This window comes from Bradyrhizobium sp. Rc2d (assembly GCF_900099855.1).
GTDB lineage: Bacteria > Pseudomonadota > Alphaproteobacteria > Rhizobiales > Xanthobacteraceae > Bradyrhizobium.
Window position 1 is genome coordinate 1 of the sequence record NZ_FNCU01000019.1, and the last position, 56,297, is coordinate 56,297.

The 56,297-nt window shown below is 62.9% G+C and carries 54 protein-coding genes (1 of these 54 running past the window's edge); 32 read left to right on the plus strand and 22 right to left on the minus strand.

The annotated features are described in order from the left end of the window. Positions 1-490, minus strand: a 490-nt coding sequence (locus BLV07_RS23085) for an ABC transporter substrate binding protein (RefSeq protein WP_283806533.1), incomplete at its 3' end; no start/stop codon positions are given. A 225-nt stretch (positions 491-715) separates the two neighbouring features. Continuing rightward, complete coding sequence (locus BLV07_RS23090) at positions 716-1,063, minus strand: hypothetical protein (protein ID WP_091889890.1); 348 nt, start codon at positions 1,061-1,063, stop codon at positions 716-718. 375 nt (positions 1,064-1,438) lie between these two features. Between BLV07_RS23090 and BLV07_RS23095 the strand changes: the two genes are divergently transcribed. From BLV07_RS23095 to BLV07_RS23110, 4 genes are all read left to right on the plus strand, one after another. Next, on the plus strand, positions 1,439-1,654 hold the full coding sequence (locus BLV07_RS23095; RefSeq protein ID WP_091889893.1) for a hypothetical protein: 216 nt from the start codon (positions 1,439-1,441) through the stop codon (positions 1,652-1,654). Positions 1,655-1,746: 92 nt separating this feature from the next. Next, positions 1,747-2,031, plus strand: coding sequence for a CsbD family protein (locus tag BLV07_RS48955; protein WP_244551187.1), 285 nt, complete (start codon positions 1,747-1,749; stop codon positions 2,029-2,031). 1,028 nt (positions 2,032-3,059) lie between these two features. Next, positions 3,060-3,344 (plus strand): hypothetical protein, encoded by a 285-nt coding sequence (locus BLV07_RS23105; protein ID WP_091889895.1) that lies wholly within the window; start codon positions 3,060-3,062, stop codon positions 3,342-3,344. A 32-nt stretch (positions 3,345-3,376) separates the two neighbouring features. Then, the gene (locus BLV07_RS23110) at positions 3,377-3,607 is read left to right on the plus strand and encodes a hypothetical protein (protein ID WP_091889897.1); all 231 of its coding nucleotides are present in this window, start codon (positions 3,377-3,379) and stop codon (positions 3,605-3,607) included. A 325-nt stretch (positions 3,608-3,932) separates the two neighbouring features. On the opposite strand, the gene BLV07_RS23115 is transcribed toward BLV07_RS23110, so the two are convergent. After that, positions 3,933-7,322 (minus strand): adenylate/guanylate cyclase domain-containing protein, encoded by a 3,390-nt coding sequence (locus tag BLV07_RS23115; RefSeq protein ID WP_091889900.1) that lies wholly within the window; start codon positions 7,320-7,322, stop codon positions 3,933-3,935. Positions 7,323-8,100: 778 nt separating this feature from the next. Here BLV07_RS23115 and BLV07_RS23120 point away from each other — a divergent pair. Both BLV07_RS23120 and BLV07_RS23125 read left to right on the plus strand, forming a co-directional pair. Next, the gene (locus BLV07_RS23120) at positions 8,101-8,508 is read left to right on the plus strand and encodes a hypothetical protein (RefSeq protein WP_091889903.1); all 408 of its coding nucleotides are present in this window, start codon (positions 8,101-8,103) and stop codon (positions 8,506-8,508) included. Positions 8,509-8,676: 168 nt separating this feature from the next. Next, complete coding sequence (locus BLV07_RS23125; protein ID WP_091889906.1) at positions 8,677-8,871, plus strand: hypothetical protein; 195 nt, start codon at positions 8,677-8,679, stop codon at positions 8,869-8,871. 54 nt (positions 8,872-8,925) lie between these two features. Here the strand turns inward: BLV07_RS23125 and BLV07_RS23130 are convergent, their stop codons facing one another. The 4 genes from BLV07_RS23130 to BLV07_RS23145 all read right to left on the minus strand — a co-directional run bounded on the left by BLV07_RS23130 (position 8,926) and on the right by BLV07_RS23145 (position 11,937). Beyond that, positions 8,926-9,144: an ABC transporter substrate binding protein gene (locus tag BLV07_RS23130; protein ID WP_143035476.1), complete on the minus strand. Its 219-nt coding sequence runs from the start codon at positions 9,142-9,144 to the stop codon at positions 8,926-8,928. A 350-nt stretch (positions 9,145-9,494) separates the two neighbouring features. Then, a complete protein-coding gene (locus tag BLV07_RS23135; RefSeq protein ID WP_091889913.1) occupies positions 9,495-11,027 on the minus strand; it encodes an FAD-dependent monooxygenase in 1,533 nt (510 codons plus the stop codon). 230 nt (positions 11,028-11,257) lie between these two features. Next, a complete protein-coding gene (locus BLV07_RS23140) occupies positions 11,258-11,602 on the minus strand; it encodes a response regulator (protein WP_091889916.1) in 345 nt (114 codons plus the stop codon). 146 nt (positions 11,603-11,748) lie between these two features. Then, positions 11,749-11,937 carry a hypothetical protein gene (locus BLV07_RS23145; protein ID WP_244551189.1) on the minus strand — a complete coding sequence of 63 codons (189 nt, stop codon included), beginning with the start codon at positions 11,935-11,937 and terminating at the stop codon, positions 11,749-11,751. A gap of 522 nt (positions 11,938-12,459) precedes the next feature. On the opposite strand from BLV07_RS23145, the gene BLV07_RS23155 reads away from it, so the two are divergent. From BLV07_RS23155 to BLV07_RS23170, 4 genes are all read left to right on the plus strand, one after another. Further along, entirely contained in the window at positions 12,460-12,759 is a 300-nt protein-coding gene (locus BLV07_RS23155) for a hypothetical protein (protein ID WP_091889921.1), read from the plus strand. A gap of 337 nt (positions 12,760-13,096) precedes the next feature. Next, on the plus strand, positions 13,097-14,368 hold the full coding sequence (locus BLV07_RS23160) for a CaiB/BaiF CoA transferase family protein (RefSeq protein WP_176945716.1): 1,272 nt from the start codon (positions 13,097-13,099) through the stop codon (positions 14,366-14,368). Between the two features lie 203 nt (positions 14,369-14,571). Continuing rightward, positions 14,572-15,777 (plus strand): acyl-CoA dehydrogenase family protein, encoded by a 1,206-nt coding sequence (locus BLV07_RS23165; protein WP_244551190.1) that lies wholly within the window; start codon positions 14,572-14,574, stop codon positions 15,775-15,777. A 9-nt stretch (positions 15,778-15,786) separates the two neighbouring features. Continuing rightward, the gene (locus BLV07_RS23170; RefSeq protein ID WP_091889929.1) at positions 15,787-16,350 is read left to right on the plus strand and encodes a flavin reductase family protein; all 564 of its coding nucleotides are present in this window, start codon (positions 15,787-15,789) and stop codon (positions 16,348-16,350) included. A gap of 12 nt (positions 16,351-16,362) precedes the next feature. Here BLV07_RS23170 and BLV07_RS23175 read toward each other — a convergent pair whose 3' ends face one another. After that, the gene (locus tag BLV07_RS23175; protein ID WP_091889933.1) at positions 16,363-17,277 is read right to left on the minus strand and encodes an NAD(P)-dependent oxidoreductase; all 915 of its coding nucleotides are present in this window, start codon (positions 17,275-17,277) and stop codon (positions 16,363-16,365) included. A gap of 177 nt (positions 17,278-17,454) precedes the next feature. On the opposite strand from BLV07_RS23175, the gene BLV07_RS23180 reads away from it, so the two are divergent. The 6 genes from BLV07_RS23180 to BLV07_RS23205 all read left to right on the plus strand — a co-directional run bounded on the left by BLV07_RS23180 (position 17,455) and on the right by BLV07_RS23205 (position 23,811). Continuing rightward, entirely contained in the window at positions 17,455-18,438 is a 984-nt protein-coding gene (locus tag BLV07_RS23180; RefSeq protein ID WP_176945707.1) for an ABC transporter substrate-binding protein, read from the plus strand. A 78-nt stretch (positions 18,439-18,516) separates the two neighbouring features. Continuing rightward, a complete protein-coding gene (ilvD, locus tag BLV07_RS23185) occupies positions 18,517-20,211 on the plus strand; it encodes a dihydroxy-acid dehydratase (protein ID WP_091889939.1) in 1,695 nt (564 codons plus the stop codon). A gap of 125 nt (positions 20,212-20,336) precedes the next feature. After that, positions 20,337-21,182, plus strand: coding sequence for an ABC transporter ATP-binding protein (locus BLV07_RS23190; RefSeq protein WP_091889941.1), 846 nt, complete (start codon positions 20,337-20,339; stop codon positions 21,180-21,182). Beyond that, positions 21,179-21,964 carry an ABC transporter permease gene (locus tag BLV07_RS23195; protein WP_091889944.1) on the plus strand — a complete coding sequence of 262 codons (786 nt, stop codon included), beginning with the start codon at positions 21,179-21,181 and terminating at the stop codon, positions 21,962-21,964. Before BLV07_RS23190 ends, BLV07_RS23195 begins: the two co-directional genes overlap by 4 nt. Continuing rightward, the gene (locus BLV07_RS23200; RefSeq protein WP_091889947.1) at positions 21,961-22,728 is read left to right on the plus strand and encodes an ABC transporter permease; all 768 of its coding nucleotides are present in this window, start codon (positions 21,961-21,963) and stop codon (positions 22,726-22,728) included. The genes BLV07_RS23195 and BLV07_RS23200 overlap by 4 nt, the downstream gene beginning before the upstream one ends. Before the next feature lie 36 nt (positions 22,729-22,764). Then, positions 22,765-23,811, plus strand: a complete 1,047-nt coding sequence (locus tag BLV07_RS23205) for a 2,5-dihydroxypyridine 5,6-dioxygenase NicX family protein (RefSeq protein ID WP_091889950.1) — start codon at positions 22,765-22,767, stop codon at positions 23,809-23,811. On the opposite strand, the gene BLV07_RS23210 is transcribed toward BLV07_RS23205, so the two are convergent. From BLV07_RS23210 to BLV07_RS23230, 5 genes are read right to left on the minus strand one after another with little or no spacing between them, the layout of a single operon-like run. After that, positions 23,808-24,800, minus strand: a complete 993-nt coding sequence (locus tag BLV07_RS23210) for a 3-hydroxybutyryl-CoA dehydrogenase (protein WP_091889953.1) — start codon at positions 24,798-24,800, stop codon at positions 23,808-23,810. The two genes, BLV07_RS23205 and BLV07_RS23210, sit on opposite strands and share 4 nt — an antisense overlap. 3 nt (positions 24,801-24,803) lie before the next feature. Then, positions 24,804-25,892 (minus strand): NAD/NADP-dependent octopine/nopaline dehydrogenase family protein, encoded by a 1,089-nt coding sequence (locus tag BLV07_RS23215; RefSeq protein ID WP_091889956.1) that lies wholly within the window; start codon positions 25,890-25,892, stop codon positions 24,804-24,806. Further along, positions 25,889-27,424, minus strand: a complete 1,536-nt coding sequence (locus BLV07_RS23220; protein WP_091889959.1) for a class I adenylate-forming enzyme family protein — start codon at positions 27,422-27,424, stop codon at positions 25,889-25,891. Before BLV07_RS23220 ends, BLV07_RS23215 begins: the two co-directional genes overlap by 4 nt. A gap of 2 nt (positions 27,425-27,426) precedes the next feature. Then, complete coding sequence (locus BLV07_RS23225; protein ID WP_091889962.1) at positions 27,427-28,716, minus strand: acyl-CoA dehydrogenase family protein; 1,290 nt, start codon at positions 28,714-28,716, stop codon at positions 27,427-27,429. Positions 28,717-28,728: 12 nt separating this feature from the next. Beyond that, positions 28,729-29,544 carry an alpha/beta fold hydrolase gene (locus BLV07_RS23230; protein ID WP_091889965.1) on the minus strand — a complete coding sequence of 272 codons (816 nt, stop codon included), beginning with the start codon at positions 29,542-29,544 and terminating at the stop codon, positions 28,729-28,731. 193 nt (positions 29,545-29,737) lie between these two features. On the opposite strand from BLV07_RS23230, the gene BLV07_RS23235 reads away from it, so the two are divergent. The 4 genes from BLV07_RS23235 to BLV07_RS23250 all read left to right on the plus strand — a co-directional run bounded on the left by BLV07_RS23235 (position 29,738) and on the right by BLV07_RS23250 (position 35,155). Continuing rightward, entirely contained in the window at positions 29,738-30,499 is a 762-nt protein-coding gene (locus tag BLV07_RS23235; RefSeq protein ID WP_091889968.1) for an SDR family NAD(P)-dependent oxidoreductase, read from the plus strand. A gap of 43 nt (positions 30,500-30,542) precedes the next feature. Next, positions 30,543-31,379, plus strand: a complete 837-nt coding sequence (locus BLV07_RS23240) for an enoyl-CoA hydratase family protein (protein ID WP_091889970.1) — start codon at positions 30,543-30,545, stop codon at positions 31,377-31,379. A gap of 101 nt (positions 31,380-31,480) precedes the next feature. Continuing rightward, the gene (locus BLV07_RS23245; protein WP_091889973.1) at positions 31,481-33,832 is read left to right on the plus strand and encodes a bifunctional salicylyl-CoA 5-hydroxylase/oxidoreductase; all 2,352 of its coding nucleotides are present in this window, start codon (positions 31,481-31,483) and stop codon (positions 33,830-33,832) included. A 51-nt stretch (positions 33,833-33,883) separates the two neighbouring features. Next, a complete protein-coding gene (locus BLV07_RS23250) occupies positions 33,884-35,155 on the plus strand; it encodes a flavin-dependent oxidoreductase (protein WP_091889976.1) in 1,272 nt (423 codons plus the stop codon). Positions 35,156-35,255: 100 nt separating this feature from the next. Here the strand turns inward: BLV07_RS23250 and BLV07_RS23255 are convergent, their stop codons facing one another. Both BLV07_RS23255 and BLV07_RS23260 read right to left on the minus strand, forming a co-directional pair. Next, positions 35,256-35,711 carry a cupin domain-containing protein gene (locus BLV07_RS23255; RefSeq protein WP_080136282.1) on the minus strand — a complete coding sequence of 152 codons (456 nt, stop codon included), beginning with the start codon at positions 35,709-35,711 and terminating at the stop codon, positions 35,256-35,258. 24 nt (positions 35,712-35,735) lie between these two features. Further along, positions 35,736-36,911: an ABC transporter substrate-binding protein gene (locus tag BLV07_RS23260; protein WP_091890259.1), complete on the minus strand. Its 1,176-nt coding sequence runs from the start codon at positions 36,909-36,911 to the stop codon at positions 35,736-35,738. 250 nt (positions 36,912-37,161) lie between these two features. On the opposite strand from BLV07_RS23260, the gene BLV07_RS23265 reads away from it, so the two are divergent. The 3 genes from BLV07_RS23265 to BLV07_RS23275 all read left to right on the plus strand — a co-directional run bounded on the left by BLV07_RS23265 (position 37,162) and on the right by BLV07_RS23275 (position 39,999). Further along, on the plus strand, positions 37,162-37,680 hold the full coding sequence (locus BLV07_RS23265; protein WP_164934521.1) for a MarR family winged helix-turn-helix transcriptional regulator: 519 nt from the start codon (positions 37,162-37,164) through the stop codon (positions 37,678-37,680). Positions 37,681-37,827: 147 nt separating this feature from the next. After that, entirely contained in the window at positions 37,828-39,519 is a 1,692-nt protein-coding gene (locus BLV07_RS23270; protein WP_091889979.1) for a benzoate-CoA ligase family protein, read from the plus strand. A gap of 21 nt (positions 39,520-39,540) precedes the next feature. Further along, positions 39,541-39,999: a RidA family protein gene (locus BLV07_RS23275; protein WP_091889982.1), complete on the plus strand. Its 459-nt coding sequence runs from the start codon at positions 39,541-39,543 to the stop codon at positions 39,997-39,999. Positions 40,000-40,025: 26 nt separating this feature from the next. On the opposite strand, the gene BLV07_RS23280 is transcribed toward BLV07_RS23275, so the two are convergent. Further along, positions 40,026-40,754, minus strand: a complete 729-nt coding sequence (locus BLV07_RS23280; RefSeq protein WP_091889984.1) for a CBS domain-containing protein — start codon at positions 40,752-40,754, stop codon at positions 40,026-40,028. Positions 40,755-40,964: 210 nt separating this feature from the next. On the opposite strand from BLV07_RS23280, the gene BLV07_RS23285 reads away from it, so the two are divergent. Next, positions 40,965-42,812 carry a PHA/PHB synthase family protein gene (locus tag BLV07_RS23285; RefSeq protein WP_091889987.1) on the plus strand — a complete coding sequence of 616 codons (1,848 nt, stop codon included), beginning with the start codon at positions 40,965-40,967 and terminating at the stop codon, positions 42,810-42,812. Here BLV07_RS23285 and BLV07_RS23290 read toward each other — a convergent pair. The 3 genes from BLV07_RS23290 to BLV07_RS23300 are packed head-to-tail and all read right to left on the minus strand — an operon-like array spanning position 42,809 to position 46,336. Next, a complete protein-coding gene (locus BLV07_RS23290) occupies positions 42,809-43,780 on the minus strand; it encodes a CHAD domain-containing protein (protein ID WP_091889990.1) in 972 nt (323 codons plus the stop codon). The genes BLV07_RS23285 and BLV07_RS23290 overlap by 4 nt on opposite strands. Positions 43,781-43,805: 25 nt before the next feature. Beyond that, on the minus strand, positions 43,806-45,341 hold the full coding sequence (locus BLV07_RS23295; protein WP_244551192.1) for a bifunctional aminoglycoside phosphotransferase/ATP-binding protein: 1,536 nt from the start codon (positions 45,339-45,341) through the stop codon (positions 43,806-43,808). Positions 45,342-45,352: 11 nt separating this feature from the next. Beyond that, positions 45,353-46,336, minus strand: a complete 984-nt coding sequence (locus tag BLV07_RS23300) for a zinc-dependent alcohol dehydrogenase family protein (RefSeq protein WP_091889993.1) — start codon at positions 46,334-46,336, stop codon at positions 45,353-45,355. 175 nt (positions 46,337-46,511) lie between these two features. Between BLV07_RS23300 and BLV07_RS23305 the strand changes: the two genes are divergently transcribed. Continuing rightward, positions 46,512-47,351 (plus strand): universal stress protein, encoded by an 840-nt coding sequence (locus tag BLV07_RS23305; protein ID WP_091889995.1) that lies wholly within the window; start codon positions 46,512-46,514, stop codon positions 47,349-47,351. Between the two features lie 63 nt (positions 47,352-47,414). Next, positions 47,415-50,108 (plus strand): bifunctional acetate--CoA ligase family protein/GNAT family N-acetyltransferase, encoded by a 2,694-nt coding sequence (locus BLV07_RS23310; RefSeq protein WP_091889998.1) that lies wholly within the window; start codon positions 47,415-47,417, stop codon positions 50,106-50,108. Between the two features lie 9 nt (positions 50,109-50,117). Here the strand turns inward: BLV07_RS23310 and BLV07_RS23315 are convergent, their stop codons facing one another. Beyond that, entirely contained in the window at positions 50,118-50,603 is a 486-nt protein-coding gene (locus BLV07_RS23315) for a phage holin family protein (protein ID WP_091890001.1), read from the minus strand. Next, positions 50,604-50,879 carry a hypothetical protein gene (locus BLV07_RS23320; RefSeq protein ID WP_091890004.1) on the minus strand — a complete coding sequence of 92 codons (276 nt, stop codon included), beginning with the start codon at positions 50,877-50,879 and terminating at the stop codon, positions 50,604-50,606. Between the two features lie 178 nt (positions 50,880-51,057). Between BLV07_RS23320 and BLV07_RS23325 the strand changes: the two genes are divergently transcribed. From BLV07_RS23325 to BLV07_RS23335, 3 genes are read left to right on the plus strand one after another with little or no spacing between them, the layout of a single operon-like run. Next, on the plus strand, positions 51,058-52,194 hold the full coding sequence (locus BLV07_RS23325; RefSeq protein WP_091890007.1) for an ABC transporter permease: 1,137 nt from the start codon (positions 51,058-51,060) through the stop codon (positions 52,192-52,194). A 2-nt stretch (positions 52,195-52,196) separates the two neighbouring features. Then, on the plus strand, positions 52,197-52,964 hold the full coding sequence (locus BLV07_RS23330; RefSeq protein ID WP_176945709.1) for an ABC transporter ATP-binding protein: 768 nt from the start codon (positions 52,197-52,199) through the stop codon (positions 52,962-52,964). Positions 52,965-52,967: 3 nt separating this feature from the next. Then, positions 52,968-54,083, plus strand: a complete 1,116-nt coding sequence (locus tag BLV07_RS23335; RefSeq protein WP_091890014.1) for an ABC-type transport auxiliary lipoprotein family protein — start codon at positions 52,968-52,970, stop codon at positions 54,081-54,083. Positions 54,084-54,089: 6 nt separating this feature from the next. Here BLV07_RS23335 and BLV07_RS23340 read toward each other — a convergent pair whose 3' ends face one another. Then, a complete protein-coding gene (locus BLV07_RS23340) occupies positions 54,090-54,407 on the minus strand; it encodes a c-type cytochrome (RefSeq protein WP_091890017.1) in 318 nt (105 codons plus the stop codon). A gap of 156 nt (positions 54,408-54,563) precedes the next feature. Here BLV07_RS23340 and BLV07_RS23345 point away from each other — a divergent pair, with 156 nt between their 5' ends. The 3 genes from BLV07_RS23345 to BLV07_RS23350 all read left to right on the plus strand — a co-directional run. Continuing rightward, on the plus strand, positions 54,564-55,274 hold the full coding sequence (locus tag BLV07_RS23345) for a helix-turn-helix domain-containing protein (RefSeq protein ID WP_091890020.1): 711 nt from the start codon (positions 54,564-54,566) through the stop codon (positions 55,272-55,274). Positions 55,275-55,366: 92 nt separating this feature from the next. Then, the gene (locus BLV07_RS49770; protein WP_256477624.1) at positions 55,367-55,495 is read left to right on the plus strand and encodes a hypothetical protein; all 129 of its coding nucleotides are present in this window, start codon (positions 55,367-55,369) and stop codon (positions 55,493-55,495) included. Positions 55,496-55,774: 279 nt separating this feature from the next. Continuing rightward, positions 55,775-56,297 carry the 5' portion of a Crp/Fnr family transcriptional regulator gene (locus BLV07_RS23350; protein ID WP_091890023.1) on the plus strand. Its footprint extends 206 nt past the window's final position, so 523 of the gene's 729 nt are visible here — the first part of the coding sequence; the start codon lies at positions 55,775-55,777; its stop codon lies beyond the right edge, outside the window.

Here is a 56,297-nt window from a genome sequence, read left to right on the forward strand (position 1 = left end):
CAACTCGCGTGAGGCCAGGAACCAGTTCTTTGAGAACCTGAACCCGTTTCGCTGTCAGTTCGGTGCTGAAAGTAATCACCCCCGTGATGTTGCCGGTCGGCCGCGCGAAGCTCGCTACGATCGCACCGGGGCCGCCCATTGTCATCATGACTACTGGAATCGTTCCGGTCGCGTTCTGAACCGCCGTGGTGGCAGGAGTGCCTCTCGCCAGGATCAGGTCGACTTTGAGGCCAACCAATTCGGATGCGAGATCCGGAAACCGCTCGGCCTGACCGTCGGCCGACCGATACTCGATGATCAAATTGCTTCCTTCGAAGTAACCGAAATCGCGCAGACCTTTGCGCAGAGCCTCGAGGTTGGCGGCGTTCCGTGCCGCCGGTATTGGCTCCAGAATCCCGACGCGATAGACCTTCCCGCCTCGCTGCGCACGCGCTGCGAGCGGCCAAGCCGCCGCGCCGCCGAGCAGCATGATGCATGAGCGCCGGTTCACTCCCGGTCCCTCCGTGCTTCCGACTGGAAGCATAACACACCTCGGCTACAGCAGGAGACTGCTGCGCTGCGGGATTTCGATGCTGCCTATGTCGCAGATGGGTCAAAGGCAGCCCAGGTGCACGCCAAGGACAAGCCTGATGTCCCCTCCAGAGCTGACGCTCGCCCGCGGCCGCCGAGTGGCAGCAAGGCCACCAAAAGGCTTCAGGTGAGCCGTTCTTCGTCCTCAGTACTCCTGCCGGTCAGTATCGCTGAGCATCTCAAGTTGGTGCGCCAAGCCGCTCAGACTGCGTGAGACATTCTTCATGATCGTGGCCGTCCGTTCGGACAGCTTTGTCTCCGTCGCCCGGCGCTTAAAGATTTCGGCAAGTATGCGGCACTCCGCAGCGGTTGGTATCTGAGGGACTTCGGCACGCCCGAGCTTCGGCACTGGTTGATGGAGGATCTTCTGCGATTTGAAAATCTGTGCTCTTGAGCGAGCAATCTGTTCGCCGACTTTCTTCAGTGAGTGCGTGTGTTCGTCGAGGGTACCGCGATGGCCCTGTTCGAGTTCTTTGTTGCCGTAATAGCGCATGGATCGCTCCCCTGTACGCCAACGACTGGAGGAGACTACCTCTTGACCCAGCGCGTCGGCAAGGGCGCGTCGGAGCCACACTACAGGCACCTCGTTCGCTCAGGGTCAAACGCGTCGATTTGAACATCTCCCGGCCTCTTCCGGTCTTCACCGATAAGCAGACCATTTCAGAGCCATGGCGGACTTCGCATTAGGGCCCATAGCTGCTGTTCTCAAACGAAGTTGCCGCAAACTGAAGTGGCCTCACATCGCCGCGTTCGCACAACACTGGTATCGGGAAAATGGCTTCTGGCAGGAACGTGGGAAGGTCCAGCCAAGTTGAGATTTCAAAGGACGAACGCAGCCGGCGAAACGTCGCCCCGCTGAGCATTCCCGATGTACAAGGACCCGATCTATGATGAGTTGAGGCAGGTCGAACGCGATGTAGTAGAAGGGGAGCGGCAGCTTGCGGCGCAAGAGGCGCAAATTATTGAGTTGAGGCGGCAGGGTCTGAATACGGACAATGCTGAAAAAGAACTCGAAATACTGCGCCAAGACCAGCGTCGGCGCGATCAAGACCGACAACGCCTCCTCTCGCTGCTACAGCCTTGATCAAAAGTCCGCCTCGGGTCCAAAAGCGGCGGTAGACGTGGACGAGGACCAATGTCCGATCTACTGCGAACAGCTGACGTGGAAGCGAAGCAATGGTCGGCTCAGACGCAAATTCAGAAGTCTTCGTGTGCAAGACCGCTGGTTATTCTCCGAGGAACCACCGCGTGACTCTTTCGTTGTGCTGGTCTTCCGGACAGCAAACGAACACGATGATGGATCGCGAACATGTGAAGGGCGCAGCCGACAAGGCAAAAGGCGCCATCAAACAAGGTGCGGGTAAGCTCAGTGGCGACAGGGACATGGAAACCGAAGGCAAGATCGGGATCCGCCCACAACGCCGCGGGAGATGTGAAGGATGCAGCGCGGGACGCCGCTGACGCCCTCAAAAAATAAGCGAGAGGGAAGACCAAGACTAGCCGCCTCCGGCGGCCTTTTCTTTGCCACTGAGCGCTCTGGCTGAGTTTAGGCGAAGTTAGCTTTACCCCTAAGAACCGACTTTCAGTAGGACGTGCCGCCGTGCCCGTTTGGGACCAGAACGTCGCGCGAGGTCCGCGTCGCCCTCCTTACGGACGTGTTCGCTCAGGCCAACTCGCTACATTGCGGCGGATTACTCAGTCACCACCAAATTAACGAAGCTTACAATTGAGATACTAAAAGTGTAACGCACGCGATCAGCGTCGCCGTGCTGAGGGTCACCACGACAAGAGCTTGTTCGCTGCGAGCTTGCGGATTGTCATCCATTGACCCCAACGCCAAGATCACGCATCGGTTTCCATCTACAGGGAAAGACCGTCTGGCTGTTTCGGCTCTCGAACTTGAGGGTCATGAGCGCCGGCTGGTGGCTCCGCTTGTTTGTTTCGCTCTTCTCGATGAGCCGACAACAGGCACGCCGCCCGGACCAGCGCCTTTGGGCCAGAAGCGGTCATCGCGAGACGGCGCGTTGGGACGCGGCTGGAATTTGTCAAGTGAGGGGGTGTCATAGGAACTCTCGGAATGGAGCCAATCCAGCCGCTCGCGTGGGAAGCTGCTCCTAACATTCTGACCTCTTGTAAGGGCTCTCCACGCTGACGCGCCAAATATCTGGCCCCTTGCTTACGCCTGCTTGCGGTGTCTTGCGGATCCCACGCGTTGTGCGGTGCTCTACGTAGAGGTGGAGTGACTAGGAGCACGGCGCAAAAATGCTCCTGCCAGCATTGCTGTTGCCAATTCCCGATGCTTGTTCATCAAATCCTCCCGCAGTGACTTCCTAAAAATCTTCGGGGTGCGTGTGGAACGTTCCAGGAGCGCGCCGAGGAACTGCTCACTTTGAGTGCGCGTGTAGGCACCATGCGGTGCAGCTACGGAACAACGTTACATCGCGGAACGAAACCGGTAGCCAGTCTTTCTCTGTCTTTGGAGGGTGCCTATGACTTCTCAGGCCCGAGAAGGTGCGTGTGCGTTCGCTTGGCGGAACTACCTGCTGTTCCACAGCGGCATCAGCGAGAACGATAACAGGCGTTCTGCCCTCTATCGCTACGTCGCCAATCTTCCTGATACTGGTGGAGATAATTTCGATCTATTGCAAATAGTGGCCGTCGCCTACTTAAAAAAACTGGACGAATTGCACGACGAAAGATGTGCGAGGCTCGCGGCAGATCAGGTCTTGGCTGAGTGCTTAGAGACGCAGGGCACAACCCACCACGAAGCTTAAGGCCACAACACCAAAACGAGGGAGCGAACCGCATGGCAGACAAGACCGCTAACGCAAACCGTTTCGCGCGCGACCCAAAAAATCCCATCACCGCAACGACTGCAATCGGTATGAATGCGTTGAAGCCGATTATGCACTTTCAAGTCTCAGTCCTGAGGATGTGGGCCGATAGTATTGAGAGGTTCGCGGGCAACTACGAAAAAGGGCTAGAAGAAACGGCGACCGTCGTCGAGGAACAGTCAGACAAGGAACGCGCCGCGTAAATTAACGCGAATGGTGTAAGTCGGAGTCCGCCTCGCGTCATTCGCGTCGATTTGGCGCTGTCCCGGCATTTTCCGGTGTCTATCGGCTTGCAAATGTTGGACGCCGATCGCGACACGATTCAGCCCTCTATTCCACAGGTACGTACGCGCACTTTGGCTTCAGGGAGCTTCGCAAACTGTCAACAATACCGTCGATTGACTGGGACCTCATTTTCGTGACGCAAAGAGGACCTTGCGATGCGACTCTCCGGCGTTGGCCTTCTGACTCGGTGGCACAGCGGAGTCGCCATACCCGAGATTGCTTCGGAGCTCCAATGGATCGCGCTTACGGTAAAGTTCCACGTGTCGACACCCAAAGATCTTGCAGCAGTGCCTTGCTTTCCTTCAAGTCGCGAATGTCGAAGCCCTCGCTGAACCAACCGTAGACCGGCGCGAGAAGACCGCGTGCTTCATCAACCTTGTCCTGACCATGCCAGAGCCGGGCGAGACTGACGGCAGAGCGAAGTTCCCAGAGTTTCGCCTCCTGCTGGCGAGCAATCGCAATGGCGTGGCGAAACTCGGTCTCCGCCTCGACCTCGGCGCCCGCCCGAGCCGCCAGCATCAACTCGCCTCGTCGCCGATGCAGCTCGGCCTCGAACCATCGCACCCCCAATTTCTCGGTGAGTGCCAAGGCGTCGGATAGTTGACCGAGCCCGGTTTCAAATCGCGCAGCCTTTGCCTCGGCTGCCGCGAGCTGCGCGAGGTAGAACGGAAGAGTCCACGCTGCGCCGGACGCCTGGAATCCCTCGATACCGCGCCGCAGTAAGTCCACCCCGGCTTCTGCGTCGCCGGCCTCGGCCAGCGTCCAGCCGCGATATGCCGTCCCCATCGCGAGAAAGAAGGCAAAGCCCTGCTCGGTGGTGAGCGCAACTAGCTCCTCCGCCCGTCGCCCAACCATATCCGCATCATCGAGCACGAAATGCAATCGGCATGCGACGCTCAGCGCGAATGCGAGGCTGATCGGTTGGGACGACTCGCGCGCCTCTGACAGGGCGTCACTGCTCTGCACGCGCGCCTGATCGGCGAAGCCAAGAAGGCCACACGTCAGCGAGAGGAACGAAAGCATCGCCACGCGGGCGTTTTCTGCGAACAGAGTCGTCAGAGAGCGCTGCTGCTCCGGATCGTAAAGGGCGAGCCCTCGCTCAAGATGGGAACGCGCCAAGGCCAATTGTCCGCGATGAAGCCAGCTATCGCCGACTGCCCGATGACCGGCGACAAGAATGGCCGTGTCGTTTTGTCGTCCAGCCAAATCGAGCAGGTCCTCGGCGATGCGATGCGATCGGTCAGTTTCACCACGCACGTGATAATGCACGAACTCGCCCCAGAGCGCCTTGAGCAGGTTCGGCATGTCGTTCAGTGACTCGCAGAGGCAACGCGCCCGGGCGTAGGCCCCGCCGGTCTCTTCGGCCGCATGGCCCTTTGCGGCAATCAGTGCGCCGCCGAGCGCGAGTTGAAGGTCAGTTTCGGTGCCCTGGCGCCCGGGGGTATCCGGGAGATGGGATAGCAGATCGAGCGCCCTTCGCATCTGCACGATTGCTTCCGTCATGGCCGATCGAGCCTTGGAACGCTCACCAGCCTGCTGCCAATAGGAAACCGCCTTTTCGATCAAACCCGCATGCCCGCAATGGTGGGCGAGGATCTCCGGTTGCTCTTGGATGCCCCTAGCGAGCCTCTCCTCGAGCGTGCCAGCGATCCGCGCGTGCAGCTCGCGGCGTTGGCTGCGCAGCAGTGTGCCGTATGCCGCGTCTTGGACCAGTGCGTGTTTGAACAAGAAATTGGCGTCGGGCGGTTCGCCACGCCCAAAAATGAGCCCGGCGTTGATCAGCCGGTCGATCGCCGCTTGCAGCTCGTTATCGCACCGCTGTACGATCGCGGCAAGCAGATCGTAGGAGAACTCGCGGCCAATGGCCGCGCCGACTTGCGCCACCTCCTTAGCTATCGGACCGATTCGGTCGAGCCGCGCCATCAACGAAGCATGCAACGTGGCCGGCACAGCAAGTCCGGGCAGCGGCGCGAAAGAGATGGCTCGCGCGAACCCCTCGGGGCTCGTTTCGAGCACCGCTTTGGTCAATTCCTCAACGAACAGCGGCACGCCATCCGTTCGTTCAGCAATTTCATTGACGATTTCGGTCGTCAGCGTCCGGGTACCAGCCACGCTCCGGATCAGCGCAGCGCCCGCGTGCTGGTCCAGCCGGTTCAGCACGAGCAAGCTGACGTGCGGCTTTCCGGTCCATACCGACTGGAACTCGGGGCGGCAGGTGATCAGGACCAAAACCGGTAGGCTTGCTACTCGATCGACCGTTTGGTCCAGCAGCTCGCGCGAGCTCGGATCGATCCATTGCATGTCCTCGAACACGACCATAATTGGATGTTTTTGTGCGAGAGTTTCAAGCTGGCGAACCAGAGCGGCGAAGCTTCTCTCCTTCTTTTGTTGCGGCGTAACGGTAACGGGCAGGTCCAGATCACCGTTCGGGATCGACAGCAGCTCGGCCAGGATCGCCACGTCCTCGTCGGACGGCAATGCCGGCGATAGCAGCACTCGGAGTTTATCGAGCTTCGCCCTCGGTGTGTCCTCACGATCGAAACCAGCCGCTCGCTGGAGTTGTGCGGTGAAGGGATAGAGCGCACTTTCCTGATGGCGTGGCGAGCAGAAATAGCGCAAGCAGGTGTGCGGCTCGCGTTCGATACGCTCCTGGAGAGCCGCAACGAGGCGCGACTTGCCGATCCCCGCCTCGCCCACGAGCAGTGTCACTTGACCGGTACCGATCCGCGCACGGCGCCAGCTCCGCTCCAGCCGCGCGAGTTCTTCCTCGCGCCCAACCAGCGGGGCGAGGACCGAAGGATGCAACGCCTCGAAGCGGCTTTCCGCTGTTCCCTCATGCAGCACCCGCCAGGCTTGCACCGGCGTGGCGAAGCCCTTCAGCGTCACCGCGCCGAGATTCTCGTAGTCAAAGAGCCCGCCGATGAGCCGCCGCGTGTCCTCAGCGATTACCACCCCATCCGGTTCGGCGAGCGCTTGCAGTCGAGCGGCAAGGTTCGGCGTCTCGCCAAGGACCGCCTGTGCCTCCGCAGCTTCGCTGCCGATAAGGTCACCCACGATGACGAGACCAGTCGCGAGCCCAAGGCGAACCCGAAGCTCGAACCCGGGCGGGGCTCCCGGCGCGTTCCTGGGCGCGGCGATCTCAAGTGCAGCGCGCACCGCGCGTTCGGCATCGTCCTCATGCGCTGAAGGATGGCCGAACAGGATGAGCATGCCATCGCCGATGTAGCGGCTGATAGTGCCACCGTACTTGCGGACGACCGCCGCTACGCTATCGCGGTACTCGCCGATTATGTCTCGTAGATCTTCCGGATCGAGCTTTGTCGCAAGCGCCGTCGAGCCGACGAGGTCGCAAAACATCACTGTGAGCTGGCGACGCTCGGCGGAAGAACTTGGTGCGCGTGACAAGCTCGAGCGCTCCGTGACCCGTGCCACGATGGACGTCGATGCGCCGGCCCCTGCTGTTACTTGCGGCGGTACTGTCGGCGTGAGCGCGGCACCGCAGTCGCCACAGAAGTTCTTGCCTGTCGGATTGTCGGCCCCGCACGCAGGGCACCGAAAGAATAGCGGCGCGCCGCAATCGCCGCAGACCTTCATTCCCTCTCGATTGACTCTGCCGCAACTCGGGCAATTCATGCCGCACCCGATACATGAGTTTCACGTCGGTCTAGGGGCGAACCTTCAGAGCGCGCTCTTTGAAGATTCTCTTCGTCAGCTGTCTACCAAGCGCCAAGGATGATCAAACTCACGATGATCAGGACGTAGATACAGGCGATAGTCGCAGGGAAAATGAGCCAGCCGGGTGTCAACGTTGCCTCCCGAGCGGTTGTCTCGACAAGCTTAAGCCGGCAGGCTCGACAAGAATTATGAAGTGGCTAACACTCTGCAGCTCAAGCCTATTTTCAATCTAAGAAAGCTGAACATAGCCTGTCGCGACCCAAACGCGAAATTGGTGGTGATCAGCAAATGCCGGCAAACCTGTGGGCCGTCCACTAACTACCGCCGGACGAGTCGATGAAAGGTCCTCTCACTCGTCAGCAACCGAGCGCTGTGGGGCAAATGCGAATCTGTGGGAACGGCAGCTCTTGGGCGCAAAGCACACGATCGGCCGCCTAAGCTTGCCTCAGAAGGCGCCGGGCAGTCCTAAGGGCCGCAGTTCCCTGCCTCGAAGCGCCTGACAACCCTATCTTCGTGCAACCTATTTGTTTCCCGGATCTGTCTGCAGGCGTAGAATGTCGCTGCCCTTGAAGCGGGATGTGCCGAAATCACCGTCGAGGGCGAACGAGCTGCGCTGGTGCTATCGGCAGGCAGGCTCTCTTAGCGACCGATCCTTTTTTTCGGTTTCGCACCACCTTAGCCACAAACTTTGCGCGCTGCTTTGCAGCGGTCGTTAGGTTATGTTGGGAGAAAAGCGATGACCAAGATCGATCGAAGGTCCGCACTGGGAATCGGGCTGGCAGCGGCTTCGGCTGCCATGGTGAAGCCAGCCGTCGCTCAACCCACAGGCTACAAGGATACGACGCCTTGGGCAGGTGTTGTAGTGCGTGAATATGAAGGCGAGACACCATCCCTGATCCCAGGTTTTAAGACCGTCTCAATGCGCGATATCATTATGCAGCCGGGGTCGAAGACCATGGGGCCGCCGATGATGAATGCCATGGTCTGCCATATCACCGAAGGCGAGCTTCGGCTCGAGCAGGACGGAAAGACCTTTACGGGCAAAAAGAATTTTGTCTGGACTTGCAACAAGGATACAAAAGAACAGGCGTACAACGATGGCAATGTGGTCGCGATTATGCGGATCACGGACTTGAAGGCATAAGGCTGGCTTCCTCGTAAGAGACCGATCGTAGGAGCGGATGGCGCGCGACGACGCGCCGTCCGCGCTGAGCCAATTACCTGGTCCGATGTATAAAAGCTTGCATCTCCTCCAGGGTAAGCTCATATTTGAGGGCTTTTGCTCTTTCAGAATCAGATCGATATAACCCTCATGGCGACGAAAGAGGTCGCCAATATCGGCGCCATAGCTGAGCAGAGCGCCGGCGTGCGCGAACTCCCTCTGCTGGCCGATGACAGCGATCTTCATGTCGATACCGATACGACAAATCTCGTTCTGCATTGCGGCGGTCATGCAGTCGCGAATGACGATCACAACGTTGCCGGCCCGTGCTCGCAAGCACATTGAATTTGCTTGGCAGCCGCCGCCGAGACGCGGTTGTGAGTCCGAATCGCATTGGCTCTACGCCGCGCATCGTGCTTCCTGGTTGGATTGCGCTCCCCAGGCGCTACAGGTTGGCTTGGTGGCGTTGTTCAAAACGCCGATCTTCTTCAGCGTGGGCAGGATCTCCCGGATCATTTCGATGCGCTTGGCCGACATTTCCTCGCCGAACGCAGCGAAGCCAGCGAGACCGCTGCCCGGCCGGGCGAGGCTCTGAACCAATTCGGCGACAACAGGAATGCTAGTCGTCGGAGAGCAATCTGATCATAAGAGGCGGTGGTACACCCGTATGATCGGCATCCGAAAGTCCGCGGGTCAAAAGATGAAATGCCGGGATCGTCTGCCTAGGTCTGCTTCATCCTTGGAAGCAACATCCATGAATGCACGTCCTGCCGCCGGCTTACGCCGTTTGCCGGTTGGAAATGGCGGCTCCCGGCTGAACCTGCCGTCTGTCGCGCGCCGCGGCCGTTTCGAATTTGAAACGACGGGCAAAAGACTTGGCAGAATGGCATCAGTGAAAGAGTTCGGATCAGGCGTGGGGGATGCCGCGGGCTTTGTTTGTCTCGGCGGCGAGTGAGACGTTCGTAACACTACGCAGCAGGCGGCCCGAACCAGGTCGTCAGCGCCTCCGCAAGTCCGCGTTGGCTATCGTCTTCCACCCAGGCCACATGTCCATCGGGCCGCACGAGCACGGCCTTGGGCGCGGCGATCTGTCCGATGGCCGGAAGCTCCCATGTGCCGTCGTAGGCAGCATCGACCGCTTCGACGCGCCCTGCCCAGGGCGTGATGTCGAGAACATCTGCCTTCTCAAAATTGAGCAGCAGGCCCCGCGCGCCGTGCAGTAGCGTGAACAGTCTTAGTGGCTGCCTTTCGACCGCCAGATCGAGATCCGGCATACGCCGTCCGAGCAGCGCATGCCCTTCGCCGAGATCATAGCGGATGTCGAGCCCGCTCATCATTGCGCCAACGCGCTGGCGCGGCTGGTCCATGGCGAGCAGCTCGGAGACGACGTCGCGCGCGGCTTTGAGGCCATCGTCGCCGCGGCGGAGCATGGCGATTTGCGCCATGGTGTTTTGCAGGACGCGTGCCGCGACGGGATGGCGCTCGGAATAGTAGGTGTCGAGCAGGCTGTCCGGCGAGATGCGATTTACCACCTGCGCCAGCTTCCAGCCGAGATTGACGGCGTCCTGCACGCCGGTGTTGAGACCTTGTCCGCCGACGGAGTGATGGATATGCGCGGCATCGCCGGCGAGCAACACGCTCCCCTTGCGATAGGACACGGCCTGCCGTGCCGCATCGGTGAAGCGGGAGATCCAGGCGGGATTGTTGAGACCGAAGTCGGTGCCGTAGACCGCGATGAGGGCGTCGCTGAGATCGCGCAATGTGGGCTCGCCGGTGCGCTCGAGCGTTGCTTCCGTCACGACGACCAGCACGCGTCCGCGCTCGGTCTTGCTGAGGCCGTGAAAGCCGATTGCGTCGTGACGCAGGCCGAAAGCGGGCGCCTCGCTCATCTCGACCTCGGCCATGAGATTGCTGAGCGTCGGATCGAAACCGGGGAACTCGATGCCGGCAGCTTTGCGCACTAGGCTGCGACCGCCGTCGCAGCCAACGAGATAGTTTGCGCGTAGCGTCTCGCCGCCGGACAATGCGATATCGATGCCGGTCTCATCCTGCGCAAAAGCCGTTACCTCGGCATTGCGATAGACCGGAACTGCGAGCTCCTCGACCCAGCCGGCCAGGATGCGCTCGATGTGGCTCTGCCGCAGCGCGAGGCCGTAAGCGTGCCGGGTGGGGAGGTCGCTGATGTCGAGCCGCGTCCACGCGAAGCCAGTGAGCTGGGTGATCTGGCCCTCGCGCAGAAAGCGGTCGGCGACGCCGCGCTGATCGAGGATCTCGAGGGTGCGGGCGTGCAATCCGCCGGCGCGCGTCTCGACCAGCTCCTGGTTCGCGCGCCGCTCGACCACAGCGACGTCGACATTGGCGAGCGCGAGCTCCGCAGCCAGCATCAGACCAGTTGGGCCAGCGCCGGCGATCACCACGGCATGATCGGTCATCGCGGCGGTCCTCGCGCCGGCGCGATGCACATGCTGGTGTGAACGGGACCTGGGAAGCAATACAGGCATGTCGTGACCCCTCGATGTGTCGGCTGGGCCACGAGTTCTACGGCAGGGACGGGGACTTGAAGCAAGCCCCTCGCGCACCACATATCTAGCTGGGAGGAGGGGTTTCGTCGTCTTGCCCTCGACGGTGTTTGACACGTCGGGCAAAACACTGGCAGAATGGCATCATCGAAAGAGTTTGGTTCAGCCCGCGCGGGAGCGATCCGCTGCGGGTTTTCTTTTGGACATAATCGTCAGAAAATGCCGGCGGTTCGCTGCATGATGTCGGCGAGTTCCTCAAACGAGAACGGCTTCCTGATCATCGGAAGGCCGCCGCGCCGGGGTTCGCGACCGGATAGCTGAAGCACCTTCAACTCGGGGCGGACTCGTTTGGCCAACTCGGCCAGTTCATGGCCGTCCATATCCGGCATATTGATGTCCGTGATCAGGATGGAGATGTCCTGGTTCTCGTTGAGCTGATCGAGCGCATTCGGACCATTTTGCGCGCTAATCACCTGGCAGCCAAGATCTTCCAGCATGCCGACGATCACGTCGAGGACGGCGGGGTCGTCGTCAACAACCAGGACAGTGTGACTCATCGAACGAACGTTCCTTCCAACGAAGGACTAAACGCGCCTCTCGTCAGGTAGGTTCCCGGCAGGCTCTGGTCGCATTTTCAGACGTTTGACACGACGGGCAAAACCTCGGCCGCATGGCATCATCCAAACGCGCGCCGCCGGTGCCCCTAATCGTCCTTCGACAAATCGCTGGATTTCGTGGGGAGGTCGATGGTTCCGCCATCGCCGTGCACGAGGTCGCGACCGCTGTCCTCTGTCTCGCCAGCGTCTTCAATAATCGACTCTTGCGTGTCGCGCGCCGTGTCGATGCGTGGCTTGGGTCCCGGCAGATTTCGCGATGTCTTTTGTAGCGTCATCTTAACTGTCATCAACCGGTCCTCCTGATCGCCAAACGCACGTTACGTGAATTTGTTCGTTTGAAACGTCAGGCAAAACACACCGGTAGGATGACATCTTGAGACCAATTTGGTTCACCCGCGTGGAAAATATCCGCCGTGGGTTTTTAGTTCTCGATCCAGAATCGGATGGTGGCCCACACATTATGGCGACGCGCTCGCTTGGCATGTGTTCGGGAAGCGCCGATCAGCGTGCCGCCCGTCCGTACCGTAGCCGGCCTTGGACGCGCGAACGTGCTGGCCCGCGCGGCGCTGCGCTCCTTGCTTACGCCGCTGCGATCTCCAGGAGCCGAGATCGGGCACTCGTAAAGGCCGGACAAGCTGATGGTCTATCGCGCGGCACTACATCTCGCAAAACTCCTGGTCGGGGACAAGGTCCTCGGCTTTGGCATCCACGGATGCTCTGGCAGGAATCACGGCCAATCTCGTGGTCCCCTACTTCGTCAAACGCGGCTTCGAGAACGCTGCAAGGATCATCAAGCGGTGAAGATGGTGGACGAGGAAATCAAGGCCATTGTTGTCAAAACGCTGGCTGAGCAGCACAGACTCCGGCAAGAGAGCATCGATGCGATCGTATCGAAGGCAGTGGCGTCGGCGCTGGCTTCTTTTGGAATCGAGGATGACGATCGGAAAGAGCTCAGGGTGGACTTCCAACACCTGCGGCGATGGCGGAAAAGCGTGGACCAGGCGCAGCGGTATACGCTGAAGGCTGTCATCACGGTAATCGCCACCGGCCTGATGGGGGCCGTCTTGTTAGGCGTCCAGGTCGTGCTGGGTAAGTGAGGATTCCTCGGGGGCGACGTCGCCGTACGACGGATCGAGGTTGAGCCCGAAGTGCCCTGGGCCTGGTCGCATACGCTTTACTGGCGAAAGTGGCTGAGATGAGCGGTGAGCCGCGTTTCCCGTGATGCGGAATGCGGCCTGTAACGCCGAATAGTCCGATGTGGCGCAGCCTATATGCGCAGTATGTCGAGAGGCCCGGCAGCCCGATGGCCGCCGGGCCTTTTTTGCGTTCTCAGGCCGTGCAGGTGAAACACTTGCGAAGTCGGTGGCGCCGGGCTTTAAGTTCGATCTTGCAGGAAATTCGGCGGCTATAAGCCGATGTAAAGGAGCGCTATCAATGCCTACCAAGCCTCAGTTGCCGGAACGTGCGTCGCGGGCGAGGGGAGGGCCAACTGCACTCGATGGTCTGCTGGTCGTCGATTTTACGCGTGTCGTCGCCGGGCCGGCCTGCACACAGACGCTTGCTGATTTCGGCGCGCAAGTCATCAAGATTGAAAACCCTGACGGCGGCGACGACACACGAGCCTATGAGCACGCCGAAATCGGTGGAGAGAGTGCCGCCTATCTCAGCCTGAACCGCAACAAGCGCGGCATCGTGCTCGACCTTACGGTGCCGGAGGCTCGCGAGATCGCGCTCGACCTGATCCGCAAGGCAGACGTTGTCGTCGAAAATTTTTCCAGCGGGGTCATGAAGAAATTCGGCCTCGATTATGAATCTGTCGCTTCGCTAAATCCACGGCTGGTCTATTGCTCAATCTCCGCCTATGGGCGCACCGGACCGTTCGCTGCGCGTCCAGGCTTCGATCCCATCACGCAGGCGGAAAGTGGCTTCATGTCGCTCAACGGGTTTGCCGACGGCCCGGCGGTCCGTACCGGTCCGCCGATCGTGGATATGGCCACGGGAATGTCTGCCTGCAACGCCATCCTGCTGGCATTACTGGCGCGGGACCGGCTCGGTCGCGGGCAGCATGTCGAGGTCGCTCTGTTCGACATTGCGATGGGGATGACCGGTTTCTACGGCATGGCCTATCTGATCAACGGCGAGAATCCTGGCCGGTTTGGCAATTCGCCGAGCGGATCTCCCACCGTCGGCGTCTACGAGGCCTCCGATGGGCCGCTCTACATGGCTTGCGCCAACGACCGGCTCTATCGCCGTCTCGTGGTCGAGGTGCTCGACCGGCCCGATCTGATCACCGATCCGCAATTTGCGACGCGGAAAGCGCGCTCCGAGAACAAGGAGCTCCTGCGGGCAGCTATCGCCGAGGTCTTTGCAAGCGATACCCTCGAGAACTGGATGGCAAAGATGAAGCTGGCCAATATCCCGGTCGGCTATCTCCGGACGGTGGAGGAGGGGTTCAATGCGCCGGAAGCACGCGAGCGCCACCGCTTGAGCCGGATTCCGCATCGTACAGCAGAATGGGTCCCCAACATCGAGCCGCCAATTGCGATGAGCCTGACTGGGGCCATTGATCCCGTGGCTGCTCCGCTGCTGGGTGAACATACGAAACAAATCTTGCACGATACGCTCGGCTACGACGAACGTCGCATCGCGGAGTTCGCCGAAAAGGGTGCCTTTGGGTCGGTCAAGCCTTCGATCGATTTGAGCTAGGCAGTTGACCGCCTCGGGGCAGGTATGGCGATGCCCGCGGATCGCCGCTTTGCGATGCCCGCGCGAGCGATCCTGCTTTTTCGTCCGGCCGAGGTACCGCGCGACCGCACTGCGAGTGTGGCCTCGACTTGATTTGGCGAAGGTCCCGCCGCATAACTGTGTGAAAGCGAGGGATACGAATGGCGCCTGGTCGAGAGCCGAGCATGAGCGAGCCCGCTGGACTGGAAGCCGGTGAACGCGCCTATGCGGCAATGATCGCGAAGGCCCGGGCGCTCCTCCCAAGGCTGCGAGAGCGGGCGGCGCGGACGGAGGAGCTACGGCATCTTCCGCCGGAGACTGAAGAGGATCTCCACGACGCCGGACTGTTCCGGATGCTCCAACCGAGACGAATTGGCGGCGCGGAGCTTGACTATGTTGCCCTGATCGACTGCGCCGAACTGCTTGGATCGGCGGATGCCTCGGTGGCTTGGAACCTGGCCAACCTGGCGAGCCATCATTGGATGCTCGGCATGTTCGAGCAGAAGGCGCAGGATCTGGTCTGGGACGGCGATCCGGACGTGTTGATTGCGTCCTCGTTCATTTTTCCGGCCGGACGCGCCACGAGGGTCGCGGGTGGATATCGGCTGCATGGTAGCTGGCCGTTCTCCTCGGGCGTCGCTTCCTGCGAATGGAATATGCTCGCAAGCGTTGTTTACTCCGACGACGAAGCCGACGGCATCGCGTATCGAATCTTTTTGCTGCCGAAAGGCGACTATAATGTCCTCGACACCTGGAATGTCGCGGGATTGCGCGGGACGGGATCTTGCGACGTGGAGGTCAGGGACGCCTTTGTGCCTGATTATATGACGGTCGCCGTCGGCGATCTCGCCGGGGGCCCAACGCCGGGAAGCAAGGTCAATCCGAATCCGCTGTATGCGCTCCCTGTGTTCTCGCTGTTTCCTTACGTCCTCTCCGGCGTCGCGCTGGGAAACGCGCAGGCGTGCCTCGACGATTATGCCGAGGTCGCGCGTCATCGCATCTCGACCTACAACCGTGCCAAGCTGAGCGACTTTCAAAGCACGCAAATCAAGATCGCGGAGGCCTCGGCGAAGATCGATGCGGCGCGCCTGATCATGCGCTCGGCCTGCCTGGATGCGATGGAGAACGCTCGGTGCGGTCGTATTCCTGATATGGCGACCAAAACCAGATATCGGCGCGATGGAGCCTTTTCGGTGAATCTGTGCACCGAAGCGGTCTCCATGCTGTTTGCCGCCAGTGGAGCGCGCGGCCTGTTCACGACCGGGGTGCTGCAGCGGCAGTTCCGCGATGCGCACGCGATCAACTCGCATCTCGCGTTCAATTTCGACGCGGCCGGGACCAATTATGGACGCGTGGCGCTGGGCCTGCCGTCCGAGAATCTCACGCTGTGAGGCCGGCCGATGAATGATCTGCCGAAGCAGCCGGCCGTTCCCGATCCAGCCAACGAATTCGCGAGCGACAGCTCGTTGATCGATCCTCGCGATTTCCGCAACGCGCTCGGCACCTACGCAACGGGCGTAACGATCATCACGGCCGCGGCTCCTGATGGCAAGCCGTATGGTCTGACGTGCAATTCGTTCGCCTCGGTCTCGCTGAATCCTCCGCTGGTTCTGTGGAGCCTCGTTGTCTATTCCTCGAGTCTGACCGTATTCCAGAACGCCAGTCATTTCACGGTCAACGTGCTTGGCGCTTCGCAACAGGCGCTCGCGAACAAATTCGCAAAACCGTCCGACGACAAATTCACCGGCGTCGATTGGGCGCCGGGGCTTGGCGGTGCGCCGGTGCTGGCAAACAGCGTCGCCAATTTCCAATGCCGCTCCGTCAATCGCTACTATGGCGGCGACCACGTGATCTTTCTCGGCGCAGTCGAGGCTTATGCTTACGGCGCGAAGGAGCCGCTGCTCTTTGCGCGCGGGACGTTTGGTCGCTTTCTGGCCGACGATGAGCGCAACAAGGCGCCGTAACGCGCTTCCGTCCTAGACAGCTCGCTCCGACGCTGAAAGCTTGTAGATCTCCAGCGCGTCCGCTTCCGCGCCTCGCGCTGCCTTCGCCAACCTGAAAAGTTGCCCTGCAAGCGAGGCCATCGGCACCGGCGTGGAGGTCGCCTGTGCGACATCGGCGACCGTATCGAGGTCCTTGAGCATTGTTGCGATGTGCCCGAGCGGCGGGGTGTGAATGCCCTGAACCATCCGCGGCACGAAGAGCTGGAGTGGGATGGAATCCGCGAAGCCGCCGGCGAGTGCTTCGGGCAATCGGTTGGCGTCAATTCCGGCGTTCACGGCAAGGCGCGTTGCCTCCGCGAGGACGGCCATCGCGCATCCGACGATCACCTGATTGCACAGCTTTGTGGTCTGGCCGGCACCGATCGGGCCCATGTGAGTGAACCTGCGCGCCATGGCCAGCACATAGGGCCGTACCCTCTCGATATCGGCCGCTTCTCCGCCAGCCATGATCGCTAGGGTGCCTTCCTCAGCGCCCGTCGTGCCCCCGGACACTGGCGCATCGATCCAGCCGGTACCGTTCGCGTCTTTCAGTCGCGTTGCAAGGTCGCGTGCGGCGTCAGGATGAATCGACGAGAAGTCGACGACAAGCTTGCCGGCGCCGGGAGCCGATGAAAGACCATCGCGCCCGAAGATCACCTCTTCGACGACGGCGGCGTCCGTCACGCACATGAAGACGATCGCCGAGCTCGCCATCACGTCGCGGGGCGTATCTGCGCGGCTTGCGCCGGCCTCGACGAGCGGAGCCATCTTGTCCTGCGATCGGTTCCAGATGGTGACCTGATGGCCAGCCCTGAGCAGGCGCCGGGTCATCGGTGCGCCCATGAGCCCAAGGCCGATATAGCCGAGCCTCTCGACCCCTTGCGGGTTTGTCCTGCTCGCATCAGCCATAGGTTGCCTCCTTGTGTCGCGGCGCAGCGCCGTGCGACCGCCGCCTTATCTTACATGGCGCTTCGCTCGGTGACACCGGTGGGCATGCATGGCTTGCCTGATTGTTTGAACCATGAAACATTTGGGCCTGGTCGGGTTGGGGGCGCCCGTCGGCGCCGGAGCAGCGGAGTAGGCACGATGCGAACCGTTTCGAGGTGGATCCTGGCATTGAGCGCGGTTGCGGCCGTAATCGTGGGCTCAGGCCCGTTGCGGGCGCAGCAGACCATCCGCGTCGGCTGGACGATCCCGGCCGAAGAATCCAAGTACTGGATGATGCGCCGCCCGGCTGAGTTTCCCAACCTCGGCAAGGCCTACAACGTCGAATGGACCCAGTTTCAGGGCACCGCGCCGATGACGCAGGCACTTGCAGCTGGGGCGCTGGATTGCGCGACACAGGCGCCGCTGTCGCTAGCCAATGGCGTGGTCGGCGGCAATCTCAAGGCCTATATCGTGGCACAGCACGTCTTCGAGAAGCCCGGCGGCTTCTCGGTCTATTGGGCTGTAATGAATGACTCGCCGATCAAGACGATCGCCGATCTCAAGGGCAAGACGGTCGGCATTTCCGTGATCGGCGGCGGCACGCAGGGGCCATTCAACCTGCTCCTGAAGCAGAATGGCGTCGATCCGGCCAAGGACATCAAGCTGGTCGAGGTCGGCTTTGCCGTCTCCGAAGACGCGCTCCGGCAGGGCCGCGTCGATGCAGTCAACATGAACCAGCCCTTTGCCGCGCGCGCAGAGGCAAAGGGCGGCACCCGAAAGCTGTTCTCGCTGTCGCAGGCGATGCCGAACATCGTGCACATCCTGGAAGCCTGCCGTGCCGATTTCGTCGACAAGAACCCGGAACTCGTCAAGGCCTATGTCCGCGACATCACGTCGGGCATGAAGAAGGCGCTGGCAAACCGCGAAGAGACCCTGAAGGTCGTGTCCGAGGTGCTGAAAGCGCCTGTTCCAGTGCTCGAAACATATCTGCTCAAGGACAACGATTTCGGCCGCGATCCAGGTGCGGCACCGAATTTCCCCGCGATCCAGAAGATGCTGGACATCTATGCAGAGACAGGAATGCTGCCGAAACTGGATGTCTCACAGTTCAAGCATCCGACGATCGTCGCTCCGCTGCAATAGGCGAGCGGGCGAATTGTCCGAAGAGGGGGATCGTGGCGTCCCGGATCATCCGGGACGCAGCATGAAGAAGATGCACGTATGAAGAAGTTGCGATCACGGGTCACCACAGACGGTCTCGATCGAGCCCCGCATCGTGCGTTCATGCGCGCAATGGGTCTCGACGATGCCGCGATCGCCAAGCCGATGGTCGGCGTCGTCAGCATGAAGGGCGAGCAAACGCCCTGCAATATGACCCACGACTTTCAGGTCGCCGCGGCCAAGACCGGAATCGAGGAGGCCGGTGGCACGCCGCGGGAATTCTCCACCGTGTCGGTTTCCGACGGCATCAGCATGAATCATGAGGGGATGAAGTTCTCCCTGTTTTCGCGCGAGCTGATCGCCGACTCCATCGAAGCGGTCGTCCATGGTCTGGCTTACGACGCCCTGATCGGATATGGCGGATGCGACAAGACGCTTCCCGGCGTGATGATGGGTATGGTTCGCTGCAACGTGCCATCCATTTTCATCTACGGCGGCAGCTCGCTGCCGGGCCGCGTGGACGGGCGGACCCTGACGGTGCTCGACTCCTATGAGGCTGTCGGCAGCTTTATGACCGGCGAGATCGATGGCGCCACGCTCGAGCGGATCGAGCGCGCCTGCCTGCCGACGATCGGTGCGTGCGCCGGCCAGTTCACTGCGAATACCATGGGCATGGTGTCGGAGGCGGTGGGCCTCACCATCCCCAACGTCTCGATGGTGCCCGGTGTCTACGCCGAGCGCGCGCAGATCTCACGCCGGGCCGGACGCCTGATCATGGAGATGCTGGAACGCCGCGGCCCACTGCCGCGCGACATCGTGACGCGAAAGTCCCTGGAGAATGGTGCCGCGATTGTCGCTGCGACGGGCGGCTCAACCAATGCCGCGCTGCATCTGCCGGCGATCGCGAACGAGGCAGGCATCGCATTCACCATCGATGACGTCGGCGAGGTTTTTGCCAGGACCCCGCTGATCGGAAATCTGCGGCCTGGAGGCAAATACACGGCGAAGGATGTCTACGATATCGGCGGCGCTGCCGTGGTGATCCGCGAACTGATCCAGAGCGGGCATATCGATGGCAGCTGCATCACCATCACGGGCCGCACGCTTGCCGAAGAATATGGTGCGGCTAACGCGCCCGATGGTGAGGTCGTTTACGCGGCCCGTGCGCCGATCATGCCCGATGGCGGCGTGGCGGTGCTGAAGGGCAACCTCTGTCCGGACGGTGCGGTGATCAAGGTTGCGGGATTGAAGAGACAGTTCTTCGAGGGCGTGGCACGCGTTTTTGAAGACGAGGAGGCTTGCGTCGCAGCGGTTCGTGATCGCAGCTACAGGGTGGGCGAGGTGCTGGTGATCCGCAATGAAGGGCCGGTTGGTGGCCCCGGCATGCGCGAGATGCTTGGGGTCACCGCGCTGATCTACGGGCAAGGCATGGGCGAGAAAGTGGCCCTGATCACCGACGGACGGTTTTCTGGCGCGACCCGCGGCATGTGCATCGGCTACGTGTCTCCCGAGGCCTTCGTTGGCGGTCCCCTGGCGCTTGTTCGTGACGGCGACAGGATCCGGATTGATGCCGCAAACCGGCGGATGGACATGCTGGTCGACGAGCAGGAACTTGCGGCGCGCCGACGCGATTGGAAGCCTCGCCCGCCGCGTCATCGAGCCGGCGCTCTGGCGAAATATGCGCGATTGGTCGGCCAGGCACCGGGTGGAGCTGTCACGCATGAAGGGCCGGCGGAATGGCCCTGGTTCGGATGACGCACCGCACCCGTGCGAAAGCGGCAGCCGGTCTGGCAGGTTTCTTGCTAACCTCGTGCCGCTGAAGGTGAACGTTCGGCAGGTTCGTCGAGTAATGTTTACGCGCAAGTGAGGCGAGCGACGGGATGACGGCAGTGCCTTCGAGATCGAGTGAATGGGTGAAACCGGTAATGTCACAAAACCGGGCTTCTGCGATCATTCAGATCAACCGCGTCTCGCAGGTTTTTCAAACCTCGGCGCGGAAGGATCATGTGGCGTTATCGGACATCTCGCTCACGATCGACGAGGGCGCATTTGTCTCAATCCTTGGTCCCTCCGGCTGTGGCAAGTCGACACTGCTCTACATCGTCGGGGGCTTCGTCAGCCCGACCAGCGGCGCGGCGAAGATGAAGGGGCAGGCGATCACGGGGCCCGGTCCAGATCGCGGACCCGTGTTTCAGGAATTTGCCCTGTTTCCTTGGAAAACGGTGCTCGGCAATGTGATGTATGGCCCGCGCCAGCAGGGCGTGCGCACCGCTGAGGCTGAAGCGCAGAGCCGCGCCTTGATCGAAATGGTCGGCCTCAAGGGCTACGAGAACTTCTATCCCAAGGAGCTGTCGGGCGGCATGAAGCAGCGCGTCGCGCTGGCGCGAACGCTCGCCTACCATCCCGAAGTCCTGTTGATGGACGAGCCGTTCGGTGCGCTCGACGCGCATACCCGGACCCGCTTGCAGAACGATCTCTTGAACATCTGGGAGCGTGATCGCAAGACGGTGTTGTTCGTCACCCACTCGGTCGACGAGGCTGTCTTCCTCTCCGACAAGGTCGTGATGATGTCGAAATCGCCCGGCCGCATCCGGCAGGTCATCGATATTGATCTGCCGCGGCCGCGCCGTCGCAACGAGCTGTTGCTCGATCCACGGTACCAGAAATACGTCGTCGATATCGAGCACATGTTCGATGAGAGCGACGCAGCCGGCGCGCCCGCATGATGTCGTCGGCTGCCATAGTCAAGCGCGCTGCCCCGGTGCTCGCCTGCATCGGATTGCTGGCGGTGTGGCAGGTCGCGTCACTCGCGCTGAAGAACGACAGTTTTCCGACGGCGATCGAAGCGATCCGCGCGATCCCGGATATTCTTGGCGATAAGGAATCCCTGATCAACATTCTGGCCTCGCTTCGCCGCATGGCGCTTGGGTTCGGCGTAGCCGTGCTTGTTTCGATTCCACTTGGCCTCTTGATGGGACGCAGCCGCGCAGTCGCAGCCTTCTTCAATCCGCTCCTGATGGTGATCTATCCGGTGCCGAAGGCGGCGTTGATGCCGATTATCATGCTGTGGCTGGGCGTTGGCGACGTCACGAAGACGTTGGTGATCTTCCTCGGCGTCAGCCTGCCAGTGATTTATCACAGCTTCGAAGGCGCCAAGGCTGTGGAAGAGAAGATGCTGTGGTCAGGCGCCGCGATGGGGCTTTCTCCGGCGCAACGCCTGATGCGCATCGTGTTGCCCGCGGCACTGCCGGAAATTCTGACCGGCTGCCGCACGGGATTGGTGCTGGCGCTGATCACGATGATCACCAGCGAGATGATCGCCCGCCAGTCCGGCGCCGGGAACATCCTGTTCAACGCGCTCGACATGGGCCAATATGACACCGTCTTTGCGATGATCATCATCGTGGGGGCAATGGGAATCTGCCTCGACGCGATTTTCGAAAGGGTTCGTGCCCGCCTTGTGCGCTGGTCCGAGCCTCAGTTCGACATGCCGCTGAGCTTCTCATGATGTCGCGCCTTCTCGCCCCAAACGTCGTTCTTGGCATTGCCCCGATCGTGCTGGTGATCGCAGTGTGGCAAGGCCTCGTGTCAACAGGCCTTGCGCCTGTGACTCTGCTGCCGCCTCCAGGCTACGTCTTCAGCCGGTTGTTCCAGCAGCTCGTGACGTGGACGTTTCAGCAGGAGATCGCGGCCACCCTGGTCCGGCTGTTTGCTGGGTTCGCGATTGCGGTCGTACTGGGTGTCAGTATCGGCATCGCTGCCGCCGCCAATCCCGCGATCAACGCCGTGGTTCGGCCAATCGTGCGCGTATTGGCGCCATTGCCCAAGGTCGCCCTCTATCCAGCATTGCTGCTGCTGCTCGGCTTTGGCCACGGGTCGAAGATCACATTGGTGGCTGCCGATGCTCTCTTTCCCATTCTATTGTCCACCTACTACGGCGCGTCGACCGTGGAGCAGAAGCTGATCTGGTCGGCCATGGCGGCGGGAACGCCGCGCTATGAAATCCTCTTCAAGGTCGTGCTGCCGGCGGCGATGCCGTCGATCCTGACCGGCTGCCGGATCGGTCTTGTCATTTCCTGCATCGTGGTGTTTCTGGCCGAGATGATCACCTCGACGGACGGACTGGGTCATGCGCTCGTGACGGCGGCCCGAACCTTTCAGGCCGTGGACATGTTCGTCCCGTTGATCACGATCTCGCTGCTGGGTTTGATCCTGAACGGCTTACTTGGGGCTGTGCGATCGTATCTGCTCCGGGGCTTCCCCGAAGCGTAACAGACAAATAAGAATTCTGAAGACAGGGAGTGAACCATGCTGGCTGATCGCATCGAGGCAAAATGGATCGACGCATTTTACGAGATCTTTGAGCGATGCGCCGTCAAGGCCGGCGATACCGCGGCGATCCTCTCGGAAACCCAGTCGCGTGCGTTGAACGTGCATCTGGCGGAGCTCGCGCTGCTGCGGATGGGAGCGCGACCGTTTCATGTGGTGATGCCGACACCGCGTAACCGTCATGTCGTGCCGGTTCGCTCGACCGGAGCGAGCGAGGCGATCCAGCGGCTGGGGCCGGTGATCAGCGCGCTTCAGCAGGCCGGCTTTGTGGTGGATTGCACCATCGAGGGCCTGATGCACGCGGTGGAGACACCCGAAATTCTCAAAGCCGGCGCGCGCATTCTGGTGATTTCGAACGAGCATCCCGAGGCGCTGGAGCGGATGGTGCCAGATCCCGCGCTCGAGAAGCGTGTTCGTGCTGCTGCAAAGATGCTGCGCGGGACCAAGCGGATGCGGGTCACCTCAAAAGCAGGAACGGCGCTCGACGTCGACATGGTCGGAGCCTCCACGGTCGGCGTATGGGGCTGGACCGACAAACCCGGTACGCTGGCGCATTGGCCCGGTGGAATCGTCGTCAGCTTTCCCAAGAGCGGGACCATCAACGGCACGCTGGTGATGGCGCCCGGCGACATCAATCTCACCTTCAAGCGTTATCTGACGTCGCCGGTTAAGATGACGCTGAAGGACGATTATGTCATCGAGCTGGAAGGCGAAGGTACGGATGCGGCGATGATGCGCAGCTATCTCGCCGCCTGGGGCGATCGGGAAGCCTATGCGGTCTCGCATGTCGGTTTTGGCATGAACCCCGGCGCGCGGTACGAGGCGCTCTCGATGTACGACCAGCGCGATACCAACGGCACGGAGCTTCGCGCTGTGTCCGGAAATTTCCTGTTCTCGACCGGTGCGAACGAGTTCGCAGGCCGCTATACGGCGGGTCATTTCGATCTGCCAATGATGGGAACAACCATCGAACTGGACGGCGTTGCCGTCGTCCGCGAAGGTGTGCTCCAAGACATCTTCGGCTAGCCGCGATCGACCACAGGCGGCCGCGCCAGGCCAAAGTGGCGGAGCAGGTCGACCATGGCCTTGAGTCGCTCCACTCGATAGGCATCGACATCGAGGCCGGAATAGTCGAGGAAGCCCGCGCCGGTCCGCAGGCCGATCCGTCCCTCGCTCATGTTGCGCGAAATCACCTCTGGCGCCCGATAGCGGTCGCTGCCGAGTGCGCCCTCGAGATAGCGGCTGGCGTAGTAGAGGATGTCGCCGCCGCCCCAGTCGATGAATTCGAGCAGGCCGAGCACGGCGTAGCGGAAGCCGAAGCCGTAGCGGATCGCCTTGTCGATTTCTTCCGCGCTGGCGACACCCTCCTCGACCATACGAGCGGCCTCGTTCATCGCCAGCGCCTGAATGCGCGGGACGATGAAGCCCGGCGTCGCTGCGCAGACCACCGGTACTTTGCCAATGCCTTCGAGCAGCGCCTTGACCTCGTCGATGATGGCGGGATCGGTGGCCTTGCCGGGCGAAACCTCGACCAGCGGGATCAGATAGGCCGGATTGAGCCAATGCACGTTGAGGAAGCGGCGAGGATTCACGATCGCGACGGAGAGATCGTCGACGAGGATGGTCGACGTCGTCGATGCAATGATCGTATCCGGGCCGACTTGCCTTGAGGCGGCCGCCAGCACCTCCCGCTTGAGCTCGACGACCTCAGGAACGCCCTCGAAGACCATAGCGGCCTCGGAGAGAGCTGCACCGCTTTCGCCGGCTGCCACCACCGAGACCCGCGCGATGAGCGGATCGACGTCGGCCTCGGTCAATAGCCCCAGCTTCGACAGGCTGTCGAAGGTCTTCCTGACTTCGCCGAGCGCGTCCGCCTCCAGCTTGGCGAAATCGTCCGCGGAGCGCGCCTTGATGTCGATCATCGTGACCCTGTGCCCCGCATAGGCGAATGCGACGGCGATGCCACGTCCCATGCGGCCGGCCCCGAGACAGGCAATGTTGACGCGATTGGTCATCGATCAGAATCCATTGCGAAGCAGCGTCTGCAATTCAGCTTTTCTGAGATCGCCGAGGCCCAGCGTCTCGAGCGTTCGGCCATCTCGCGCAAAATCCTCGCCGCAGACCGCGCCGCCGATCGCCAGGAACGCTTTGGCCAGCGGTGTGGCCTCGCCAGCCAGGCCGGCGACGGAGACCAGCAACGACAGCCCGAGCCGCAGATCCTCGCGCATGTAGCGGTGCTCGGTCAGCACGATCCGTTCGCGCCAGTCCCCGGAATCGGTCAGCCGGTCGTGCGAGCCGCGGCCATACATCCAGATCTCGCCTTCCTTCGCGTAGTGATGAGCGAGCGGGAAATGCGGCGCGCCGTAACCGAGCGCCTCGCGCACCGCGATGCGTTCCGCGTCGAGGGCGTCGGTCACCCGGCGGATCGCGGCTTGCGTACCTTCCTTGTGAATGTCCCAGCGTTCGAAATGTTCGATCGGCCCGGCGTTCATCACGATCAACGGCGGATGGATGATAGGCCCTGCATTCATCAGGGCGCCGGATAACGCATCTCCGCACGGTTCGATCACGCCCGGGAAAGCGCGTCCAATGACTTCGAGCGCATGCGCTGCCTGATCGAGCGGGAACACGCCGACCGGCAGTCGCTTGGCGCGGATGGTGATCGCGACCTCGAACGGTCCATGCTTGCGGGTCAGCCAGGGCAAGGTTCCGGTCTCGGCAAAGCTGGCCTTGGCATGGTTGACGGCGTCTCGGGCCGCTTGGGCGAAGATCATCGAGCCGAATGTCGCCGGCGGTAGAAAAACGACCTGGCCGTCCCGCAGATGCGGGGCGAGCAGACCGGCAATATGCGGCTGTGCGAAGGCGGGGGCGGGGCAGAGGATCAGCTCGACGCCGTTGACGGCTTCGGCGATGTCGGCCGTGATCAGCGCGAGCTTCACGTCGTGGCGGCCGCTATGGTCCTTAACCAGGATGCGCGAGCCGGCAGCGCGATGCGCCGCGACCTGATCCGCGTCGCGGCGCCAGAGCCGGACCTCATGCCCCGACAGCGCAAAATCGCCCGCGGCCGCGAAAGAGCCGTTTCCCCCACCCAGAACCGCAATCTTCAAGATGTTTCTCCTTGCGCGCGCGATTGCGCATCGAGCTGCTTCAGCAGGAAATGTTGCACCTTGCCCAGCGCCGTGCGAGGCAAGTCGGTGACGAAGACGATATCGCGTGGAACTTTGAATCGCGCGAGCTGCGCCTGGATGTGCGTTCTGAGCTCCTCCGCTTCGAGATGCGAGCCGGATCGCCGGATCACATAAGCGATGGGGACTTCGTCCCAGCGCGGGTCCGGCCGGCCGATCACGGCGCATTCGCTGACGTCGGGATGTTCGAGCAGGACGCGCTCGACTTCCGCTGGGTAGACATTCTCGCCGCCGGAAATGATCAGGTTCTTCTTGCGGTCGCGCACCCAGAAATAGCCGTCCGCGTCGCACAGGCCGATATCTCCGGTGCGATACCAGCCGTCCTGCAGCGCTTCACGCGTGGCGTCCGCATTGCCCCAATATTCGAAAAACACGTTGGCGCCGCGCACAGCGATTTCGCCCGGTGTGCCAGCCGGCACCTCGACACCGGCCTGATCGACCACCTTTGCCTCACAACACAAGCCAGCGAGTCCGGTCGATCCCACACGCGACAGATCGCCGCCGAGGCGGGTGTAGATTGCGATGGGGCAGGTTTCCGTCGAGCCGTAGACCTGAAGCACGGGAACGCCACGCGCGACGAAGCGGTCGATCAGGTGCGGCGGCACGATGGTCGAACCCGTGGCGACGGCCTTGAGTGACGAGAGATCAGCCGTCGCCCAGGCGGGATGCTCGCTCACGGCCTGGATGATCGCCGGCACCATCACGGTCAGCGTCGGCCGCTCGCGTTCGATCGCCGCGAGCGCCGTATCCGGCATGAAGCGGGCGTGGATCGTGACGGTTGCGCCCAACTGCAGCGCGGGCGTGGTCTGGATATTGAGGCCGCCGACATGAAAGAACGGCAGCACGGTCAGCACGTGGTCGTCTGACGTCATGTTGTGCATGTGCTGGCTCATGACACCGTTCCAGAACAGCGCCTCTTGCCGCAGCACCGCGCCCTTCGGCCGACCCGTCGTTCCTGACGTGTAGACGATGAGAAGCGGGCAGGAGAGATCGGTGTGCGGATTGCGGCCGCTGCCCTGGCCGCGATCCAGCAGACCTTCGAATGTCGTGCCGCGAGGCGGCGTGAAGTCGAGGCCGACGACGGATGTCCCCGGCGCGGTCCGCCCAAGCTCGGCAAGCACTCCCTCAAATGCCTGCTCGAGCACCAGGACCTTGGCGCCGGCATCGCTCAGAATGAACAGCTGCTCGGCGACCGCCAGCCGCCAGTTCAGCGGCACCAGCATCGCCCCGAGCCGCGCGCAAGCGTAGAGCAGAACGAGGTAGTCCGGCCGGTTCAGGCTCAGGATCGCGACACGGTCGCCGCGGCCGACGCCGAGTTCCTGCTTCAAGGCGGTTGCGGTCCGTTCGATGCGTGCGGCGAATGCGGAATAGCTCAGCCGTTCGCCTTCGAAGGCAATGGCCGTCTTGTCTGGCGCGAACGCCGCGTTGCGGTCGATCAGGCTACAGAGGTCCACCGTCAGTCGTCCGTCTCGCCGGCCTCGTACAGCGCCTCGCGTCCGATCCGGTCGAGGCAGAGCTCGGCGGTCCAGGGCAGCATCAGCGAGCCGCAGCGGCTGTCGCGATAGATCCGCTCCAGCGGCAGCGACCGCAGCATGGCCTGACCGCCGCAGGTGCGGATCGCGAGCGTGGCGAGCTCATTGGCGCCCTCCATCACCGAATATTGTGCGGCGTAGGCGCGCAGAACCTGTTCCTTGCTCGGATTGGCGCGGGCTTCGGTCACAGCCTGGAACCAGATCGCTTTGATCTGCTCGAGCTTGATTTGCATCTGCGCGACCGCGATCTGCTTGGTCGGGTACATCCGGCGCTTAACCGGCGGCATGCCCGGCACCTCGCCGCGCAAATAACGCACGGTGAAATCGTAAGCGGCTTGCGCAAGGCCCATATAGGTCGGCGACAGCGTCAGGAACATGTGCGGCCAGCGCATCGCGGCCTGGAAATACACGCCGCGCGGCATCAGCGCGGAATCCTCCGGCACGAACACGTCCTTGAACAGCAGCGTCCGCGAGACGGTGCCGCGCATGCCGAGCGGATCCCAGTCGCCGACGACCGAGACGCCTTGCGATTTGGCGGGGATGGCCAAATAAAGGGTGTTGCGACGCGATGCCTTGCCGCCTTCCTCGATCTCGGTGCAGAGCACGCCGTAATAGTCGGCATGACCGGAGAGCGACGCAAAGATCTTCTTGCCGTTGACGATCCAGCCGCCCTCGACCGGCCTTGCTTCCGTGCCGAAAGCGACACCGCCCGCAGCGGCCGCGCCGCCTTCGGAGAAGGGCTGCGAATAGATCGCGCCGTCCTCGACGATGCGCCTGTAGTGCACCGCGCGCCGCCGCTCGTGCGCGGCGCGGGTGTCCGCGTCCATGTCGAGATCGTCGGCCAGCGGGCCCGACCACAGCGTCGAGCACACATGCATGTTCCAGGTCAGCGCCGTCGCACCGCAATAGCGGCCGATTTCGGCGGCGGCCAAGGCATAGGTCTGGTAGTTCGCGCCGAGGCCGCCGTGCTTCTTGGGGATGGCAATGCCGAGCAGGCCGGTGCGGTGCAGATCGCGATAATTCTCGGTCGGGAAGGCCGCCTCGCGATCATAGGTCGCGGCGCGGCCGGCGAACACGCTCTGGCCGATCTCGCGGGCGCGCGCAATGATGCCGCCCTGCTCGTCACCCAGGCGGTATGCGACGGGATCGAAGATCGGCCCGTCGAGCACGGCCTTGTCGCTTGCGCCGATATTCTTGCCGACTTGCATGGTCATGGCGCAATCACCTTAGGCTTTGGTCGCGAGAGAGTTCAGGAACCGGCCGAGCGCTTCGTTGAAGGCATCGGGGCGTTCGAGATTGGCGAGATGGCCCACGCCAGCGAGCTCGACATATTCAGCTCCCGGAATAAAGGTCGCCGTCTTCGCCATCATCGGTGCGGGCGCGTTGTTGTCCTTCGAGCCGGACAGCAGCAGTGTCGGGACGGAAATATCCCTGAGCGTGCTGCGCTGATCGAATCCGATGAGAGCCAGCATCATGGCGCGATAGCTGGCCTCAGGCACGCTTGCCATGCACTGACGTGCCATTTCCATCCCGTTCGGATCAGGATCGTCGCCGATCAGCTCCTTCACCAGCGAAGGCGCCAGCGACGTCATTGTCTCCCCGCGATCGAGCGGCCCGAGCCGCGCTGCGATAAAGGATCTCTGCCAATCGCCGTCGGCTTTGCCGAAGGCCGGGCTGGTCTGCGCCAGGACGACTGCGCGCGCCCGTTTCGGCGACTGCACCAGCCATTTCTGGACGATCATGCCGCCGATCGAATGGCCGACCAGAATGGGCTTGCTTGCGCCGAGCTGCTCGATGAATTGCTGGAGCGCATCGGCCAAGGCAGCAATGCTGACACTGGCCAGCGGCGCCGATCCGCCATAACCCGGCATGTCCCATGCGATCGCGCGGAAGCGGTTGCCGAATGTGGCGAGCTGGTGCCGCCAGGCTCGCGCCGCGCCGCCAATGCCGTGCAGGAAAATCAAAGGTGTCGCGCCCGGATCGCCCGCGGCTTCGTAGGCGAAGCGTCCGTCCTTTGTTATCATTGGCGCAGGCAGCGACACGCGACAATCCTTTTGCTTGGCTCTGTGATGCTAACAGGCTCGCGGACGATGGGAAGGGATAATTTTATACTTAAAGCAATTTTCGGGCCGGCCCGCCATGCAGTCGTTCCCCATGCCGATTGGCGCTTTCGTTGCAAAAATTTGAAGGTTAAAATATATCGAGAGAACGATCAGGATCTCAGGGAGCAAGCGCATGTCCGGATTGCCGCATTCGCCGCACGCGCTGGTGACCGGTGGCGGTCGCGGCATCGGCCGCGCCATCGCGGCCTCGCTTGTCGGTGCTGGCGCGACCGTGACCGTGCTCGGTCGGAATGCGGCGCCTCTTGCAGAGGCCGTCAACGTCGGCGCTGCGCATTTTGCGGCCGTTGCCGACGTCTCTGATGAAGCGTCGTTGAAGGCGGCTATCCTTGAAGCGAGTGCGCGCAAGCCGATCGACATCCTGATTGCCAACGCAGGCAGCGCTGAATCGGCGCCATTCGCGAAATCGGACAGTGCCCTCTTCAGCCGCATGATGGATGTCAATTTCATGGGCGTGGTCCATGCCATCCGCGGTGTGTTGCCGGGCATGAAAGACCGTCCCTATGGCCGCATTGTCGCGGTTGCGTCCACGGCCGGGCTCAAGGGCTATGCCTATGTCAGCGCCTACGCTGCGGCCAAGCACGCCGTGGTCGGTCTCGTGCGTTCGCTCGCCCTCGAGATGGCTGGAAGCAATGTGACGGTGAATGCAGTGTGTCCCGGCTTCACCGACACCGATCTGGTCGCCGGCAGCATCGAAAACATCATGACGAAGACCGGCCGAACCCGCGAGCAGGCGATCGCCGAGCTCGCGAAACATAATCCGCAAGGAAGACTGATCACGCCTCAAGAGGTGGCCGATGCAGTGCTGTGGCTGTGCGGTGAGGGCGCCGGCGCGATCACTGGACAGGCGATCGCGGTTGCCGGTGGTGAAATCTAGCGTGTGTGGCGCAGGCGCGAAACAAGGAAGCTAAGGAGATCGCATGAGCAGACCAGCCAATCCCGTCACCATACCGCTTGCAGATTACTCGCCGCAGCACTTCCTGCTGGCCGTGGTCGACGGTGTCGCGACGGTTACGCTCAATCGCCCCGAGCGAAAGAATCCGCTCACCTTCGAAAGCTACCGGGAACTGACCGATTTCTTCCGCGCCTGCGCGTTCGATGATGCGGTCAAATCCATCGTCGTCGCGGGAGCCGGCGGCAATTTCTCGTCCGGCGGCGACGTGTTCGAGATCATCGGCCCGCTCGTGAAGATGGATACCAAGGGGCTGACGGCCTTCACGCGCATGACCGGCGACCTCGTCAAGGCGATGCGGGCCTGCCCGCAGCCGATCGTGGCTGCGGTCGAGGGCATCTGCGCGGGCGCCGGGGCGATCATCGCCATGGCGTCGGATATGCGCCTCGCGGCGAGCGGCACAAAGGTCGCGTTCCTGTTCAACAAGGTCGGCCTCGCCGGCTGCGACATGGGCGCCTGCGCGATCCTGCCGCGGATCATCGGACAGTCACGCGCCTCCGAACTGCTCTACACCGGCCGGTTCATGACCGCGGAGGAGGGCGAGCGCTGGGGCTTCTTCAGCCGCCTCGTCACGCCGGAGCAGGTGCTGCCCCAGGCGCAATTGCTGGCCAAGCAGGTCGCGGAAGGACCGACCTTCGCCAACACCATGACCAAGCGGATGCTGGCGATGGAATGGGCGATGTCGGTGGAGGAGGCGATCGAGGCGGAGGCCGTTGCCCAGGCGCTGTGCATGACGACGGCGGATTTCGAGCGCGCCTTCGAGGCGTTCGCCAACAAGGTCAAGCCGGTCTTCAGAGGCGACTAGGACGATCGTCTTTAGGGGGCACACCGGCAACGGGGGGACTTGCGCAAAATTATTTTAGGCTTAAAATAGTTTTCGTGACCAGGTGAATTGGCGAGGCTCCCATGAAAGTCGCGATCATCGGTGGCGGACCTGCGGGTCTCTACGCTGCGATCCTGCTCAAGAAGCAGCGCCCAGGCGCCGAAGTCACCGTGTATGAGCGCAATCGGGCCGATGACACGTTCGGCTTCGGCGTGGTGTTCTCCGACGCCACGCTGGACAATTTCGAGAAGCACGATCTTCCGAGCTACCGCCGCATCACTCAGGAATTCGCCTATTGGGACGACATTGCCGTGCATTTCCGCGGCACGGTGCACCGGGTCGGTGGCAACGGCTTTTGCGGCTGCTCACGGCAGAAGCTGCTGCTGATTCTTCAGGAGCGGGCACGCGAGTTGGGCGTCTCCCTGCATTTCGAAGTGGATATCGACGACGAATCCCGCTTCGCCGACGCCGACCTCATCCTGCTTGCGGACGGTATCAACAGCCGCTTCCGCGAGAAATACATCGATCATTTCCAGCCCGAGGTCGACGTTCGCTCCAACAAGTTCGCCTGGATGGGCTCGACCAGGCCGCTCGATGCCTTCACCTTCATCTTCCAGGAGACCGAGTGGGGGCCCTTCATCGCCCATGCCTATCAGTATGAGGCCGGGCATTCGACCTGGATTTTCGAGACTGATCCCGAGACGTTCGCGCGGGCGGGGCTAACAGGACTGGACGAGGCTCAGTCCGCCGCGCGGATGGCGGACATCTTCGGCTGGTTCCTTGATGGGCACAAGCTGCTGACCAACCGCTCGATGTGGCGCAACTTCCCCATGATCCGCAGCAAGCGCTGGGTCAAGGACAACATGGTCCTGCTCGGCGATGCCAAGGCGAGCGCGCATTTCTCGATCGGCTCGGGCACCAAGCTCGCGATGGAAGACGCCATCGCGCTGGCCGAAGCGATGGAGAAGGCGCCCAGCATTAAGGCGGCGCTGGAAGTCTATGAGAACGGCCGCCGCGAGGAGGTCGAGAAGACGCAGCATGCCGCCGACGTTTCGCTGGTCTGGTTCGAGCATGTCGACCGCTTCTGGGATTTTGACCCCGTGCAGTTCGCCTTCGGCGTCATGACGCGCTCGAAGGCGATCACCTACGACAATCTCAAGCTCCGCGCGCCGGATTTCGTGGCCGAGGTCGACAAGTCGTTCGCCAAGCAGGTGCGCAGCAGCGGCTTCGATGTCGACACCGACCGGCCGATGGTGCCGCTGTTCCAGCCGTTTCGTTTGCGCGAGATGGAGCTGGCCAATCGCGCGGTGATGTCGCCGATGTGCATGTATTCGGCGCAGGAGGGAGTGCCGACAGACTTCCACTTGGTGCATTACGGCTCGCGTGCGATCGGCGGCGCCGGGCTGATCTTCACCGAGATGGCCTGCGTCAGCCGCGATGCCCGGATCACGCCCGGCTGCGCCGGTCTCTGGACCGACGAGCAGGAAGCCGCGTGGCGGCGCATCGTGGATTTCATCCACGGCAATTCGGCCGCGAAAATCTGCCTGCAACTGGGCCACGCCGGCCGCAAGGGCGCGACCAAATTGATGTGGGACGGCATGGACCGACCGCTGGAACAGGGCGGTTGGGAGGTCTTCTCGGCATCGCCGCTGCCCTATTTCCCCGATAGCCAGGTGCCGCGCGAGCTCGATCGCGCCGGCATGAGCGCGGTAAGGGATGCTTTCGTGGCGGCGGCCGAGCGCGGCGAGCGCTGCGGCTTCGACATGCTCGAATTGCACTGCGCCCACGGCTATCTGCTCGCGAGCTTCATCTCGCCGCTCACCAACACCCGCACGGACGAGTATGGCGGTTCGCTCGAAAACCGGCTGCGGTTTCCGCTCGAGATCTTCGAGTCATTGCGGGCCGTGTGGCCGTCGCACAAGCCGATGTCGGTGCGTATCTCTGCGACTGATTGGGCGGAGGGCGGCATCACCGGCGACGACGCCGTCGCCGTCGCGCGCGCCTTTGCCGAGGCGGGTGTCGATCTCGTCGACGTTTCGACCGGGCAGACCGTGCGCGATGCGCAGCCGGTGTACGGGCGCATGTTCCAGACGCCGTTCTCCGACCAGGTCCGCAACGAGGCGCGGGTAGCCACCATGTGCGTCGGCAACATCACGACGGCGGACCAGGCCAACACCATCTTGGCCGCCGGCCGGGCGGATCTCGTCGCGCTCGGCCGTCCGCATCTGGTCGACCCCTTCTTCACCATGAAGGCGGCGGCCTGGTATGGGGCAAACGACGCTTTCTGCCCGCCGCAATATCTGCCCGGAAAGGATCAGATTTTCCGTAACAGCGTCCGTGACCGGCAGGACTTCGAGGAGCTGAGAATTAAGGCTAAGCCCAAGACCCGGGCCGAGCTCAAGGCGGAGGCGACAAAGCCGCTTGCGGCGGAGTGACCGCCCGTGCGACCTTGACCCATTGCCTGTGTTTCGAGTGGAGTAAGGGCGATGAAGGCGATTATCGTCGGTGGCGGTATCGGTGGTCTCACCACGGCATTGATGTTGCGCTCGCGCGGCCTGGATTGTGAGATCTTCGAGCAGGCCGACACCATTCGCGAGCTCGGCGTCGGGATCAACACGCTGCCGCATGCCATGCGCGAGCTGGCCGGGCTTGGCCTGTTGCAGAAGCTCGACGAGGTCGCGATCCGCACTGATCAGCTCTATTACCTCAATCGCCACGGCCAGGAGGTCTGGCGCGAAGCTCGCGGCATCGACGCCGGCCACGACGTGCCGCAATTCTCGATCCATCGTGGGCGCCTTCAGGGCGTCATCCATCGCGCCGTCGAGGAGCGGCTCGGGCAGCAAGCTATTCACACCGGCTGCCGGCTGGGTGCGTTCACGCAGGACGAGGGCGGCGTCACGGCCTATTTCTTCGATCGCGTCGGCGTGCATGTCCACACCGCGCGCGGCGATATCCTGATCGGCGCCGACGGCATCCATTCGCGCGTCCGCGAGACACTGTTCCCGAACGAGGGGCCGCCGTGCTGGAATGGCCTGATGCTGTGGCGCGGCGCCCGCGATTGGCCGCTATTCCTCACCGGCAAGTCGATGATCGTGGCCGGTGGTCTCAACGCCAAGGTGGTGATCTATCCGATCGCGGAAGGATCGAGTCCGGCGAGCCGTCTGACCAATTGGGCGGTGCTCGTCAAAGTGGGCGAAGGCAATGCACCCCCGCCGCGGAAAGAAGATTGGTCGCGGCCGGGCCGCCGCGAGGAGCTGATGCCGCATGTCGCGCGCTTCTCGGTGCCCTATATCGACGTGAAGAGCCTGATCTCGGCGACGCCCGAATTCTACGAATATCCGACCTGCGACCGCGATCCCTTGCCCTATTGGTCGTCGGGGCGCGTCACGCTGCTCGGCGATGCCGCGCATCCGATGTATCCGGTCGGCTCCAATGGCGCTTCGCAGGCGATCCTCGACGCGCGCTGCCTTGCCGACGTGCTGGTGCGCGCCGAGCATCCGCGTCAGGCATTGCTCGAATACGAGAAGAAGCGTCTGCCGATGACGGCCGACATCGTCCGCGCCAACCGGCGCGGTGGCCCCGAAGGCGTCATTGACGCCGTCGAGCAGCTTGCGCCTGATGGCTTCGACAATGTCGATAACGTCCTGAGCTATTCCCAGCGCGAAGCCATCGTGCGCGGCTATGCCACCAAGGCAGGCTTCGCCGCAGTGCCGGGACTTGCGGCGGTGCGCGCTGAAGTCGGCGGTAGAGCGGGATGAGTTTGAGGAATCGGCGCTAGCCCGGAACTCAGATCACCCTTCCCCGCTGGGAGAGGTGGAGCCCGAGCCACCGAATGAGCCTAACCTCATCCCACTTTAGCTAGCCGCCGGGGGGCGGCGGCAGGAAGTGGATGTTGAACTCGGCGGCCATCGCCACCACGTCCTCGGGCTTCTGCTCTTTCATGTTGTGAAGGCCCCAGAACAGGTCGAACAGCTTGCGGCTCGGCGAGACCCAGAATAGCACCTTTGCGGTCTGCTCCGACTTGTTGAAGATGCCGTGCGGCACGCCCATGCCGAGGCGGATCAGGTCGCCCGCGGTCGCCTGCGCCTCCGAATTGCCGAGCATGAAGTCGAGCTTGCCCTCCAGCATGTAGAGATACTCGTCCTGATCGGGATGGATGTGCGGGGGCACGAACGTGCCTGGCGGCAGTGTCGCATGCCAGGAGAAGCTGTTCTCGGCGTAGCTCTTCGGCACATAGGTCTGGCCGAGGATGTTCCAGGAGATGCCCTGGATGCCCTCATTGGCCCGGGTGATGCCGGTGATTTCGCTCTTCATTGCAGTCCTCCGCGATACACGCCCTTAGTTCGTCGCCTTGCAGTCCTTGGCATAGCGGTCGCCGTAATTCTCGAAGACCTTCTGCACGATTTCGGTCTGGAACTTGCCGTCTGGACGCTTGGCGACCTTGGTCAGGTAGAAATTCTGGATCGGATAGCCGTTGGTGTTGAACTTGAAGGCGCCGCGCAGCGAGGTGAAGTCGGCTTTCTTCAAAGCGGCGGCGACGGCGTCCTTGTTGGAGAGGTCGCCCTTCACGGCCTTGACCGCGCTGTCGATCAGCATCGCGGCGTCATAGGCCTGGAAGGCGTAGGTACCAGGAACGCTGTTGTAGGCGGCCTCATAGGCGGCGACGAACTTCTTGTTCTGCGGATTATCCAGATTGGGCGCCCAGTTCGCGCCGCCGAACATACCGACGGCCGCGTCCTGCTGCGCCGGCAAGGTCGATTCATCCACCGTGAACGCCGAGAGCACCGGAATGCTGTCGGCAAGCCCTGCCTGGCGGTATTGCTTGACGAGGTTGACGCCGAGGCCGCCCGGCATGAACGTGAACAGCGCATCGGGCTTCTGCGACGAGATCTTGGAAAGCTCTGGCTGGAAGTCCAGCGTGTTCAGCGGCATGTAGGATTCCTCGACGATCTCGCCCTTGTAGTCGAGCTTGAAGCCCGCCACCGAATCCTTGCCGGCCTGATAGTTCGGGACCATCAGGTACATGCGCTTATAGCCGCGATCCTGCGCGACCTTGCCGAGGATCTCGTGCACCTGATCGTTCTGGTAGGAGGTCACATAAAAGAACGGATTGCAGTCCTTGCCGGCAAACGTCGACGGGCCGGCATTGGGGCTGATCAAGAAGGTTTTCGATTCTGTGACGGGCCGGTGGATCGCCTGGAGGATGTTGGAGAAGATCGGGCCGACCACGAAGTCGACCTTGTCGCGCTCGAGCAAGCCCTTGACCTTGGTCACCGCCGCATCCGGCTTCAATTCGTCATCTGCGACGATCACCTCGACATCGCGGCCGCCCATCTTGCCGCCGAGATCCTTCACCGCGAGCGCAAAGCCGTCGCGGACTTGCTGGCCCAACGCAGCGGCAGGTCCCGACAGGGTCACGACCAGACCCAGCTTGATTTTCTCCTCGGCGAGGGCAGGGCTCATCGCGGTGCCGAGCAGCATGGCGGCTGCGGCCAAGGTCATTTGCGTCTTCATGATCTGTCCCTCGTAACGATCGGCTTGCGCTGCAAGCCGCGTACTCCAATCCAAGCTTATGCCGATGATGGCCGCCGCGGCAAGCCGAGCTCGAGGCGTCGCATCCTGCGGGCAGCGGCGCATGCAAGCTGCGCGCCAATTATTTGAAGCCTAAAGAAGTTGACCTGCGGTCGATTGTTGCAGCTTTGGACTTGCAGCCGGCCCCGATTTATTTGAAGCTCAAAACGTTAGGGAATCCGTGCCGGCGCCAATGCCGGCCGTGAGTGATTGCATCAACATGCTCGATTCCGAGACCAAGGCCGTCGAAACGCCGGAGGACCATGCCGAAGAGCTTCGGCTGTGGCTGCGGCTGTTGACCTGCACGACCCTGATCGAAGGGGAAGTCCGCGGCCGGCTGCGGCAGCGGTTCGACGTCACTTTGCCCCGGTTTGACCTGATGGCGCAGCTCGACAAGGCGCCGGACGGCATGACGCTGTCCGATGTCTCCAAGCGCATGATGGTGTCGAACGGCAACGTCACCGGTCTTGTCGAGCGGCTGGTGGAATCCGGTCACCTCGACCGGCGCACCTCGGAGACGGACCGCCGCGTCCAGGTGATCCGCCTCACAAAACTCGGGCGTGCCGAGTTTCGCAGAATGGCTGCGGAACACGAAACCTGGATTGCCGACCTCTTCGCCGATCTGACGCCGAAGGATGTGCGCGAATTGATGCGGCTCCTGGCCAGGACCAAGGCGTCGGCGCAGAAATCGGCCGCGCGCCGCCGGCCCTAAGCAGGCGGGCGGGCGGGCCGCCGAACCCATTTGCCGCAGGAAAAAGCAAGGAATGCCCAAAATCCGCTATTGCGCCAAATTGTTTTAAGCCTAAAATGTTTTCCAGATCGTGCTGCCGGGTGCAATCCATGCTGAAAGGAGCGTGCGATGGCCAACGCCGCCAAGGTTCAAGTGTCGGGCTCGTGTGACGGCAATACTGCGACGGCCCATGTCGATACGTTCGCGCGGCAACATCTGCCGCCGCGCGAGCTCTGGCCCGAATTCACCTTCACGCGGCCGGAGCTGCGCTACCCAACGCGATTGAACTGCGTCAGCTATTTCCTCGATCGCTGGGTCGAGCAAGGTCACGGCGACGCGCCTTGCGTCATCAGTCCTGCGGTCAGCTACACCTATCGCGAGCTGCAAGCCCTGGTGAACCGCATCGCCAACGTGCTGGTCGGCAAGCTGGGTCTTGTGACCGGCGGGCGTGTGCTGCTGCGCTCGGCCAACAATCCGATGATGGTCGCGACCTACCTCGCGGTCATCAAGGCCGGCGGCATCGTCGTGGCGACCATGCCGCTCTTGCGAGCCAAGGAGCTGTCATATCCGATCCAGAAGGCGGAGATCACCCTCGCGCTATGTGACGGAAAGCTCTCCGAGGAGATGGAGAAGGCGAAAGCCGCTGCGCCCAGTCTCAAGCACGTGGTCTATTGGGGCAATGGCGCAAGCGACTCGCTTGAGGCGCTGGTCGCGGATGCAAGCCCGGAGTTCAGGGCTGTCGATACCGCGTCCGACGACGTCTGCCTGATCGCCTTCACGTCGGGCACGACAGGCGATCCCAAGGGCACCATGCATTTCCATCGGGACATGCTGGCGGTCTGCGACGGATACGCGCGCAACATCTTGCGGGCCGAGCAGAAGGACCGTTTCGTCGGCTCGGCACCGCTCGCCTTCACCTTCGGCTTCGGCGGCGTGCTGTTTCCGATGCATATCGGCGCCTCCTTCGTGGTGCTGGAGAAGACGACGCCGGACGACATTCTGAATGCGGTCGAGCAGTACAAGACCACGGTCTGCTTCACGGCGCCGACCGCATACCGGGCCATGCTCGGCAAGCTCGCGGGCCGTGACATCTCCTCGCTTCGCAAATGCGTCTCCGCGGGCGAGACGCTGCCCAAGCCGACATTCGAGGCCTGGCTGAAGGCCACCGGCATCAAGCTGATGGACGGCATCGGTTCGACCGAACTGCTGCACATCTTCATCAGCGCGACCGAGGACGAGATCCGTCCCGGCGCAACCGGCAAGCCGGTGCCGGGCTATGAGGCCAAGATCGTCGACGATGCCGGCAACGACGTGCCGCCGGGCACGATCGGCCGACTAGCGGTACGTGGGCCGACCGGCTGCCGCTATCTCGCCGACGAGCGGCAGCGGAAATACGTCCAGAACGGCTGGAACATCACCGGCGACACCTATCTGATGGATAGTGACGGCTATTTCTGGTACCAGTCGCGCTCCGACGACATGATCGTCTCGGCCGGCTACAACATCGCAGGCACGGATGTCGAGGCAGCGCTGCTCACGCATCCGTCCGTCGTCGAATGCGGGGTCGTCGGTGCGCCGGACGAGGCACGCGGCATGATCGTGAAGGCCTATGTCGTCGCCGCGCCCGGTGTGACGCCCGACGCGCAGCTCGTGGCCGAATTGCAGGAACATGTCAAACGCGAGATCGCGCCGTACAAATATCCGCGCGCGATCGAATTCGTGACGCAATTGCCGAAGACTGAGACCGGCAAGTTGAAGCGTTTTGCCCTGCGTCAGCTGGCGCAGGCTGCAGCGACGTCCTCAGGCGTCGCTGCGGAATGAAAGAAGGATAGAGAATTGTCCGTGACGACGCCAAAAGGCCCGCAGCTCGCGGTGCTGCCGACAGCAGCCGAGCACGAAACCCGCCCCAAGGCACAGATCCTCCAGCCGTCCGGCTGGCCGATGCCGAAGGGTTATGCCAACGGCATGGCTGCCGAAGGGCGGATCGTCGTCACCGGCGGAGTGATCGGCTGGGATGCCGAGGAGCGTCTCGCGGACGGCTTCGTCGCGCAGGTGCGCCAGACCCTGAGCAACATCGCCGAAATCCTGGCCGAAGCGGGCGCCCGGCCCGAACACCTCGTGCGCCTGACCTGGTATGTCGTCGACATGGACGAGTACTTGGCCAATCTGAAGGAACTGGGCAGGGTCTACCGCGACGTCTTCGGAGCGCACTATCCTGCGATGGCGCTGGTTCAGGTGGTCCGGCTCGTCGAGAAGGCGGCGCGCGTCGAAATCGAGGCCACCGCCGTCATTCCTCGCTGAGTTCGGCCCTGATCAGCTCGCCTTGATCAGCTCGCCTTGGCGAGCTCGTCATCCTCGGGCGAGTTCAGATAGACGCCCGACATGGTGTCGACCCAGCAAAGATGGTCGTGCACCGTCTTCACGCCTTCGACGTTCTCCGCCGCGACGATGGCCGCCTGCCGTGCGCGTTCTTCGGTGATGACGCCACTGAGGTGAACGATGCCGTCACGGACGATGACGTTCAGCCCGAACGGGCACCAGTCGTTCTTCTCCATGGTGTCGATGATGCGGCCGCGAATGTGATCGTCGTCCGCCGTCGGATCCGGCACTTCGCGAGCGAGCCCCGCCACCGCCTGTAGCAAACTGGCGCGGGATACGATTCCGACCACCTTGTCGCCGCGCACCACCGGCAGCCGCTTCACGTTGTTCCGTTCCATGAGATCGACGATCTCCGCGAGTGCCGTGTCCTCGGTGATGGTCACGACCGAAGCTGTCATCACCTCCGAGACCTTGCGGCCACGCTCGTGGACGAAGTCGCTGGCCGATTTGCCCGGACCGAGGATGAATCTCAGCCAGCGCCCCCGCTTGCGTCCGGTGCCGATTTCGCTGCGGCGGATGAAATCTCCTTCCGAGACGACGCCGACCAGCTTGCCGGTATTGTCGACGACCGTGAGGCCGCTGACATGCCGCTTCAGCATGATGTTCGCCGCCTCGACGATGCTGGTGTCAGGAGTAACCGAAATGACCGACCGGGTCATGATCTGGTGGGCGCGCATGAAGAACTCCGCTGGCTCGTCGAATGTCGATGCGCAAAACCTAGCGGGGACGTCGAGATGCGGTTTGACCCAGGTCAAGCGGACGAGGCCGCTTGGTCCTGGTTCAGCGATTGTGATCTGGGCCGGATTTGATGCAGCTCAACGCGCATCCGAAGCGTCGCCATATCCTGCTGCCGATGTAGACCGGAAGCCGGCAGGGAACATTCAGCCATGAGCGTCGTGCAGAAATTTCCACGGGTCGATGAGCCGGCGGCGCATGCTCTCGTCAATCCCGTTGCCGGCCCTCGAGCCGCTGCGGCAGGCCCCGAAAAGCCCGCAGGCAAGCCGGCCGCCGCAGATCTGCCGCCTGCATCGGAGCCGTATCCCCTCGACCGCGCGTTTCATGCCATGCTGGCACGGTTCACGGGCGGGATTTCGCCAATGGCCTTGTCGCTCGCCTGGCTCGACTGGAGCTCGCATCTCGCCGCAGCTCCGCAGCGCCAGATGGAGATTTCCCGCAACGTTCTTCGCGACACCGGCCGGCTGCTGGAAGCTGTCGCGCACGCGACGTCGCAAAAACCGTGGTCGGTCATTCAGCCGCAGGGACGCGATCGCCGCTTCAGGCAACCGCAATGGGAGGTCCCGCCGTTCAATCTGCTAGCACAGGCGTTTCTGCTCGCAGAGCGCTGGTGGCACGATTCCACCACCGGCGTGCGCGGCGTGTCGCATGCAAATGAAGCCATCGTCGAGTTCTCGGTGCGCCAGATGCTCGACATGCTGGCGCCGTCGAATTTCGCGGCGACCAATCCGCAGGTGCTGGAGAAGGCGTTCCAGAGCGGCGGGCAAAACTTCGTCTTCGGCTGGCAGAATTGGTGCAGCGATTTGACGCGTCTGCTTTCGGCATCGAAACCCGCGGGCCACGCGCAATTTGTCGTCGGCAAGACGGTGGCGGCTTCGCCCGGCAACGTCGTCTATCGCAACGAGCTGATCGAGCTGATCCAGTACCATCCGACGACCGCGCAAGTGCGGCCCGAACCGATCCTGATCGTGCCGGCCTGGATCATGAAGTACTACATTCTCGATCTGTCGCCGCAGAATTCGCTGGTCAAGTATCTGACCGCTCAAGGCTTCACTGTGTTCGCGATCTCCTGGCGCAATCCGGATGCCAACGACCGCGATGTCGCCTTCGATGACTATCGCAAGCTGGGCGTCATGGCCGCGCTGGACACGATCGGCCGGATCATGCCGGGTCGGAGGACCCATGCGCTGGGCTACTGTCTGGGCGGGACGTTGCTGTCGATTGCTGCGGCCGCAATGGCACGCGACGGCGACAGGCGGCTCGGCACGATCACGCTCCTTGCCGCCCAGACCGACTTCACCGAGGCCGGCGAGCTGACGCTCTTCATCAACGAGAGCCAGGTCGCCTTCCTCGAAGACATGATGTGGCAGCGTGGCTATCTCGACACGACGCAGATGGCCGGTGCGTTCCAGCTGCTGCGCTCCAACGAATTGATCTGGTCGCGGCTGTCTCATGACTATCTGATGGGCGAAAGCAGTCCGCCAAGCGACCTGATGGCCTGGAATGCCGATGCGACGCGGCTGCCTTATCGCATGCACTCGGAGTATTTGCGCCAACTGTTCCTCAACAATGAGCTCGCCGAAGGCCGCTATCGCGTCGAAGGCAGGAGCATTTCGCTCTCGGACATCCATGCGCCGATGTTCGTGGTCGGCACGTTGGCCGATCACGTGGCGCCGTGGCGATCCGTCTACAAGATTCACTATCAAGTCGATGCCGACGTGACGTTCCTGTTGACCAGCGGTGGCCACAATGCCGGTGTCGTCGCTCCGCCTGATGACCCTGGGCACAGCTATCAGGTCATGACCAAGGCTGCGGACGCGCCCTATGTCGGTGCAGATGAGTGGCTGAAGCTGGCTCCGCGAGTTGAGGGCTCCTGGTGGCCGGAATGGGCCGGATGGCTGGCGGCGCGCTCCGGGGAGCCCTGTGATCCGCCGCAGATCGGGCTTGGCGATGCCCCTTCAGGTCTGCCCGAAGCGCCGGGAGACTACGTCCGCACCTAGTCCTCAGGCTCTGCATTTGGCGCGAGGTCCGAGGAGCGGAAGGGCTGGGCCTTGTCCAGTTTGCGGTAAGCCGCCGCGGCGGTTCGCAACAGCTTCTTTTCCCGTTTGCGGTCGAGGAAGCGAGTGCCGGCCTCGAAGCCGACACCGTTCAACGACGCCGCCAGCGTTTGCCCTCGCGCATCGTCGTTCAATTGCCCGAGAGATCTTTGCGCCTTGCGCAATTGCTTGAGGATGGACTTCTGCTTCGTCGCTGATCCGTCGGCGAACAGATCCGCCAGCGATTCGACCGAATAGGTCATCCGCTTGTTGAGGAGGCGCAGCTTGTGCCGTTTCTCGACGTCGAGCTTGCTCAGCTTCCGGGCCTTCTTGAGCAGTGTCGTCTCCCACTCGGTCAACCGCGCTGTCGCGTGGTCGGCGAGCGAGCAGCGACGCAATCTGATGGCTTCCTTGCTGCGCCGCGTCGACCAGGGGCCGCTCTCGATCCAGGCCGAGGTCTGCTCGACCAGGCGGCGATAGCGCGCGGATTGCAGCGCGCGTGCCAGCAGGCGGTGGCTCTCGGCGCGCTTCTCGTCCCAGTGCTGGAGCTCGGCGATTACGGCGAGCTCGTTGCCACTTTCGGCGACGATCCGCTCGATCGCCACGTCGAGGTCCCGCACCATGCCGAGCTGGCTGTTGAGCCATTTCAGCTCGGCCCAGACATTCGGCCGCAGCGCGTCGTCGACCATCGGCGCGAAGAAGCGGATGGCGGTGCGCAGATGCGTCAGCGCGATCCGGATCTGGTGCAGGGCGTCGGGATCGCCGCGGCAGGTGCCGTCGTGCTGGGCGAGGACGGCATCGAGGTGACGGCGCGCGATGATCCGGAACGCCGTGTCGCAGGCCATGCCGGGGCTGAGGCGGCCGGGCAGCGCATAGCGCCGCGTTACCGGCATTGCGCGGGCGGCCGTCGAGATCGTGCTGGGTCGCGCCATCCTTGCCCGCGTCAATCAGATTGCCTTATTTGACCTCAGCGATTGCGTCCCGGCAGCTCTGGAGCGTCTGCTCTGGTGTCCCGGATGCATCGATGGTTGCCCAACCGACATGACCGATATTATAGCGCTCCTGCTGCGCGGCAACCTCTTGCGTGGCGTCGGACGCATCTCCCCGGCGGCTTCCGATTCGCGCCTGCCGGGTCGCGAGGTCGGCGACGAGGAACAGTCCGTTCAGCGGCACGTTGCGCTCGCGCGCCAGCGCGGCGATCGCGTCTCGTTCGCCCTCGGCGGCGAATACACCGTCGATGATCGCCGAATGGCCTTGCGCCAGCACGCGCCGGGCGTAACGAGCCAATGTGCCGTAAACCCGGGCCGTGACCTCTGGCGTATATGCGAATGGCGGCAGCCGCTGCGTGTCCTCGATCCCGAACATCTGCTTGCGGACGATGTCGCTGCGCAGCACGATCGCCCCCGGCTGTGGCGCGACGACCGGTGCGAGCGCGCGCGCCATAACCGTCTTTCCGGTGCCGGACAGTCCCCCGACGGCAATCAGCCGCGGAGCTGGGGGGTGGATCAGCGCTCGAGCGAGGCCGAAATAGCGCCGTGCATCGTTAAGGATGCCGACATCATCAGAACGCGGCGGCTTTAGCCGTGCCAGCGCCACCTGAGCGCGGATCGCCGCCCGGATCGACATGAACAGCGGCAGGACCGAGAGCGCGTCGAGATTGTCGGATGGCGTCGCAGCGAGATATCGGTTCAGGACGATGTTGGCCGCGAGCGGTTGATCGTGGTGTAACAGGTCCATCAGCGTGAATGCGAGATCGTAGAGCACGTCGACAGTTGCCATCTGGGCATCGAACTCGATCGCGTCGAACAGGACTGGCCGCCCGCCGATCAATACGATGTTCGCAAGATGCAGGTCGCCGTGGCAGCGCCGCACGAAGCCGTAGTGGCCGCGCTCTTCGAGCAGAAGCCGGAGGCGCAGGAACATCGCGTGCGAGGCTCTGCCGAGCTGCCCGATTTCTTCAGCTTCAAAATGATTGCCTTTTCCCAGGCCATTGCAGTTGCCGTCGATCAGGCCGGGGATGGAGGAAATCCACGCCTTGCCGTCGGAGCGGCCCGCCGCCGCATGCGAAGCCACGATCGCGTCGGCGGCAGCCGAAGCTAGATTCTCATCGAGCGGGCCGGCCTTGGCCAGATGATCCAGCGTCTGGCTTTCGTCGAAGCGCGACATGTCGACCGCATACTCGATCGGCCGGCCGGGCCCGTCGATCTGCACCGACCCATCCGGCTCCTCTGTGATCGCCACGACGCGATGATAGATCTGCGGCGCCAGCGGCCGGTTGATCCTGATCTCCTCCTCGCAGGCCGCCTTGCGCTTGTCGAGCGTCGAATAGTCGAGGAACGGAAATTGCACAGCCCGCTTGATCTTCAGCGCGCGGTCGCCGTCGAGAAACACCGAAGCCGCGTGGGTATCGATCCGTTTCACGCCAGGACGTCCAGTCAGGAACTGGAATATCCGCTCCTGGGCCTCCGTCTCATCTCTGATCGACTTTGGCATCTGCGTCACCGTCAGGGCGTCAGGACGGCCGCGCCGAGAATCTGGCCACTCCGCAGCATTCTCAGAACTTCGTTGGCCTGATCGAGCGGAAATGCTGTGGTCTCGGTGCGTATGCCAGCTTGCGGGACGATCCTGAGAAAATCGAGGCCATCCTGCCGGGTCAGATTGGCCACCGAGACCAGCTGCCGTTCCTGCCAGAGCAGCTCATATGGAAAGCTTGGAATGTCCGACATGTGGATTCCGGCGCACACGACGCGGCCGCCCTTGCGTACGACGCGCAGCGCGGCCGGGACGAGTTCGCCAGCTGGCGCGTAGATGATGGCGGCGTCGAGCGGCTCGTCCGGCGTTTCGTCAGAGGCCCCCGCCCAGACGGCGCCGATACGACGTGCAAGGCCTTGCGCAGCGGCATCGCCGCGCCGCGTGAATGCATAGACGGATCGTCCCTGCCAGACCGCAACTTGCGCGATGATGTGGCCGGCCGCGCCAAAACCATAGAGGCCGAGCTTGCTGGCAGAGCCGGCCATTACCAGCGAGCGCCAGCCGATCAACCCTGCGCACAGCAGAGGAGCAATCTCCACGTCATTGCCGTCTTCGCCGAGTGGAAACGCGTAGCGCGCGTCAGCGATCGTGTGCGTTGCGTAGCCGCCGTCGCGCGTGTAGCCGGTGAAGAGGGGCGCGTCACACAGGTTTTCCATGCCGTCCCGACAGAACCGACACTTGCCGCAGGTAAAACCAAGCCAGGGAATGCCAACCCGATCGCCGGGCGCATGCGTTGCAACATTCGGACCCAAGAGATCGACCCGGCCGACGATCTCGTGGCCAGGCACGATCGGATAGCGAATATCGGGCAGCTCGGCGTCGACGACATGAAGATCGGTGCGGCATACTCCGCAGGCGCCGACCTTCACCCGGATCTGGCCTTCGCCGGGAATAGGATCGGGCCGCTCCTCCATCCGGAGCTGCGCTCGTGAGGCCGGCAACACCATCGCACGCATGAACCTCTCCGGGGCGAACCGCTCGGACTGACTTATTCATAGAATGGCCGAGCGGCCAGTCCTTGATGTTGGTCAACGGGCCGTCGCCAACCGACCGGACAGAGTTCCCCGGGCTTGACGAGGATCAAGCGTCCCGATGAAGGCCGGGCTATGCTGACCGCCAAGGAGAATCCCGATGGCCATTAAGGACGTCTTTCTGCCGCTTGTCGGCCAGCCGCGCCGGCCGCTTCTAGCCGCGATCGAGAAATGCGTGGCTGTCGCCGCTGATCTCGGCGCCAGGATCACCGCACTTGCGCTCGAGGAAGATGTTTTCGTGCGGCCGAAAGTGCTGCTGCCGGACGATGCCGGTGCGGCCGAGGCAACGGGGTTGCTTGGGACCGGCGACATGCAGCTGCTCCTGAATGCCTTTACTGATGCATCGTCCCGCGCTGACATTCGCGCTCACGGCCGATCGGCCAAGGTGCCTGCAGACCAGATCGCCTCGATCCTGGCCGAACATGCGCGCTTCAGCGATCTCACGTTGCTCCCGGTGAGGCCGCACGACAGCCGAACGGAACACATCATCGAGACGCTCCTGTTCGAATCCGGGCGGCCGCTGCTGCTTTGCCCGGAACAGCATGTCGATGAACTGCGACCGGAATTCGAGAACGTCATGATCGCGTGGGATCACTCCGCGCGTGCGGCGCGTGCGGTCGGCGATGCGCTGCCGGTCCTGCAAGCGGCCGCCTCGGTCCGCGTGGTGACCGTGGCGGACGAGAAGACCGACGCGATCGTGCAATCCGGAACGGCACTCGTCGACCACCTCAGGGAACACGGCGTTCACGCCTCGTTCGAAACGACGAAATGCGGCGGCAGTTCGATCGGAAAGGTGCTCGGAAGCTGGGCGAATTCCCATACTATCGATGCGATCGTGATGGGCGCCTATCATCATTCGCGCCTGAACGAGATCGTTTGGGGCGGTGTGACAAAGACCGTCATTGGCCAGCCACCGTGCTGGGTTATGATCTCGCACTAGGCACGCAGTTTCCAGCCTGATTTCCATCCTCGGAACCGCCAGCGACCGGGCGCATTTGCTTTCATGTCCACCTACCGCCTGAAGAATCTGCTGTCACCGCGTTCGGTCGCGCTGGTCGGCGCGAGTGCCCGGCCGGTCTCGGTGGGACGCGCCGTCCTGGAGAACATCCGCAGCGCCGAGTTCAAAGGACAGTTTGGCCTCGTCAATCCGCGCCATGCCGAGATCGGCGGCATCGCCGCGGTGAAGAGTCTGGACAGGTTGGACTTCGTCCCCGAGCTCGTGGTCATCACCGCGCCGGCACGGGAGGTTCCCGGCATCATCGATCAGGCCGGACGTCGCGGCTCGGCGGGCGCGCTGATCGTCTCGGCCGGGCTCGGCCACGGACCGGGATCCCTGCACGAGGCTGCAATCGCCGCGGCCCGCAAGTACGGCATGCGGCTGATCGGTCCGAACTGTCTCGGCATCATGATGCCCGCCGTAAGCCTCAATGCCAGCTTCGCCGCGCACATGCCAGGCGCGGGAAATCTCGCGCTGATCTCGCAATCGGGCGCGATCGCGGCCGGCATGGTCGATTGGGCGGCGCAGCGCGGCGTTGGCTTCTCCGGCATCGTCTCGATCGGCGATCAGATCGACGTCGACCTTGCCGATCTGCTCGACTATTTCGCGATGGATCACAAGACCCGCGCGATCCTGCTCTATATCGAGGCGATCAAAGATGCTCGCAAGTTCATGTCGGCGGCGCGCGCCGCCGCACGCGTGAAGCCGGTCGTCGTGGTGAAGTCCGGCCGGATGGCGCAGGGAGCGAAGGCCGCGGCCACGCACACCGGGGCGCTCGCCGGCGCCGACGCCGTCTATGACGCCGCGTTCCGCCGCGCGGGCGTGCTGCGGGTCTCCGATCTGCGCGAGCTGTTCGATTGCGCCGAGACGCTCGGCCGCGTCGAATCGCCGGCGGGAAAGCGCCTCGCCATCCTGACCAATGGCGGTGGCATCGGCGTCTTAGCTATCGATCGATTGGTCGAGCTTGGCGGAATTCCGGCATCGATCTCGGCGGACGCGCGCAAGAAACTCGATGACGTGCTGCCGCCGACCTGGTCCGGTGCTAATCCCGTCGACATCGTGGGTGACGCCGACGCCGCGCGCTACGCGGCGGCGCTGGGGGCGCTGCTCGCCGATCCCGACAATGACGCCGTGCTTGTCCTCAACGTGCAGACGGCGATCGCTTCGGCGGCCGACATCGCCACGACCGTGACGGAGCTCGTCGGCAAATATCGCGAGCAGCACCGCCGCTGGGCAAAGCCCGTCCTTGCCGCCTGGGTCGGAGCCGACCAGAACATCATTCAGACGCTCTCCGGCGCGGGCATTCCGAACTACCCGACCGAGGATGATGCCGTGCGCGGCTTCATGCATCTGGTCCGGCACCGCGAAGTGGTGGAGGAGCTGAGCCAGGTTCCGCCCGCGATGCCCGACACGTTCGTGCCGGACGCCAAGGCGGCGAGGCAGATCGTCACTGCTGCGATTGCAGACGGCCGTCAATGGCTCGAGCCGGTCGAGATCAAGCACCTGCTCGAAGCCTACGACATTGCGATGGTGCCGACCTATGCCGCAACCGATGTCGAGCAGGCGGTGGCCTATGCAAACGACATGTTCGCCAAAGGCGCGACCGTCGTGCTGAAGATCATGTCGCGTGACATCGTCCACAAATCAGATGTCGGCGGTGTCGTCCTCAATCTGACCACGCCGGATGCGGTGCGCGCGGCGGCCACCGACATTCTCGACCGGGCGAGGAAGCTGCGACCCGAAGCCCGCATCGGCGGTGTCATCGTCCAAGCGATGGTGGTCAAGGCGAAGGCGCGCGAGCTGATCCTCGGTCTTGCCGATGATCCCACCTTCGGCATCGTCGTCGTCTTCGGCCGGGGCGGGACGGCCGTGGAGATCATCAACGACAAGGCGCTTGCGCTGCCGCCGCTCGATCTGCAGCTCGCCCGCGACCTGATCGACCGCACGCGCGTGTCACGGCTGCTTCGCGCCTACCGGGACGTGCCGGCAGTGAGGCCGGATGCCGTCGCCATGGTGCTGGTCAAGCTGGCGCAGATGGCCGCTGACATTCCTGAAATCCGCGAATTCGACATCAACCCGCTGCTCGCGGACGAAACCGGCGTGACCGCGGTCGATGCCCGCGTCGCCGTGGGGCCGCCGCAGCGAAAGTTCGCCGGCTCCGGGCCGGCCAATTTCGCCGTTCGGGCCTATCCGTCGCAATGGGAACGCCGCCTGGAGCTGAAGGACGGCTGGCGCATCTTCGTGCGGCCCATGCGCCCTGAGGACGAGCCGACCATCCACGAATTCCTGCGTCACGTCACGCCGCACGACCTCCGTCTGCGCTTCTTCGCACCGATGAAGGAGTTCACCCACGAGTTCATCGCGCGCCTGACCCAGCTCGATTATGCGCGCGCGATGGCCTTCATCGCATTCGACCAGGAGACCGGAGAGATGGTCGGCGTCGTCCGGCTCCATTCGGACTCGATCTATGAAAGCGGCGAATACGCCATTCTGCTGCGGTCCGATCTCAAGGGCAGGGGACTCGGATGGGCCCTGATGCAGCTGATCATCGACTACGCGAAGTCGGAAGGGTTGAAGACCATATCGGGCGACGTGCTCCAGGAGAACATCGTGATGCTCGAGATGTGCCGGCAGCTCGGCTTCGAGGTCAAGCCCGATCCCGCCGAGCCTGATATCTGCGACGTCAGGCTGAAGCTCTGAGCGCGCGCTTTAGGAGTGCGCTTCAGCCGACGTTGCGGTGGATTTCCTGGCCGTCGTTCGCAAATTCTTGACGATGATCGCAATCAGCGGCACCAGCACCGGCACGACGGTGCTGAGCGGATGATGCACGGCGCCTGACACCTGGGCCTGGAGCGCGCGCGCCTCGAGCTGAAGGGCTTCGATGGCTGCGTCATGAATTTCGTTCGCAAGTTCGATGTCACGCCCTGACGGAGCGCGGCCGGCGACCATGAACAGAGCGGCCGCGATGGCGAAGTTGACGGCGCCGAGGATGGCGGCTGCGGCAATCGCACTCCAGATCTGCACCAGCGCGAAATAGGCCGAGAGCTCCAGCATCAGGAGTCCGAAGGCTGCGATTAGCGCCGCGAAGGCGCGAAGGCCAAGCCCCATCAACAGATGGCGCAGCCTGATGTCCGCGATGATCCGATCGGTGCGCCATAGCACGCGCAGATGTTTGACGACATTCTCGGTATTCACCTAATGCCTCCTCAGCATGAAGCCGACCATCACGCCGAGCGCGAAGACGGAGGCGAGCGATGTGATCGGCCGATCCGCAATGAGGCCCTGAAGCTGCTCCTGTTCTTCGTCGACGGTCTCGCCGAGCTCGGTGAGCGCAGCCCTGATCTGATCGGCCAGCGCCTCGGCCCGATCTTTCGAACTGTCGTAGATCTCCTCGCCGGCGGTGCTCAAAAGGCGCGTGACGTCAACCTTCAGCGCTCGCAGTTCGTCGCTCATCTTGTCGCTGTCGAACATGGATTTGATATCCCCATTGATCCGCTAGCGAACCTAGTATCCGCGGGCGCAACGGTGCTTGATGTGCGTCAAGGAGGTGCGGTGATGTCCTGGTCTTGAGACAGGTCAACCCGGAGGCCACATGCTGGCCTAGAAATCCCGGCTGAATGGGCGCCAATCGTCCCGATGAGGTGGAAGCGTGAACCCCGAACCGCTGTTGCTGGCGACGCCGTCCGGCGATGTGCTGAAATTGCGCCCGGAAGGGCCGTGGACCGCAGCGAATGTGGTGACGCTCGAAACGCTGTCCCGATCGGTCGGGGCGGATGTCGATCGGTCCAGAGCCGTGACCCTGGACATGTCGGGCGTCAGCGCGCTCGACACGCTCGGCGCCTGGGTCCTGGAGAAGCTGTCGCGCCGCGCTGCATCATCCGGCAGATCGACTGAATTCGTCGGTGTCGCCGATCAATTCAGTGGGCTGATGGACGAGGTGCGCCAGGTCAACCGCGACGCGCCGACACCCCTGGCCGCGTCAAATCCGCTCCTGCTCAGGCTCGGCGATCTCGGCAAGGCCACGATCGCTGCGCGGGAAGACGTCGCGATCTTTCTGCAAATGCTCGGCGCGCTATTCATGGCTGTGATCGGCGTGCTGCGCCGGCCGCGATCGCTGCGGCTGACCTCGCTGGTCTATCAGCTTTACCGCATCGGATGGCAGGCGATTCCCATCATTGTGCTGATCACCTTCCTGATCGGCGCCATCATCGCCCAGCAGGGATTCTTCCATTTCCGCAGGTTCGGCGCGGAGTCCTACACCGTCGACATGGTCGGCATCCTGGTGCTGCGCGAGCTCGGCGTGCTGATCGTCGCCATCATGGTCGCCGGACGGTCGGGAAGCGCCTACACCGCCGAACTCGGCTCGATGAAGATGCGCGAGGAGATCGACGCGCTCTCGACCATGGGCCTCGACCCCGTCGACGTCCTGATCCTGCCGCGCGTTGCCGCGCTCGTCATCGCGCTGCCGATCCTCGCCTTCATCGGATCGATTGCCGCGCTCTATGGCGGCGGGCTGGTCGCACAGTTCTACGGCGACATGGGACCGGCGATCTACATCGCACGGCTGCATGACGCCATTTCCATCACCCATTTCGAGGTGGGGATCCTGAAGGCGCCGTTCATGGCGCTGGTGATCGGGATCGTCGCCTGTAGCGAAGGATTGCGCGTGAAAGGCAGCGCCGAGTCGTTGGGACGGCAGACCACGACATCGGTGGTGAAGTCGATCTTCCTGGTGATCGTGCTCGACGGCCTGTTCGCGATCTTCTTCGCTTCGATTGGAATGTGACGATGGAGGAATCGCAGGAAGAGTTCGCGATCCGCGTCCGCGACCTCGTGGTCGGCTTCGGCCGCCAGATCGTGCTCGACCATCTGTCGCTCGACGTCCGCCGCGGTGAGATCCTCGGGCTGGTCGGAGCGTCCGGCGGCGGCAAGTCGGTGCTGATGCGCACCATCATCGGCCTCATCCCGCGCCGAAGCGGCACCATCGAAGTCATGGGACAGCCCATCGGCGGCCGCGCTCAAGGCGCGGCCACCACTTGGGGCATCCTTTTTCAGCAAGGCGCGCTGTTCTCATCGCTGACGGTGAGACAGAACGTCCAGTTTCCGCTGCGGGAAAATCTCGTCCTGTCGCAGGAGCTGATGGACGAGATCGCGATTGCCAAGCTCGAGATGGTCGGGCTGCGGGCGCAGGATGCGGACAAATTTCCGGCGGAGCTGTCGGGCGGCATGACCAAGCGCGTGGCGCTGGCGCGCGCGCTCGCGCTCGATCCGCCGATCCTGTTCCTGGACGAGCCGACCTCCGGCCTCGACCCGATCGCCGCCGGCGATTTCGACGCGCTGATCAAGACGCTGCAAAAGACCCTGGGCCTCACCGTGTTCATGGTCACCCACGACCTTGCGAGCCTGACCACGGTCTGCGACCGCGTGGCCGCCTTGGCCGACGGCAGGATCGTGGCGATCGGCCCGATGCGCGAACTGCTGCAATCCGAGCATCCCTGGGTGCGGGCCTATTTCCACGGCAAGCGCTCGCAGATGCTGCAACACGAAATGAGATGACACATGGAAACCCGCGCTCCTTACGTGCTGATCGGCACCTTCGTGCTGGCTGCGATCGTTGCGGTGTTCGGCTTCGTCTATTGGCTGAACAACACCGGCGGCATCGGGCCGCGCACGAACTACCACGTGCAATTCCAGGGACCGGTGCCCGGCCTGCTGATCGGCGCCGGCGTGCTGTTCAACGGCATCCGCGTCGGTGAGGTGACCGAGCTCGGGCTCGCGCCGGATAACCCGCGCTTCGTCAATGCGACGATCTCGGTTGCCGCGGCGACGCCAGTGCGTGCCGACACCAAGGTCGGGCTCGATTTCCAGGGCTTGACCGGCGTGCCGGTGGTGACGCTGGAGGGCGGCATGATCGTCGCCAAGTCGGGCGCCAAGTCCGGCGAGCCGCTGACCTTGATCGCCGAGGCCGGCGCAGGCCAGAGCATGACGCAGGCGGCGCGCGATGCGCTGCGGAAGGTCGACACCGTGCTGGAGGACAATTCCGGCCCGCTGAAAGACACCATCGCCAATTTGAAGACGTTCTCCGACGGGCTCGCGCGCAACACCGGCAAGATCGACGGCATTCTGGCGGGCCTCGAGAAGATGACCGGTGGCGGAGCGCCCGCGCAGAAGGTCACCTACGACCTGCGCACGCCGAAGAATCTGGGGCCGGCCGGCAAGACGCTGTCTGCGTCACTGGCCATTCCCGAGCCGACCGCGGTCGCGATGCTCCAGACCCAGCGCATGCTGTTCTCGCCGGTCGGGGACAATCCGGGCTTTGCCGATTTCCTCTGGGCCGACAGCATTCCAAAACTGGTGCAGGCACGCCTGATCGACAGTTTCGAGAATTACGACATTGCCCACGCCCCGCTACGCACGACCGATCTCGGTCAGGCGGACTACCAGCTCCTGATCGACATCAGACGCTTTCGGATCGCCACGGATGGGGAGGCGAAAGTCGAGATCGGACTGTCGGCGCGAATCGTCGACAAGAACGGCAAGGTGATTGCCTCGCGCCTCGTTGAGACCAGCGAGAACCTCGACAAGATCGAGCCGGCCGCTTCAGTCGCAGCGTTCGATGCCGCCTTTGCCCGGATCGCAAAGGAGCTGATCGGCTGGACCGTGCAGGCGGTGTGATGCCTGCTATTCCAGGGTCTTCAGGTAGGACAGGAGGTCGTGGATCTGGTCCGGATTGAGCTCGAAGGCGGGCATGTCGGCATGGCCGGTGTAGATACCTTCGGCTAGTGCCTCACCAAGGGTCTCGATCGGATAACGCCGATGCAGGGTGCGCAGCGCTGGCGCGCTCTTGAGCGGACTCTCGGTGACACGGTCGATCGCATGGCAGCGAGCGCAATTTGCTCGCGCAAAGGCCTTGCCGCGCTGCTCGGCAGTCGTTGCGGCTAGCGCAGGCGTGATCAGGAGCAGCCCAATCAGGCCGTGACGCAGCGCGCTTTGCAGCATGGAAAGTGATCCCCGTCGAACTCTGGAAGGACAGAATAGAGCGGGGACCTCGGCCAAAATTGATCTGAGTCAATCGGCTTTGTCACAGCGCAGTAAAATGCAGGTGCGTGGCAACTCGGCCTGGGGGCAGAGCTGGGCCGACGCTTGGAGCGGTGGATGAAGCCTTCCGTGGTCACGATTGAGCCTGGGCATTTCTGCAGCGATTGTGCCGTACGCGCATCGGCGGTTTGCTCGTCGCTGGATGCAGCCGAGCTCAGGGAATTTGAGCATCTGGGGCGCCGTGTCCATTTTGGCTCAGGCGAGACCGTGTTTTCCGAAGAGGACATCACGACCTCGTTCTACAACGTGCTCGAAGGCGTCATGCGGCTGTACAAGCTGCTGCCCGACGGTCGGCGGCAGATCGTGGGCTTTGCCCTGCCGGGCGATTTCCTGGGAATGAATATTTCCGGCCGCCACAATTTTTCGGCCGATGCGATCGGCGCGGTGACCGTGTGCCAGTTCGCCAAAGCACCTTTCGGCCGTTTCATCGAGAGCCGGCCGCAGCTGCTCAGGCGGATCAACGAGCTGGCCATTCGCGAGCTGAGCCAGGCGCGCGACCACATGGTCCTGCTCGGCCGCCGCTCGGCGGACGAGAAGGTCGCAACGTTTCTGCTCGGCTGGCGCCGGCGCCTGTTGGCGCTCGGGGGATCGCTGGACACCGTTCCGCTTCCGATGAGCCGTCAGGACATCGCCGACTATCTCGGCCTGACCATCGAAACCGTCAGCCGCACCTTCACCAAGCTCGAGCGTCACGGTGCAATCGAGATCCTTCATGGCGGTATCAGCCTGCGCGACCCCGCGCGCGTCGAGGCCCTGGCCGCGGCCTGACATTCTGTCCGCAACGCTCGCGGATTTTTGATCCCGATCAATGACGCCGGCGATCCGTCGCAAAATAATGCCTCAGACAATCCGGGAGAAGCATGATGCCGGCTGACGCGTTGCTGGTGACTGTCGTCGTCGTCGCGATCTTCGTCGCTTTCGCCGCAGCCTTGGCTTGGGCGGACCGGCAGACCAGCGCAGGCCGGCTCGACCCGGATTCTAAGCGCTGAAGCTCCTGAGATCGTCGTCCGATCTGACGCGCCGACCGCCGACGCTCGTCCAGCGCTCTGGCCGTGCGGCAGCGCCTCAACGCAATCACGACTTGCGCAATCTGCAACTCTGCGTCGGTCCAAATGCATCGGCGCATCCTTCGGATGGTGCCTTCCGCCTAAACCACGGCGTTTTCGCGGCATTTGCCTAAAACGGCGCCCGTGCTTTCCGGTTGAAAAGCCTGATAACGTTGACTACGCAGGAACCCCAATGCCTCGCAGTCTTAGGAGCCCAGCGGCGTGCCTCAGGACAAGACCGGCGACCCCCGACAGTCAGCGGGCAACAAACTATCGGTGCTGCGCAAGCACCCGATCTTCGCGGATCTGGAGCCGGAGGCGCTCGATCAACTCTGCCGCTATGCCAAGCACACCACCGTGAAGCGTGGCGCGACGATCGCCGCCAAGGGCGATCCCGGTAACAATCTATTCGCGGTGGTCACGGGCACGGTGAAGATCTCCTCTTCGTCGCCGGATGGGCGGAATGCCATTCTCAATCTGATCGGCCCCGGAGAAATTTTTGGCGAGATTGCGGTGCTCGACGGCGCGCCCAGGTCGGCCGACGCCACCGCGAACACCAATTGCGAGCTCTACATCATCGATCGCCGGGACTTCCTGCCATTCGTGAAGAGCCAGCCGGCGCTGGCGATGAAATTCATCGAGTTGCTCTGCGCGCGCCTGCGCTGGACCAGCCAGCAGGTCGAGCAGGTGATCCTCCAGAACCTGCCGGGCCGGCTCGCCAGCGCGCTGCTCGGTCTCACCGAGG

What these genes read in the sequence shown, in the direction of transcription:
- BLV07_RS23135 (WP_091889913.1), bottom strand. Translation starts at nt 11,027, where the DNA reads ATGCCTGTATTGCTTCCCAGGTCCCGTTCACACCAGCATGTGCATCGC.
- BLV07_RS49770 (WP_256477624.1), top strand. Translation starts at nt 55,367, where the DNA reads ATGATGCCGGCTGACGCGTTGCTGGTGACTGTCGTCGTCGTCGCGATC.
- BLV07_RS23140 (WP_091889916.1), bottom strand. Translation starts at nt 11,602, where the DNA reads ATGAGTCACACTGTCCTGGTTGTTGACGACGACCCCGCCGTCCTCGAC.
- BLV07_RS23170 (WP_091889929.1), top strand. Translation starts at nt 15,787, where the DNA reads ATGAATGATCTGCCGAAGCAGCCGGCCGTTCCCGATCCAGCCAACGAA.
- BLV07_RS23110 (WP_091889897.1), top strand. Translation starts at nt 3,377, where the DNA reads ATGGCAGACAAGACCGCTAACGCAAACCGTTTCGCGCGCGACCCAAAA.
- BLV07_RS23280 (WP_091889984.1), bottom strand. Translation starts at nt 40,754, where the DNA reads ATGCGCGCCCACCAGATCATGACCCGGTCGGTCATTTCGGTTACTCCT.
- BLV07_RS23095 (WP_091889893.1), top strand. Translation starts at nt 1,439, where the DNA reads ATGTACAAGGACCCGATCTATGATGAGTTGAGGCAGGTCGAACGCGAT.
- BLV07_RS23345 (WP_091890020.1), top strand. Translation starts at nt 54,564, where the DNA reads ATGAAGCCTTCCGTGGTCACGATTGAGCCTGGGCATTTCTGCAGCGAT.
- BLV07_RS23205 (WP_091889950.1), top strand. Translation starts at nt 22,765, where the DNA reads ATGCTGGCTGATCGCATCGAGGCAAAATGGATCGACGCATTTTACGAG.
- BLV07_RS23195 (WP_091889944.1), top strand. Translation starts at nt 21,179, where the DNA reads ATGATGTCGTCGGCTGCCATAGTCAAGCGCGCTGCCCCGGTGCTCGCC.
- BLV07_RS23330 (WP_176945709.1), top strand. Translation starts at nt 52,197, where the DNA reads ATGGAGGAATCGCAGGAAGAGTTCGCGATCCGCGTCCGCGACCTCGTG.
- BLV07_RS23225 (WP_091889962.1), bottom strand. Translation starts at nt 28,716, where the DNA reads ATGACCATGCAAGTCGGCAAGAATATCGGCGCAAGCGACAAGGCCGTG.
- BLV07_RS23290 (WP_091889990.1), bottom strand. Translation starts at nt 43,780, where the DNA reads ATGGCGCGACCCAGCACGATCTCGACGGCCGCCCGCGCAATGCCGGTA.
- BLV07_RS23305 (WP_091889995.1), top strand. Translation starts at nt 46,512, where the DNA reads ATGGCCATTAAGGACGTCTTTCTGCCGCTTGTCGGCCAGCCGCGCCGG.
- BLV07_RS23120 (WP_091889903.1), top strand. Translation starts at nt 8,101, where the DNA reads ATGACCAAGATCGATCGAAGGTCCGCACTGGGAATCGGGCTGGCAGCG.
- BLV07_RS23105 (WP_091889895.1), top strand. Translation starts at nt 3,060, where the DNA reads ATGACTTCTCAGGCCCGAGAAGGTGCGTGTGCGTTCGCTTGGCGGAAC.
- ilvD (WP_091889939.1), top strand. Translation starts at nt 18,517, where the DNA reads ATGAAGAAGTTGCGATCACGGGTCACCACAGACGGTCTCGATCGAGCC.
- BLV07_RS23270 (WP_091889979.1), top strand. Translation starts at nt 37,828, where the DNA reads ATGGCCAACGCCGCCAAGGTTCAAGTGTCGGGCTCGTGTGACGGCAAT.
- BLV07_RS48955 (WP_244551187.1), top strand. Translation starts at nt 1,747, where the DNA reads ATGGTCGGCTCAGACGCAAATTCAGAAGTCTTCGTGTGCAAGACCGCT.
- BLV07_RS23125 (WP_091889906.1), top strand. Translation starts at nt 8,677, where the DNA reads ATGGCGACGAAAGAGGTCGCCAATATCGGCGCCATAGCTGAGCAGAGC.
- BLV07_RS23335 (WP_091890014.1), top strand. Translation starts at nt 52,968, where the DNA reads ATGGAAACCCGCGCTCCTTACGTGCTGATCGGCACCTTCGTGCTGGCT.
- BLV07_RS23190 (WP_091889941.1), top strand. Translation starts at nt 20,337, where the DNA reads ATGACGGCAGTGCCTTCGAGATCGAGTGAATGGGTGAAACCGGTAATG.
- BLV07_RS23265 (WP_164934521.1), top strand. Translation starts at nt 37,162, where the DNA reads ATGCCGGCCGTGAGTGATTGCATCAACATGCTCGATTCCGAGACCAAG.
- BLV07_RS23175 (WP_091889933.1), bottom strand. Translation starts at nt 17,277, where the DNA reads ATGGCTGATGCGAGCAGGACAAACCCGCAAGGGGTCGAGAGGCTCGGC.
- BLV07_RS23210 (WP_091889953.1), bottom strand. Translation starts at nt 24,800, where the DNA reads ATGACCAATCGCGTCAACATTGCCTGTCTCGGGGCCGGCCGCATGGGA.
- BLV07_RS23165 (WP_244551190.1), top strand. Translation starts at nt 14,572, where the DNA reads ATGAGCGAGCCCGCTGGACTGGAAGCCGGTGAACGCGCCTATGCGGCA.
- BLV07_RS23160 (WP_176945716.1), top strand. Translation starts at nt 13,097, where the DNA reads ATGCCTACCAAGCCTCAGTTGCCGGAACGTGCGTCGCGGGCGAGGGGA.
- BLV07_RS23090 (WP_091889890.1), bottom strand. Translation starts at nt 1,063, where the DNA reads ATGCGCTATTACGGCAACAAAGAACTCGAACAGGGCCATCGCGGTACC.
- BLV07_RS23240 (WP_091889970.1), top strand. Translation starts at nt 30,543, where the DNA reads ATGAGCAGACCAGCCAATCCCGTCACCATACCGCTTGCAGATTACTCG.
- BLV07_RS23245 (WP_091889973.1), top strand. Translation starts at nt 31,481, where the DNA reads ATGAAAGTCGCGATCATCGGTGGCGGACCTGCGGGTCTCTACGCTGCG.
- BLV07_RS23200 (WP_091889947.1), top strand. Translation starts at nt 21,961, where the DNA reads ATGATGTCGCGCCTTCTCGCCCCAAACGTCGTTCTTGGCATTGCCCCG.
- BLV07_RS23295 (WP_244551192.1), bottom strand. Translation starts at nt 45,341, where the DNA reads ATGCCAAAGTCGATCAGAGATGAGACGGAGGCCCAGGAGCGGATATTC.
- BLV07_RS23300 (WP_091889993.1), bottom strand. Translation starts at nt 46,336, where the DNA reads ATGCGTGCGATGGTGTTGCCGGCCTCACGAGCGCAGCTCCGGATGGAG.
- BLV07_RS23320 (WP_091890004.1), bottom strand. Translation starts at nt 50,879, where the DNA reads ATGTTCGACAGCGACAAGATGAGCGACGAACTGCGAGCGCTGAAGGTT.
- BLV07_RS23235 (WP_091889968.1), top strand. Translation starts at nt 29,738, where the DNA reads ATGTCCGGATTGCCGCATTCGCCGCACGCGCTGGTGACCGGTGGCGGT.
- BLV07_RS23285 (WP_091889987.1), top strand. Translation starts at nt 40,965, where the DNA reads ATGAGCGTCGTGCAGAAATTTCCACGGGTCGATGAGCCGGCGGCGCAT.
- BLV07_RS23310 (WP_091889998.1), top strand. Translation starts at nt 47,415, where the DNA reads ATGTCCACCTACCGCCTGAAGAATCTGCTGTCACCGCGTTCGGTCGCG.
- BLV07_RS23340 (WP_091890017.1), bottom strand. Translation starts at nt 54,407, where the DNA reads ATGCTGCAAAGCGCGCTGCGTCACGGCCTGATTGGGCTGCTCCTGATC.
- BLV07_RS23250 (WP_091889976.1), top strand. Translation starts at nt 33,884, where the DNA reads ATGAAGGCGATTATCGTCGGTGGCGGTATCGGTGGTCTCACCACGGCA.
- BLV07_RS23180 (WP_176945707.1), top strand. Translation starts at nt 17,455, where the DNA reads ATGCGAACCGTTTCGAGGTGGATCCTGGCATTGAGCGCGGTTGCGGCC.
- BLV07_RS23260 (WP_091890259.1), bottom strand. Translation starts at nt 36,911, where the DNA reads ATGAAGACGCAAATGACCTTGGCCGCAGCCGCCATGCTGCTCGGCACC.
- BLV07_RS23115 (WP_091889900.1), bottom strand. Translation starts at nt 7,322, where the DNA reads ATGAATTGCCCGAGTTGCGGCAGAGTCAATCGAGAGGGAATGAAGGTC.
- BLV07_RS23255 (WP_080136282.1), bottom strand. Translation starts at nt 35,711, where the DNA reads ATGAAGAGCGAAATCACCGGCATCACCCGGGCCAATGAGGGCATCCAG.
- BLV07_RS23145 (WP_244551189.1), bottom strand. Translation starts at nt 11,937, where the DNA reads ATGACGCTACAAAAGACATCGCGAAATCTGCCGGGACCCAAGCCACGC.